This window comes from Bdellovibrionales bacterium (assembly GCA_019750295.1).
Taxonomy (GTDB): Bacteria; Bdellovibrionota; Bdellovibrionia; order Bdellovibrionales; family JAGQZY01; genus JAIEOS01.
In genome coordinates, this window is sequence record JAIEOS010000017.1 from 57,117 (window position 1) to 104,529 (window position 47,413).

37 protein-coding genes (1 of these 37 running past the window's edge) are annotated in these 47,413 nt (G+C 47.7%); 19 read left to right on the plus strand and 18 right to left on the minus strand.

Annotated features, from left to right (window positions below):
* The 6 genes from K2Q26_04720 to K2Q26_04745 all read right to left on the minus strand — a co-directional run.
* A protein-coding gene (locus K2Q26_04720) for a hypothetical protein (protein MBY0314796.1) crosses the window boundary here: on the minus strand, positions 1 to 1,558 show its 5' portion. Its footprint begins 77 nt before the window's first position; only the first 1,558 of its 1,635 coding nucleotides appear in the window; its start codon is at positions 1,556 to 1,558; the stop codon falls past the left edge of the window.
* A gap of 318 nt (positions 1,559 to 1,876) precedes the next feature.
* Entirely contained in the window at positions 1,877 to 4,468 is a 2,592-nt protein-coding gene (locus K2Q26_04725) for a TonB-dependent receptor (protein MBY0314797.1), read from the minus strand.
* Between the two features lie 144 nt (positions 4,469 to 4,612).
* The gene (locus tag K2Q26_04730) at positions 4,613 to 7,183 is read right to left on the minus strand and encodes a TonB-dependent receptor (protein ID MBY0314798.1); all 2,571 of its coding nucleotides are present in this window, start codon (positions 7,181 to 7,183) and stop codon (positions 4,613 to 4,615) included.
* 23 nt (positions 7,184 to 7,206) lie between these two features.
* The gene (locus K2Q26_04735) at positions 7,207 to 9,849 is read right to left on the minus strand and encodes a TonB-dependent receptor (GenBank protein MBY0314799.1); all 2,643 of its coding nucleotides are present in this window, start codon (positions 9,847 to 9,849) and stop codon (positions 7,207 to 7,209) included.
* A 187-nt stretch (positions 9,850 to 10,036) separates the two neighbouring features.
* On the minus strand, positions 10,037 to 10,540 hold the full coding sequence (locus tag K2Q26_04740) for a hypothetical protein (protein ID MBY0314800.1): 504 nt from the start codon (positions 10,538 to 10,540) through the stop codon (positions 10,037 to 10,039).
* A gap of 12 nt (positions 10,541 to 10,552) precedes the next feature.
* Positions 10,553 to 11,089: a hypothetical protein gene (locus K2Q26_04745; protein MBY0314801.1), complete on the minus strand. Its 537-nt coding sequence runs from the start codon at positions 11,087 to 11,089 to the stop codon at positions 10,553 to 10,555.
* Positions 11,090 to 11,302: 213 nt separating this feature from the next.
* Here K2Q26_04745 and K2Q26_04750 point away from each other — a divergent pair, with 213 nt between their 5' ends.
* The 4 genes from K2Q26_04750 to K2Q26_04765 all read left to right on the plus strand — a co-directional run bounded on the left by K2Q26_04750 (position 11,303) and on the right by K2Q26_04765 (position 18,025).
* On the plus strand, positions 11,303 to 13,939 hold the full coding sequence (locus tag K2Q26_04750) for a TonB-dependent receptor (protein ID MBY0314802.1): 2,637 nt from the start codon (positions 11,303 to 11,305) through the stop codon (positions 13,937 to 13,939).
* Between the two features lie 195 nt (positions 13,940 to 14,134).
* A complete protein-coding gene (locus K2Q26_04755) occupies positions 14,135 to 14,464 on the plus strand; it encodes a hypothetical protein (protein MBY0314803.1) in 330 nt (109 codons plus the stop codon).
* A 131-nt stretch (positions 14,465 to 14,595) separates the two neighbouring features.
* A complete protein-coding gene (locus K2Q26_04760) occupies positions 14,596 to 16,089 on the plus strand; it encodes a hypothetical protein (GenBank protein ID MBY0314804.1) in 1,494 nt (497 codons plus the stop codon).
* A 115-nt stretch (positions 16,090 to 16,204) separates the two neighbouring features.
* The gene (locus tag K2Q26_04765) at positions 16,205 to 18,025 is read left to right on the plus strand and encodes a DUF885 domain-containing protein (GenBank protein ID MBY0314805.1); all 1,821 of its coding nucleotides are present in this window, start codon (positions 16,205 to 16,207) and stop codon (positions 18,023 to 18,025) included.
* Between the two features lie 75 nt (positions 18,026 to 18,100).
* Here the strand turns inward: K2Q26_04765 and rpmG are convergent, their stop codons facing one another.
* Entirely contained in the window at positions 18,101 to 18,280 is a 180-nt protein-coding gene (gene rpmG / locus K2Q26_04770) for a 50S ribosomal protein L33 (protein ID MBY0314806.1), read from the minus strand.
* Positions 18,281 to 18,406: 126 nt separating this feature from the next.
* On the opposite strand from rpmG, the gene K2Q26_04775 reads away from it, so the two are divergent.
* Both K2Q26_04775 and K2Q26_04780 read left to right on the plus strand, forming a co-directional pair.
* Complete coding sequence (locus tag K2Q26_04775; protein MBY0314807.1) at positions 18,407 to 19,186, plus strand: 3'(2'),5'-bisphosphate nucleotidase CysQ; 780 nt, start codon at positions 18,407 to 18,409, stop codon at positions 19,184 to 19,186.
* Entirely contained in the window at positions 19,186 to 19,548 is a 363-nt protein-coding gene (locus K2Q26_04780; protein ID MBY0314808.1) for a nucleotide pyrophosphohydrolase, read from the plus strand. Before K2Q26_04775 ends, K2Q26_04780 begins: the two co-directional genes overlap by 1 nt.
* On the opposite strand, the gene gloB is transcribed toward K2Q26_04780, so the two are convergent.
* The gene (gene gloB / locus K2Q26_04785) at positions 19,545 to 20,372 is read right to left on the minus strand and encodes a hydroxyacylglutathione hydrolase (protein ID MBY0314809.1); all 828 of its coding nucleotides are present in this window, start codon (positions 20,370 to 20,372) and stop codon (positions 19,545 to 19,547) included. The genes K2Q26_04780 and gloB overlap by 4 nt on opposite strands.
* 45 nt (positions 20,373 to 20,417) lie before the next feature.
* On the opposite strand from gloB, the gene K2Q26_04790 reads away from it, so the two are divergent.
* Entirely contained in the window at positions 20,418 to 20,909 is a 492-nt protein-coding gene (locus K2Q26_04790) for a hypothetical protein (protein ID MBY0314810.1), read from the plus strand.
* Positions 20,893 to 21,288, plus strand: a complete 396-nt coding sequence (locus tag K2Q26_04795) for a (2Fe-2S)-binding protein (protein MBY0314811.1) — start codon at positions 20,893 to 20,895, stop codon at positions 21,286 to 21,288. Before K2Q26_04790 ends, K2Q26_04795 begins: the two co-directional genes overlap by 17 nt.
* 61 nt (positions 21,289 to 21,349) lie before the next feature.
* On the opposite strand, the gene K2Q26_04800 is transcribed toward K2Q26_04795, so the two are convergent.
* Positions 21,350 to 22,324 (minus strand): bifunctional oligoribonuclease/PAP phosphatase NrnA, encoded by a 975-nt coding sequence (locus tag K2Q26_04800; GenBank protein ID MBY0314812.1) that lies wholly within the window; start codon positions 22,322 to 22,324, stop codon positions 21,350 to 21,352.
* Positions 22,325 to 22,403: 79 nt separating this feature from the next.
* On the opposite strand from K2Q26_04800, the gene greA reads away from it, so the two are divergent.
* The 8 genes from greA (at position 22,404) to K2Q26_04840 (ending at position 35,756) form a co-directional block, all read left to right on the plus strand.
* Positions 22,404 to 22,880: a transcription elongation factor GreA gene (gene greA, locus K2Q26_04805; GenBank protein ID MBY0314813.1), complete on the plus strand. Its 477-nt coding sequence runs from the start codon at positions 22,404 to 22,406 to the stop codon at positions 22,878 to 22,880.
* 24 nt (positions 22,881 to 22,904) lie between these two features.
* Positions 22,905 to 24,923 (plus strand): hypothetical protein, encoded by a 2,019-nt coding sequence (locus K2Q26_04810; GenBank protein ID MBY0314814.1) that lies wholly within the window; start codon positions 22,905 to 22,907, stop codon positions 24,921 to 24,923.
* Between the two features lie 159 nt (positions 24,924 to 25,082).
* A complete protein-coding gene (locus tag K2Q26_04815; GenBank protein MBY0314815.1) occupies positions 25,083 to 26,447 on the plus strand; it encodes a hypothetical protein in 1,365 nt (454 codons plus the stop codon).
* The gene (locus K2Q26_04820; protein MBY0314816.1) at positions 26,437 to 29,229 is read left to right on the plus strand and encodes a hypothetical protein; all 2,793 of its coding nucleotides are present in this window, start codon (positions 26,437 to 26,439) and stop codon (positions 29,227 to 29,229) included. Before K2Q26_04815 ends, K2Q26_04820 begins: the two co-directional genes overlap by 11 nt.
* A gap of 64 nt (positions 29,230 to 29,293) precedes the next feature.
* Positions 29,294 to 31,054 (plus strand): hypothetical protein, encoded by a 1,761-nt coding sequence (locus tag K2Q26_04825; GenBank protein ID MBY0314817.1) that lies wholly within the window; start codon positions 29,294 to 29,296, stop codon positions 31,052 to 31,054.
* Positions 31,054 to 33,180 (plus strand): methylmalonyl-CoA mutase, encoded by a 2,127-nt coding sequence (scpA, locus tag K2Q26_04830; GenBank protein MBY0314818.1) that lies wholly within the window; start codon positions 31,054 to 31,056, stop codon positions 33,178 to 33,180. Before K2Q26_04825 ends, scpA begins: the two co-directional genes overlap by 1 nt.
* Positions 33,177 to 34,115: a methylmalonyl Co-A mutase-associated GTPase MeaB gene (meaB, locus tag K2Q26_04835; GenBank protein MBY0314819.1), complete on the plus strand. Its 939-nt coding sequence runs from the start codon at positions 33,177 to 33,179 to the stop codon at positions 34,113 to 34,115. The genes scpA and meaB overlap by 4 nt, the downstream gene beginning before the upstream one ends.
* Before the next feature lie 207 nt (positions 34,116 to 34,322).
* Positions 34,323 to 35,756 carry a hypothetical protein gene (locus K2Q26_04840; protein MBY0314820.1) on the plus strand — a complete coding sequence of 478 codons (1,434 nt, stop codon included), beginning with the start codon at positions 34,323 to 34,325 and terminating at the stop codon, positions 35,754 to 35,756.
* On the opposite strand, the gene K2Q26_04845 is transcribed toward K2Q26_04840, so the two are convergent.
* Positions 35,743 to 36,744, minus strand: coding sequence for a small ribosomal subunit Rsm22 family protein (locus K2Q26_04845; GenBank protein ID MBY0314821.1), 1,002 nt, complete (start codon positions 36,742 to 36,744; stop codon positions 35,743 to 35,745). The two genes, K2Q26_04840 and K2Q26_04845, sit on opposite strands and share 14 nt — an antisense overlap.
* A gap of 28 nt (positions 36,745 to 36,772) precedes the next feature.
* On the opposite strand from K2Q26_04845, the gene K2Q26_04850 reads away from it, so the two are divergent.
* Entirely contained in the window at positions 36,773 to 37,315 is a 543-nt protein-coding gene (locus tag K2Q26_04850; GenBank protein ID MBY0314822.1) for a peroxiredoxin, read from the plus strand.
* 13 nt (positions 37,316 to 37,328) lie between these two features.
* Here K2Q26_04850 and K2Q26_04855 read toward each other — a convergent pair whose 3' ends face one another.
* The 5 genes from K2Q26_04855 to K2Q26_04875 are packed head-to-tail and all read right to left on the minus strand — an operon-like array spanning position 37,329 to position 41,561.
* Complete coding sequence (locus K2Q26_04855) at positions 37,329 to 37,883, minus strand: hypothetical protein (protein ID MBY0314823.1); 555 nt, start codon at positions 37,881 to 37,883, stop codon at positions 37,329 to 37,331.
* Positions 37,884 to 37,929: 46 nt separating this feature from the next.
* Complete coding sequence (locus tag K2Q26_04860) at positions 37,930 to 39,006, minus strand: tryptophan 2,3-dioxygenase (protein MBY0314824.1); 1,077 nt, start codon at positions 39,004 to 39,006, stop codon at positions 37,930 to 37,932.
* Between the two features lie 12 nt (positions 39,007 to 39,018).
* The gene (locus K2Q26_04865; GenBank protein ID MBY0314825.1) at positions 39,019 to 40,059 is read right to left on the minus strand and encodes a low specificity L-threonine aldolase; all 1,041 of its coding nucleotides are present in this window, start codon (positions 40,057 to 40,059) and stop codon (positions 39,019 to 39,021) included.
* Positions 40,040 to 40,975: a formimidoylglutamase gene (locus K2Q26_04870; protein ID MBY0314826.1), complete on the minus strand. Its 936-nt coding sequence runs from the start codon at positions 40,973 to 40,975 to the stop codon at positions 40,040 to 40,042. Before K2Q26_04870 ends, K2Q26_04865 begins: the two co-directional genes overlap by 20 nt.
* A gap of 7 nt (positions 40,976 to 40,982) precedes the next feature.
* Complete coding sequence (locus tag K2Q26_04875; GenBank protein MBY0314827.1) at positions 40,983 to 41,561, minus strand: superoxide dismutase [Fe]; 579 nt, start codon at positions 41,559 to 41,561, stop codon at positions 40,983 to 40,985.
* A 212-nt stretch (positions 41,562 to 41,773) separates the two neighbouring features.
* Here K2Q26_04875 and K2Q26_04880 point away from each other — a divergent pair, with 212 nt between their 5' ends.
* Positions 41,774 to 42,382 (plus strand): DUF2541 family protein, encoded by a 609-nt coding sequence (locus K2Q26_04880; GenBank protein MBY0314828.1) that lies wholly within the window; start codon positions 41,774 to 41,776, stop codon positions 42,380 to 42,382.
* A 117-nt stretch (positions 42,383 to 42,499) separates the two neighbouring features.
* Positions 42,500 to 43,684, plus strand: a complete 1,185-nt coding sequence (locus K2Q26_04885; protein MBY0314829.1) for a zinc carboxypeptidase — start codon at positions 42,500 to 42,502, stop codon at positions 43,682 to 43,684.
* Between the two features lie 46 nt (positions 43,685 to 43,730).
* On the opposite strand, the gene K2Q26_04890 is transcribed toward K2Q26_04885, so the two are convergent.
* The 3 genes from K2Q26_04890 to K2Q26_04900 all read right to left on the minus strand — a co-directional run bounded on the left by K2Q26_04890 (position 43,731) and on the right by K2Q26_04900 (position 47,180).
* On the minus strand, positions 43,731 to 44,600 hold the full coding sequence (locus K2Q26_04890; protein MBY0314830.1) for a hypothetical protein: 870 nt from the start codon (positions 44,598 to 44,600) through the stop codon (positions 43,731 to 43,733).
* 92 nt (positions 44,601 to 44,692) lie between these two features.
* Positions 44,693 to 46,102, minus strand: a complete 1,410-nt coding sequence (locus K2Q26_04895) for a hypothetical protein (protein ID MBY0314831.1) — start codon at positions 46,100 to 46,102, stop codon at positions 44,693 to 44,695.
* 67 nt (positions 46,103 to 46,169) lie between these two features.
* Positions 46,170 to 47,180 (minus strand): hypothetical protein, encoded by a 1,011-nt coding sequence (locus K2Q26_04900; protein ID MBY0314832.1) that lies wholly within the window; start codon positions 47,178 to 47,180, stop codon positions 46,170 to 46,172.
* Positions 47,181 to 47,413 lie beyond the last annotated feature (233 nt).

The following is a 47,413-nucleotide window of genomic DNA, read 5'->3' on the forward strand; positions in this document are numbered from 1 at the left end:
CGTGAGACGTTAACGGCTTACCGTCTTGGATACAGTAGTAAACCTCAACGGAGGAACTCGCTCCACCGGCGCTGCCCGTTAAGTGGACCGCGTTCGTCGAACTGCTGTAAGCGTTGGTGACGTAAGCGCCATCCACTTTTACCGAGATCGTCGAAGAATTTACGTCTTTATACTTTAAGTTAAAATCGTAGCGCAAATCGAGACGGGTAGAAACGTGCCCCCCCATAACATTTAATTTGCTTCCGATATTATCGCTATAGATATCAACGATCTGACCTGCGGAGAGTTGAGTGATCGTGTTGTATCCTAAGCCGATACTGTTTTCATCTTTAGGCCCCTGATTCGGTGGAACCACGGAGTTGTAGATGATCGAAGAGATCGTGGTCGGTAAAGATTTTCTCACAGTTTGGAGACGTTGAAGGATCGACTGAGCTGTCACTTTTCCTGCGCAGTACGTGTTGTAGAAAGGCACTTCTTTACCGTCAGCGTTGTACACGCCGTCGGGGTAACACACATCGTTCTCATCCGAGATAAAGATGATATGAAGTGCTGCATCTTCGCGGAAGAATCCACGCTCGCCAGGAATTTCGGAGGCTAAGTTCTGCCAAGAGTTGATGCGAGATTGACCATCGTAAGGACGAATGGCTTCCCAGAGAGAGTAAAGACCAGCTTCACCACCCGAATCATAATCCGTAGGAAGTTCGCGACGACCGGCACTTGTTAAGTTCCCGTTGTCGTCAAAAGAACGTTGTTTCCACATATTTTCTTTATGGCTATAGAGAAGTTTTCTCTTGAGCCAGTACTGAATTTGAGGAACGGTCAATTCTTGTGTGCTTAATACATATTTTTCACGAGGATCGACGAAGTCCGATTTGTACATGCGACCACCGAACCAGCTTGTAGGTCCGTGGGCCATCGCGACTGCGAACTGAGTGTCAGTTCCTACGGGAAGACGACTGATATAATTAGAGATACCGTTAGCCACTTGCTCGCGCTCGTGATCCATAGAGGCCGAAGAGTCCGTGATAATAAGGACATCGAGTTTGCGAGTGATGGTCGCCGGAGGTTGATTGTATTTTTCTGTAAGACAGAATCGTGTGTTCGGACGGCAAGTGGGGTTAAATGGATCACAACCGTTCCCTGAACCATTGTTTCCAGTTCCGTTATTACCGGTTCCGTTAGTTCCCGAGCCTGTTCCGTTTCCAGAACCGTTCCCTGTTCCGTTAGAGCCTGATCCCGAACCTGTTCCAGAGCCTGAGCCCGAACCAGTTCCTGATCCACTGCCGGATCCTGTTCCGTTGCCAGAACCCGAGCCATTGCCCGAACCGGAGCCTGAACCCGATCCACTTCCAGATCCATTTCCGGATCCACTGTTTCCTGTTCCGTTGTTTGTGTGAATTGTGCCGTTACCAGCACCTGAGTTTGTTCCAGAGCTGTCGTAATTAGAAGTCCCTAAAGCCGTAAAATCTTTTTTTGCACAGGCTTGAGAGCCGAGTGATAATCCACCGAGCATCGTTAGATATGCAATTTTTAATATAACCTTATTTGAAGCAAACATAGTCCCCACCCTTTGAAAATGATTAACCCAACTTAGGGTTGTGCAATGACAATGCCACCTCGCACGACATCGTAGGCGCCAGGAGATTCAGAAAACTGACAAAAAATTATACAGCCGCGAAGGGCTTTAACATTAAGTAAGATGAACAGAAATCGACTGTCTCAAAGTGAGAAACACTTTATTTGTGGAAAGAAATTTCCGAGTGAAGACTGTGAAGTTTTTAAACTGCGTCTTTATTTTAACAGTTCTTCTCTTCTTCTTTATCCAGGTTTGCGTGAGCTTTCTCGTCTAGCGAAAAAGCCGAAACTTTGAATTTCCTTAAAAATCCTGACTATAGGACACATAAAACGCTCGCCCTGTCGCCGTCACATTGGCCGGGAGTAGAAAGCCATCGGCACCACGATTAAATTCAGTGTGAAGGACTCGATCAAACATGTTACGTACACCGGCAGTGACGACACCGCCTGCAAAACCATAGTACTCATAGTGAAGATCAAACTCTTGATACTGTGGAATGGAGCCAACACCTACACCACTTCGAGGTGAGGTGTCTTTGTCGGCGGCTCCAAAACTTCGCATACGGAAACTACTTAAATGATTTCCTTGAGCCAGGCCTACGGAAGCGACGTTTTTCCACGCTAAATTAAAATTTCGGCGCAGGGGAACAAACGAGAAGTCTTGGCGAGTGGTGGCTAAGTTGTGAGAATGATCCATCTTTAAAATTAAATTCATGGTTCCCAAAGCCGAAGCCATTGGAGTCTTGTAAGTAATATCAAAGTCGATCCCATAGACTTTATATTTTCCGCTATTTACCTTTACCGGATATCTCACACTCTGAATCGTGCCGTCGGCATTACGAACGATATCGACGCCTAAATTATCAAATACGGGATCTGTGGCTCCCAGTTGCAGTTCTGCATTGGTGAGATCCGACAAATTGAGCTCTTGAAGTGAGTTTGTTCCGTAGGCGCGCCAGTGGTCCAAATTCACCTGAACTTTTTTCGTCGGGCGGATTTGAATTCCAAAGTTGTAATGCTCTCCCAATTCCGCGTCGAGATTCGAATTTCCGTAACTTGTTGTTGTAAACAGGTTGCTACATCCGGCAGCCGCAATGGCCGGATTTGCGCAAGCCACAGCATCGCGGAAGCGTTGCGGGCGAGTGATCGACCCTTGGTAAATGGCCGAAAGATCAGGCGCTTTAAATCCGGTTCCGTAAGAGGCACGCCCTGTAACTTTGTCACTAAACTTATAGGCCGCAGCGACCTTAGGGTTGATCGTGGATCCAAAGTCAGAGTATCGATCAAAGCGACCCGCCAATTGAAGTTGAAGAGTGCTGATCGGGTGATGGGTGAATTCCAAAAACGCAGAGTTGACGTTTCGACTTCCACTTTGTGGAGTGAAGAGACCGGTGAGAGGAAGTCCCTGTGACGAGAGAGCGTCATTCGTAAATTTATAATTTTGATATTGATTCTCGTAGCCTAAAGCCGCGAAGACGGGCTTCGAGCCTAAGTTAAAAGCTTTTCCGCTGACGATCGCTTTCGGGTTGATGATCGATGCTGTATTCTTAAACCATGTTTCCACAAATGCGGACGAGAGGTCGTCTTTTTGTCCTGCAGGCTTGTAGGGGTTAAATTGCCCGGCATTGATCATGTCGAAGAGCATTTGTTTGTTGGCATTCCCACTAAAGGTCGTATTTTTTCGATCGGTAATTCCGTAGCCCACAGAGACTTCCCAATCGAAGTCGTCCGTCTCTTTGGCCAGTCGCACTTGGGCCACGCCGGTATTCGTATTGCTCTCGGACAGTCGAGGGCCGATCTCTTCGTCGGGGCTGTATTGAAGTTTAATGGGGCCCGTGAAGGATCCAGGAGTGACGCCAGCGCCGTCTTTCACCGACGGAGCCCAAGCATCGGCGGTGGCTTTTGGAATGGCCCAGTTCGGTCCACCGGAGTTAGAGTAATCTTCAAACTCGGTGATCGGCGGTGTGTTGGAAATGCGTGCGTTCGCGAGCGTGTAGACCAAGGCCGTTTCTAAACGAAAGCCTTTTCCAAAATCGGTACCAGAAGAGAGAAGAAGATTGTAATTGCTTTTCGCGGGATCAAACTGAAGGGTGTCGTAAAAGTTGTAGCGGCATTCTCCACGAGACGTAAGGCGATCCGGAGGGCAAGTGGTGGCGGTGTATTTTTTGTTGGAATTTCCGAGATCGATAATATTGGCTTGATCACTGGCCAAGCTTCCGTTCTGCTGAACGTCTTTCATTCCAAATTGAGTGTCGCGATAAAATAAGTTTTCGGTTCGGGCGTATTGGAAGACTCCGAGGAAATTAGTTTTGCCCCACTGCTTTCCGTAAGTTCCGACGAAGGTGGTTTCTTGCCTAAAGTTTTTTTCGGGGGAAGAGTAGCGGATGAAAGCATTGGCGCCATCATAATCTCGCTTAGTGATGATGTTAACAACGCCCGCAAGAGCCTCAGATCCATAAAGGGCCGACGCTCCATCTTTGAGAACTTCCGCACGCTCAATGGCACTGGCGGGGATAAAACTAATGTCGACGGTATCGCCGCCAGCAGCTTTGGGAAGACGAAGTCCATTCAGGAGCACGAGGTTGTTGGCCGATGACTGACCGTGGAAAGACACGGTCTCTCCGCCCGAGGACGTGACAGCGTTATCGTTGAGCATTCCACCCACAGTGTAACTGCCGGACTCTTGCGCTTTGGTATTGTCAATTTGGGTGACGGGAGAGGGATTGTCTTGATCCACGGTGCGACGAATGTAAGAGCCCGTCACAACGATTTTTTGCATGGCTTTACCGGTATCAGGGAGAGCGGGAGGTGCATTTTGCGGAACCGAATTGGTTGAATCCTGCGCGTGTGCGATGACGGTAACAAAGAGTAAAAGCCCAACAATTGTTTTCACGGTAGTCCCCTCAAATATTCGATGATGGGTAACTAACATTATCCGTCGCCGGAACCAAGTCTGATGCGGTTCTCAGAGGGAAATAATACGGTGTTACACTCGAGGAAAATTCCTCGGTGCGTCTATTTTGAGTTAAGATTTGGTTTAGAAATCGTGACTGTAGGAGAGATAGAAGACTCTGCCGAGATAGTTCGAGTTGGTCGTCGCAGGCTCTATAAAGCCGCGATAATCACGCACAGGGAGCCGATTAAAAATGTTCTTAACTCCCAAGGTAAGGGTGCCTTCCCAAGAGGCAAAATATTGATAATGGATGTCATATTCCGTGAAGACCGGAGTCGTGCCTTTACCGATTCCGGCGAGAGAAATGTCTTTGTCATAGCCCGAAAAGGTTCGTCCCGCCAGACGTACGAAATGATTGTTTTTGGCGAATGTCGCGGCGAGAATGTTTTTCCAGTCGAGGTAGACGGTTCTCTCATAGGGTCTAAAGGAAAACGTTTGCGAACCAGATCCTAAAATATGAGTGTGATCCATTTGTAAGCGCAAACTGGTAGCTCCCAGTCCCCACAGATGAATTTGTCGGCGATACTCTGTGCTAAAATCAATTCCCTTGATAATAAAAATTCCCGAGTTGACTTTTTCGGGGTGCAAAACATTTTGAATGATTCGAGTGACCGGGTCGCGATTGATTTGGATTCCAAGATCGTTGAGAAAAGAAGCGCCAAACTGCTGTTCGGCCTTCGTCATTTCCTCTAAGTCAATTTCCGAGAGCCCTTCGCGACCTTTCACCATCCAATAGTCGATCGTGGTGGTGAAATTATCATTGGGAGAGATCACGATCCCCGCATTATAATGTTCTGCTTGTTCGGGTTTTAGATTTTTATTTCCGAAAGAGTTGACGCGATAAACTCCGTCATCGCAATTGGGATCGGACTCTCCGTTCTGCGCGCAGATCACTTCGTCTCTAAAACTATTGTAATCAACGGCAGTTCCTTTAAATACCGAAAGTAAGTCCGGCGCCTTAAAGCCCGTCCCGTAGGAAAGTCGAGAGGTGAACTGCGGCGAAAAGTGATACGCCAAGCCCAATTTCGGATTCAGAGTTGAGCCCACATCCGTATAGTTATCAAAGCGACCGGCCAATTGGATTTCAAATTTGTCGGAGGGGTTGTGGTTGAGTTCCACAAAAGCCGAATCCACACGTCGAGAACCCCGTTGATTGGAAGCCGTGCCCGAAAGGGGAATCCCCGCCAAAGACGCGGGATCGTTTTCAAAGCGAAAGGACTGCCACTGTTCCTCACTTCCGAAAGCCACAAGAAGTGGCTTTCCACGAATTTTAAAGAGTTCACCGGTAAAAACGAGTTTGGTATTGAGAATATCGGAACTGTGCTGAAACCAAGTTTGTAGGGCCGTCGTGGCGACGGCAGCGACGTCCTTTCCACCGTTGGGTTTAAAAGGATTAAACTGATTGGTGGTGATTAAATTTCTAAGGGCTTGTTGATTGGCATTCCCGCTGACGTTCTTATCGTGGATGATCGATTTTCCGTAACCTGCCGATATCTCCCAGTCCCAAGCTTTGATCTGACTCGAATAGCGAGTTTGCGCGACGTAGTTGTTGGACACGCGCTCACTGCGACTGCGACCTAACTCCTCCAGCGGAAGATACAGGAGATCTCCGTTATTGGTAAAACTGGGAGATGGATTCCCAGTGGATGACTCTATCAGATTCCAACCATTAAGGGTCGCAGGAGGAATGGAATTGTCGGGCCCGCCCATATCTGTTTCGTCTTTAAATTGAATGGGATAGGGAGCATCCAAGATGACGGCCTTCCGTTGATTATAAATGCCTACGAATTCCATTTTCGATTTTGCAGACACATCGTAGTCGGCATTTAAAAATAAATTATAGGAGTCACGTTGGGCCCCCTGGGTGCCGAACTGGCTTAAACGCGTTCGATCGGTTCGACACCGGCCTTCCGCATCGATTTGCGACTGGGGGCAATCGCCGGCACGGTGGTATTCGTCGTTAATGTCATTGATGTTGCCGGGATGACTCTCCGGGGAGCCGGCCTCCGCCAAACTGCTTAAACCATAGATGGTATCTTTGTACTCCAGAGGAGTTTTTTTCTTAAACTGACCCACCACCAAAAGGCGAACTTTCCCAACGGATTGTCCGTGAGTGAGCACCACGTCGCTCTCCTGTTGGGCGCGAATTTGTGGAGTCGCATGGCGCACATAAATGTTGGATCCGGTGAAATCTTTCTTCGTTGAAATGTTAACGACACCGGCTAAGGCTTCCGAACCGTAGAGAGCAGAAGCGCCATCTTTTAAAACCTCCACATTTTCGACCGCCGCTGCGGGAATAAAGTCGATATTGACCGCTTCGCCTCCAGCAGGCTTTGGGAGACGAAGTCCATTTAATAAAATCAGGTTGTCGGCCTCGGTTTGTCCGTGCATCGAAATTTCGCCGTCATCGACGTCGTTAAACACGGGACTTTCTTTCAGCATATCCGCGACGCTAAAGGAACTTGTCTGTTCCATCCGAGTGGCATCGTAGCGAACAACAGGAGTGGGTGCCGTTTTAGGCACGGCCCGCTTGATATAGGAACCGGTGACGGTAATCTTTTGCATTTCGGCCGATACGGCCGCATCGTTCGTCGCGGTTTGGGCTTGAGCGAGAGTGAAGTTAAGTGCAGTGATTAAAACCAAAAATATCTTCACGTGCACTTAACCCTAACGGTAACTTAGAAATTATAACTGTATCCTAGGTAGAATACCTGACCTACTGGATCGTAAATCGAAGTATCCAAACTGTTATAGGGATTCGATTGAGAGTCATCGAGAGGTCGGGTAGAGTTAAAGAGGTTGCGGACGCCGGCGCTCATAGTTCCTTTAAAAACATTCGCGAGAGTGTAATCTAAGTCCCACTCTGTGAAAATATATGTGGAGCCGAAGCCAACACGTCCAAGAGCTCCATTGTTGGCTTCCTTATCGGCCCCTGGAAATGTCCTTGCGGCAAAACGAAGGCGATGATCGTTAACCACAAATGCCACCGACATCACGTTTCTCCAGTTGAGATTGAACATGGTGAGTTTTCCAGTACCTGGAAATGGCTCTTGCTTGTTGTAGATGATTTGCTGGTGATCAAAAGAGGTTTGGATAGTTAAAGGTTTGTTAAAAATGGAAGTTTTAGCTTCGTTGCTTATTGATAGATCGAAACCCGAGGTTTTATCCGTCGCCAAATTGAGGGTGGGAACTTGAATAAACGCGATCGTACCATCCGCATTTCTCTCTGTGGTAATTCCATAATTTGTGAGGTTTATGCCCAGTCGATCAGCCTCAGTTAAATAAGTATAAAATAATCTGTTATTTCGGACTCTATCTCGAATGACAGCATAGAATCCATCTAAAGATACGTTCCAATTTCTTTTCGGCTGGATAACAACACCTGCGCTGTAGAAGATGGACCGCTCCTCTTTAAGATTGCGGTTACCGCCACTACGAACATTCCATTGTCTTGGAGCACACGTTCCTGGAATACCGGCTGCACAGGCCTTCCTGTCGACGAAGGTCGGATTACCATTGGTTGGGCCTGAGTATAAGTCATTTAGATTAGGCGCTTTAAATCCGGTACCCACAGATGCACGATAGAGAAAGCGTTCATTGGCTTGCCAGCTGAGGGAGAGCTTTGGATTGAAGGTATCTCCAAAATCACTGAATTTATCATAGCGGAAGGCTAAGCCGGTTTCGATACTATCTGTGGCGAAATAATTAAATTCAGTAAAGACAGATTGGAAGTTACGAGAGCCGGAACCATTCGCTCCCGCGCCGCCGCCGTAAACCAGATTTAATTGATTAGCATCCAGCTGACCAGCGAGTGGATCTGTTTTCTCTTTGTAGTCTTGACGATCGGCACTGGCACCGACGGCCATAGCGAGAGGTCCAAACCATTCGCCACCTTTATAAAGCTGGCCCGTTCCGATCGCTTTCACTGTTGCCTGAGTCGTTGCAATCTCCTGCCAAGGTCGGTACGCAGCACTGGAAACGTTTCCTTTGGCACCCGGCGCAGCGAAGGGCTTCCATGTGCCGTTATCAATCAGCGCCATGAGAGCTTCTCGGCGGGCGTATCCCTGAATATTATCGCTGCGAGTGTCGTTTCGGCCGTAGGCGGCTGACAGCTCAAGATCCCAAGTTCCAATTTTCATATCGAGAGACGGTTGAATGATGTAGGTATTGTTGATGTTTTCGGAAATACGATTTCCGAACTCTTCAGCCGTTCTGTAAAATGCAAGAACATCTCCCGTACCAGGGAGCCCTACAGCCGCCGCTTGTGCGGCATTCATTCTTAATCGATCCGGCCCCGGAGCTAGAACCCCAGTCACTTCGCGACGAACATAGATCGCATCCACTTTCGCTTTAACGTTGGGAGTAAAGTTGTAACGCCCAGAGACGAGTCCGCTGACCTGTTGGATGTCGGGGAGGGAGGCTGAGAAGTTTGCGGTATTAAACGCACAAACTTGACCTGTTCCCAAATTGAGGAGTTGTCCCGGGGGGCAAGGATCAGCCGTGCTTCCTGGATTGAAGCCCGCGCCGTTCGATAGATCATCCCAAGAGCCCGGAGAGCCGATCGGGCTTCCTTGGCGACGGAGATCGGTGATGCGACTGAATTCGCGATCTCTATCAAACATCTTTTCGTTATTTTTGATATTGATCACACCCATAATGGAGGCTTTTTCATTGGCTCGACCGATCACTGCCGAAACGTCTGTACGCGCTCCGCCTCTTTCGCGAGGTTGATTGTGACGGAAGTTGATATTCGCGCCGTTGTAATCTTTTTTGGTGATGAAGTTCATCACTCCACCCATTGCATCTGATCCGTAAAGAGCCGAAGCTCCGTCTTTTAAAATTTCAACACGCTCTAGAGCTGCCGGAGGAATGATGTTGGTATCGACCGAGTTTCCACCACCGATTTTAGGGAGTCGTTGGCCGTTAAGAAGGAGAAGAATATCATCCGACCCAAACCCGCGGATCGATACCGTCGAAGCGCCGGCATTGGCCGCCCCGCTGATCGAGTTTTCACGACTGGCCCCATTCGAAATTGCGCTGTCTCGTAAAGCATCGGCGACGGAGTTATTGCCAGATTTATCGAGTTGGTCTTTGCCGATGGTTTTGACCGGCGAAGGACCTTCCTCATCAACGCGCTTAATGTAAGAGCCGGTGACGGTGATTTTTTTCATCTGAGTGGCTTCGATGTTTTCTTGAGTCGACGGAGGTAATTGCTCAGTGGCAGGAGCCGCTCCTGGAGGAGTTGTCGTCGGCGAAGTTTGAGTCGACGATGTTTGTGCTACAGCGATCAGCGCAGAAACAAGAAGCGAAAAAATCATCATTTTGAAATCCTTTTAATTCTTAAGACATTAAGTCCAGATGAATGAACAGGGTGAACTAATATTGCAGCGTGCAATTTGCCAAGCCTTTATTCGGAATGTAAAAAAAATACAGTCATTTACAGATGTATTACCGAGATGAATTCCGAAAGTTTAAGAGGAGCAAAAAGCTCCTCCTGGAAACGTGGGTTTAGAATCTAAACCAAAACGCAAGGGAAGGATAAATTGTGCTGTCTTTGCGTGTTGTGGGGCCGGCAATCCCTTGAACCTCTTCGTCTTTGTACTCGACCGTGCGCACATTCAGTTCAGGACCAAAGAAGACCTCTTCGTTGATCGGAAGAGCGTAACCAAAGGTGAACTGCGTTCCACTGGCTTTTCCGTACTTCACACCGCCGCTGGCGAGATCTTGTTCACCGGCAATGATGTAGCTTGCAAGAACGTAAAGGTTCATAAAGTTGTAACCAACGGTGGGAGCGATGTAGTAGGAATCGGCGTTCTGGACGAACTTCGTGGAAGACAATGAGTACAATCCGCCCACGTAGAGTCCAAAGTCGAAAGTATATCCCAAACGCATTTCCACTTGAGAGTAGCTAGCGCCTGTATCCGTTTTGTAAGTGCCGAGCGAAGGACTTAAATCAAAGCTCGCAAACACGATCTGAGGAATTAAGAGTAGAGTGATTAAAAGTTTTTTCATGACCGTCGCTCCTTAGAAAAATAACCAAAGGCCGAAGTACGGCGTGAGTTGTTTTGTAGTGTTGTCAGCAAGACCGGCGTCACCATCGGTATATTTGATCGCTTTGTAGCTGAGCTGAGGACCGAATTTGATCTCTTCGGTGATCATCATCGGGTAACCGAGGTCGATCTGTAAACCTTGAGCTTTACCGTACTTGCCAGCGGCGTCCATATCGGAGGTGCCGACGACGTGGTAAGTGGCCGTGATGAAAATTCCTGTATCATCAGAAAGATAACCGACAGAGGGTCCGACGAAGTAGTTCGTCATGTCATTTCCGCTACCGCTTCCAGTTTCGTAAACCGCTTGCACTCCCACGAAGAGTCCGTAGTCGAAAATGTATCCACCTTTAACATCTGCAGTGAGAACATTGAGCTTGCCGGCGATCTGATTATTGCCTGCCGTTTGCTCAAGTTTACGGCTAAAATATGTTAAACTAGGATTTACAACCCAGTCTTGAGCTTGTGCGATTCCGCTAACGCTCAAGAGGGTCAACAATAAGAGAAATCTCATGTGAATTACCTCCGTAAGGAAGCCATGTTTCTCCTTGGGAGGGTGATGAAGTCAATAAATTCGCAGAACCCGAAGCATATGACTTTACGCAATAAAATTTTCACCCAAATATGTCGATGGATGTAGAGATAGTGCTCAAAACCCACAGAGTATGTAAAAAATCCTTGATTCTTTGACGTTATAAAATACTAATCGTCGATGGTGGGGGTCATCATGCAAGTCATTTTAAGGTTAATTCTTTGTCTATTTTCTGTTTCGGCGGCTTTGAGCGCGTTCGCTCAAAGTGAGGGAGCCAGTAACTCCGCGAGTGTCTCTGAGGCGATTAAATCTCAGCCGACGCCGGAAAAGCAACCCGGTCCGATCCCGGATCAGTCGTACGATTCGAACAAAGAGATGAAGTTGATCGAGGTCACGGGATCTTACATCAAGCGTGTGGACGAAGAAGGACCATCGCCGGTGCAAACGATCGGTAAAGATCAACTGAAGAAGTCGGGATATAACTCGGTCGCCGATGTGATGCGGGATAATGCCATCACCACGGGCGGGCAGCGTGAGGATTCCGGAAGTGCAACTCCTGGGGCTGCGACGGCAGGTATTGGTGCCTTTGGCGCCGACTCTATTCTTGTCCTTTTAAATGGACAGCGTCTTCCTAAAATGGGTGGCGAAAACACTGTCGACTTAAACTTAATTCCAATGGACGCCATCGAGCGTGTCGAAATTTTGAAAGACGGGGCATCGGCTCTTTACGGATCTGACGCCATCGGTGGAGTTATGAACTTCATCACCAAGAAAAACATGAACGGTGGAACGTTGTCCATGCGCCAGTCCGTTTCGGAGCTGGGCGGAGGAAATCGTACGGATGTTTCAGCCACTTTCGGAAAAACGTTCTCACGAGGAAGCGTGATCGGAGTTGTTCAGTTTAGAAATAACGAAAACCTTCCCGACCAGAGACGTCAGTTTAGTAAAATCACCGATGTGACGACCCAAGGAAGTTTTACGGGAAGTCCCGGTTCTTGGTACGACACGGGGAATGGATCTTTGAACGCCGATCCCAACTGTCCTCCCGGCCAACTTTTTGATGGCGGCGCAGGCTTTCAAGCCTGTACCTTTGATTACTCGCAATACTCTTGGAATCTTCCGGTGATCAATCAGACAAGCTCTCTGATTGCGGGCGATTACAAATTCAACGAACATTTAAAGTCAAAAACCACCGCGGTCGTGAACTTGCGTGAAGTCAACACGCGATATGCTCCTCCTCCGGATACGATTCGAGTGTCGCAGGCGGTGGCTCAAAGCTTGGGACTGCCGGCGACGGGCGATGTGGAGATCAATTATCGTTTAGTGAACGAAGCGGGAGCTCGCGAAGGACGCGACACCACTTTTGCCTACAACGTGGCGCAGACTCTCGAGGGAAAAATTGCGGGAACTTGGTCTTATGACGTGACCGCGGCGGCAGGGCGCTCTCGATCTCACACGGTAAAGAATGGTTATGCGGACAAGCGCGTGATTACAGATGCGATCAACAATGGGGCTTTCAATCCTTTTGCGCCGGAAGGGGCGAAGGGAGACATCACTTCGGCACTCTTCAGTCCTTTTCAGTATATAACATCGACCCAAACTTCGGTGAAAACCGTCAGCTCCGGTCAGCTCTATGGCGGCGGATCTTATATGGGCCCAGTGGCCATGGCGATTGGCGCGTCGACCGACTGGCAGACCTACTCTAACGAAGTCGATGCCATTACGGCCTCTGGAAACTCCTATGGAGACATCGGAACTAACGGTGCCGGTCGTCGAAACTATCAAGCTGTGTTCCAAGAGATCTCCATGTTTCCGACGGAAACTGTGGAAGTGGGCGCTGCGGCTCGATTCGATCAGTACAGCGATTTCGGAAGTACCTTTAACCCAAAACTCTCTGTCAGTTGGCAGGCGAGCAATAAAGTGATGCTTCGCTCGTCGGTGGGAACAGGCTTTAGAGCTCCCAATTTAGCGGACGTTTACAACGGAACGGCACGAGGATTTCCAACATTTGTGGACATCATCGGTTGTGACCAGGGCGTGCCTGGGGCCTGCGAAGCTCGTCAGTACGAGGTCAACACGACTTCAAATACGAATCTCACTCAGGAAACTTCGCTTTTTGCAAACGTGGGGATCTTGGTTCAGCCCAAGAAAAACTGGAACATCGAAGCCAACTATTGGACCGCCAGTGTAACCGATGGAGTTGGCGCCATCGACGATTTGGATCTCGTACGGTTTGAACAAGCGAATGGAGCTCAGGCTCTCCAAGATGCCTACGGTATCTCTATCGAGCGTGATCCGAACACAGGCCAACTTTTAAGAATCCAACGTCCTTCGGCGTTTAACATTACCAATTCGAACTTTCACGGCCTCGATTTCAGAGTGTCTAACGAGTCAAAGGCGAACATTGGTAATTTCCCGATCGATGTGGCCGTAACAGTCAATCATACTCAGTTTATCGGAAATGAGAGAGAGGATTTCCCTGGCCTAGGTATCAAGCGCGCTCGTGATTTGTATTTTAAGAATCAGATCGCCGTGACCGCGTCTCACACTCACCATAGTTTGACAGCCCAAGCGCGGACACTGTCTGGAGCGAATAAAAATGCCAACGAAAGTGTGGTCGGCGGAGGATCCTTACCGATCTATACCGAATACGATCTCAACTATGAGCACAGTAAAATCTTAGGGGGCACTTTGAGTGCTGGAGTGAAGAACCTCTTCAATTCCGATCGTCCATTGGATGACACCATCTCTAACCCGGTCGCCCGTTTGGATATGTCAAAGTACGATCCGCTCGGTCGTATGTATTACATGGGTTACAGATATAACTTTTAAGTCCTCACCTGGGAACGACGACATTAAAAGGCACCCGCGGGTGCCTTTTGTCGTTATCAGTTTCAACAAAGATCTTATAAAAAAATCATTTTCCGCCTCTCATCTTGGAAAAAATTTTAGTGATGTGCAGTAAATCGAGATCAGGATTTGTTTTCGTTTATATTGCTCAAAGAAATAAAAACAGAGGAGGGTAATGTGAATCTAACAAAATGTTTAAGTGCGATGATTTTATCTGTTATGGCGGTGCCAGCTTTAGCGGATGTGAATACCGTTTGCTTGGGGGGCGGAACTCGCGGGGATGATATAAAGATCGAGATTATTGATCAACCTGGTGACTTAAAAATTCGCGTCAACGATCAGTTGGTGAATGCTTCGCGCGATGGCCAGGTCGGCACGGTCCTACTTTATAGTTATGATGGAGCTGGCCGCGTCTTCTTTGTTGAGTATGACTACCAGAACGCGACGGCTGAACTTCGCGGACAAGGCCCTATTATTGCGCTGTTTTGCTCTCGCGGTCTTCGCTAGGAGCGTCGCCCGAGCTCGTTTTTCCTTGGGATTGACGAGCTCGTCTTGTTGTCTGTTTAGTCAATTCGGTAAAAAATACCGTGTCTCTCGTCGCCTCTCATCTTTTGTGGGGCGATCTGGTATCACTGGCTATGCACATTTTTATTAGGGTCGTCGCGTTTTTTGGGATCTCCATCTTCTCGTGGAACAGTTTTGCACTTTTACAGTGTCACGATATCTTTGCGACGCGCGCGGAGAAGCAAATCTTTCAGTATGAGTTGAACAATCGACTTCAGAAGCAGCTCGAGGAGTTGGGCTTTGAGGTCGAGCGGGTGCAGGAGCGACCCATCTTTGCGGCAGCGTCCGCGGAGGGTGTGCGCAGAGATTATCTCAGGATCGCCGGCGTTCGTAAAGACAACAATCTTCCGGCATGGTTCAGAACTCTTTATGACCAATCGGGAATTGGAACCACGTTTTACTTTTCGAACAACGGTCGAGAGAGCTCGGTCATTTTTCATACTTACAAAGGTCGTCGTTTTATTTCCATTAACGGTGAAAAGCCTTTCGATGATGTCGTTATGCAGGGAGAAATTTTCGAAGCGGTGGTTAAGGCCTCCGCACACAAAACACTTTTGGATATGGAGATCATGGGTCAGTTTAAACCGCTCGCGTTGATGCCCTTGAAGGGAGAAGCGGCCCACCGAGAAAAATTCCATATGGGTGTGATCAAAGTCATCGAAGTGTTGCAAAGGCACGCATTGAAATATGCTTCCAAAATGAATTTAGAATCCCGGTCTGGAGAAGTTCCCGGGATCGTTCGTAAGATTCAAAACTATCAGTTAAAACTAGAACGTTATCTCAATCGTGCCGAGGAATTGGTCGATGCTATGATTCGAAGCCATCGGTTTGAGCCCACGGAGATGTGGTCAGAGATTCCGGACTCCGTTGTGGCCCGAGTGAAAATTGGCCGAGACGATCCGGTGTTTGTCGATTTGAACATGGATCGCAGTTCTCGGGACACTCTGATCGATGAGCACCTCCAGGTTATGGCCACAGCACTTCTTCATCTCCGGAACGAGGCCCGAAGTTTACGACAGGATTTTATCGCTGTCGGCGTTCGCTTTGATCGGCTTGTCGAAGATGTGACACGCTTCCAAGATCGGCGAGAGGCTTGGACGGAGGCTTACCTCAAAGAGTACGGATTAAGTAAAGAGGACGCCGCTCATCTGCAGATGGATCTCAAACACGTCTCGCCGTTGTTTGAAGGCCCGAGTCTCTCCAGATTAATTGATGTGGCCGATGTGGCGGAGATGGTCGTTTCAGAAAACGTTATCCCTCAATTGCCCACACGTCGCGGTTCCTTTTACGGACGTATCTTTGAGCAAGACGCTCATCTTGCGAAGCGCGGTGATGAGTTCACACTTAAGAGACACAGTGTTGCTTTCGGAGTAGCAGACTTGCAGCGAGCCAATCCTGACGGTCGAAATATTTACCGGGCTATTATTCATAGCACGAGCGGAAGGTATGTCGGCTTCTTGGACCCCACTGGTCAAGGTCCAGAGATTTTGTTTCTCCCGGGCACAAAGTTCAGAGTCACTTTCGTTCGAGAACTGGATAAAACCCTGATCCTCGAAGAGATCCCCTAGATACACCGCTCCATGAAGGGGTACGCCGTTCAATTCCCAGACGCAGCGTTCTTGGAAAAGGCGTCTGGCACCTTCGGATGATTTTTTGTAGGATAGCTTTTTCCTCGGAGGGATCGTGAAAAAGCTTTCATTTATTTTATTGAGTTTTGTGTTTGTGTCGTGCTCGGGAGTCCAAAAGCCCGACGTCGGTGAGGGTGATGAGTCCACGCGTTTCAATCGCTATCTCGATTTGACCTTCGAAAAATATCTCAAGATGTCTCCTCAGGGCCTCGCCGACTTTGGAATTAAAGAGCGCTATAACGAGCTCGATAACTATACCGAAGATTTCCAGAATCAAATGCACGAAATGGAAAAGCAGGATCTCAAGGAGCTTAAAACGTTCGATCGTTCGGCCATGAACTCTCAAGCCCAACTGAGCTATGATCTGGCGCTGAAAGCCGCCGAGGAAAGCCTTCAGGATCATCAGTGGAGACATCACCGCTATCGCGTCAATCAGCAGGGCGGAATTCACACTTATCTTCCTGTTTTTATGATCAATACTCATAAGGTCGATAACGAAAAAGATTTGGTCGACTATATCGTTCGACTGAAAGAGTTCAAACGCGTGTTCTCGGAAACCATTGTGAGATTAAAAGCGTCGGAAGCTCACGGCGTGGTTCCTCCTCGCTTTGTATTTCCTTACGTGATCGAGGCTTCACAAAAAGTGATTCTTGGAAGCCCCTTTCAGAAGGGGAAAGAAGAATCCCCGCTATTGGCAGACTTTAAAGCAAAGGCGAAAAAACTGAAATTAGATGGCGATAGTGCTAAAAAAACTAAAGAGGGCGAACTGGTCAAGCAAGCCGAAGAGGCACTGGTTCAATACGTCAAGCCGGCCTACGAGGAGCTGATCGCATTTATGAAGGATCAGGAAAAACGGGCGACGACGGATGATGGGGCGTGGAAGCTTCCTCGAGGCGCGGAGTTTTATCAAACCAATCTTAAGCGTATTACGACCACGAATATGACGGCCGATCAGATACACGAAATGGGTCTTAAGAACGTCGAACGCTTACGCAACGATATGATCGCAGTCAAAAATAAATTGGGATTTAAAGGAGATCTTGCCGCGTTTTTTAAATCTGTACGCAAAGATCCTAAGCAGTACTACCCCAATTCTCCCAAAGGAAAGCAAGAGTATTTAAATCAAGCGAAGGCCTTCCAAGCTTCGATCAGTAGAAAGGTTCCCGAATTTTTTAGTCGTATTCCGCAAACTCCGATGGAAGTTCGCGCGGTGGAAAAGTTCCGTGAGGCCTCAGCAGGGAAAGCATTTTACGACGGCCCATCGGATGATGGATCTCGACCAGGCATTTATTATGTCAATTTGCAGGACACTAAAAATGCTCCTAAATTCGAAAACGAAGCGTTATTTTACCACGAAGGGATTCCTGGGCATCACTTTCAGATTGCTTTGAGCATCGAGCTTAAAGAACTTCCAAAGCTCCGCCGCTATACTCATTACACCAGCTTTATCGAAGGTTGGGGGTTGTATGCCGAGCGCCTGGGTAAAGACATGGGCGGATACAAAGATCTTTACTCCGAGCTGGGTCGTCTCTCTATGGAAATGATTCGCGCTTGCCGATTGGTGGTGGACACAGGGATCCATCATAAAAAATGGACCCGCCAGCAGGGGATTGATTTTTTCGCCGAAAATCTTCCGGTGTCTCAGGGGATGCAGGTGGAGCAGGTCGAACGATTTATCATTTGGCCCGGCCAGGCCACGGCGTACATGGTCGGAATGTTAAAAATCTACGAGTTGCGCGAGCGCGCGCAAGCAGAGCTTCAGCAAAAGTTCGATTTTCGGGATTTCCACAAGGTGGTCTTAGAAAACGGGGCAGTGCCCTTAGATATTCTTGAGCGACATGTGAATGAATATATCGCTCAGAAAAAAGCAGGGTAGAGTTTACACTCTATCCTTTGATCGTCATCTTGAGCGCAGCGAAAGATCTCTCGCTTCGCTCTGATGACCAGCGCCTTACTTAACTTCTTTATGAACAGTGTGACGCTTGAGGCTTGGATTGTATTTCTTCTTCTCAAGGCGCTCGGGATGCGTTTGTGAGTTTTTAGTTGTCACATAGCGAGAAGGAGGAACGCCTTCTTTACGTGCTTCAGTGCATTCTAATGTAATTACTCGGATTTTGCCCTTTTTAGCCATAATTTACCTCTCGCTCTAGATCTAAAAGTGAAGTAGACATTTATAGAGTTTACGCCCAGGATTATCAAGCTCAAACTTTAAAGGGTTTTGAGTCCGTTGAAACAGTTGAGCAGGCAAGTGAGGAAAATGAGCAAAGTACTTAATATTATTGAGGTTGCGGCAAAAGAGGCGGGTCAGCGCTTGTTAAAGTACTACAAGAAGCCCAATTTAAAAATTATCACAAAGCCCGATGACAGCCCAGTCACAGAGGCGGATCTCGATGTGAGCGACTTCCTCATTCAAAAGTTGGCGCCCCTTGGAATTCCCGTGGTCACCGAGGAGAATTATCCAGAAACTCCCCCCGAGGGCGATTTTTTTATCATCGATCCGCTGGATGGGACACGCTATTTTATTGAGCATAATGATTCTTTCGCGGTGATTATCGCGAAAATTTCCAACAAGCGACCGGTCGCAGGTGTTTTGTACTTCCCGGCGATGGATCTTATGTACTCCGCGGAAAAAGGGGTGGGAGCCTTCGAGAACGGGAGGCCCATCTTCAATCATCGTGACACCTATGAGCTCACCGCTTTTAGTACCGGATTCCACCGGCATCCCCACGGCACTCAACTGATGGAGGCCTTAAATATTGTTAAGGTCCACGATGTAGGATCCGTATTAAAGATGGGATACATGGCGCGCGGGGATGTGGATTTCTATCCTCGCTTTGGAAAAACGTATGAGTGGGATACGGCGGCCGGGCAAATCATCCTCGAAGAGGGCGGGTGTCAGGTTTGGAACATCAGCACCCTGCAGCCGCTGGAATATGCAAAGCCCCAATTCTTGAATCATAACTTTGTCTGCTTTAGAAATGGCATCGAAGATCAAGTTCGCGAAACTCTCAAAAAGCTCAATTGGAAAAAATCGTAATGGACACATCCGCAACCGTAGAGGCTCTTAAACAAAAGGTGCAAAAATTTTGCGAAGACCGCAACTGGGATCAGTTTCATGGCCCCAAAGATTTAGCGATTGGAGCGGTGACGGAAAGCTCGGAGCTTTTAGAAATCTTCCGCTTTGTCAAAGATCAAGACTGTCCCAAACTTTTGAATGATCCCAAAATTCGATCAGACATCTCCGACGAGTTAGCAGATGTCCTGTTTTTTGTCCTGCGTTTCGCCCAAATGAATAACTTCGATCTCGAACAGGCGCTCGCCCATAAACTCCAAAAGAACGAAGCCAAATATCCCGTAGAAAAGTCCTACGGGAAAAATACAAAATACACTCACCTTTAATACATATCTTTAAGGCGTCGAAGCTGAGTGAAAACCTCGAGATCGTTAGCGGATTCCATTCCTATGGCTTTTTTGAGATCGGGATCATCCCACCGTAAAAAGGGATTGAGATAGATCTCGTGACTGAGTGTCGTGGGTACGGTTGGTTTTCCTGCCTGACGGAGATGTCGGACCTCTTGGAGATGACCTTGAAGTAACTGATGGTTTGGCTCTAAAGAAAGAGCGAACTCGGTGTTTTTTTCGGTGTACTCATGAGCGCTAAAGATAGTGGTGTCTTGGGGGAGTTGTCGAATCTTCATGAGGCTCGACAGCATTTGCTCTGCGGTGCCTTCAAATAATCTGCCGCATCCCAAGGAGAACAAAGTATCCCCGGAAAACAGATATTTGTGCTCGGGCAGGTAATAACAAATGTGACCCAAAGTATGCCCGGGAATGGTGTCGGTATCAAACTTAAGGCCACAAACTTCCACCGAATGCGGGGGAGAAACTTTATCTGTGACCGCGGGCACTCGTTGGAGATCATACTCAAAGGCATAAACCCGAGATTGGTATTTTGCGACGAGGTCCTCCACGCCGTCGACGTGGTCCCAGTGGTGATGAGTGATGATGATGGCATCGAGATTCTGCTTTTGAGAGGTCAGAAATTCGACGACGGGCTCCGCAGTTCCAGGATCGACCACGATGTTTTTCCCGTTCGAATGGTTGTGAATCACGTAAATATAGTTATCTTCGATGGCAGGCAGTTGCGAAACACTGATCTTTTCCGCCATGGTTTGTGCACCGAGGGTATTTGAGCTGTGAATCGTCGTAATACTCATCGTCACAACATTACGCTTTATTCATGGGTAAAGGTACAATAAAATTATCCTATGGACGACGTTTTAAAAGATCAGCCAAAGCCCAATTCCAGTTATCAAAAATCACTCTTGCGAATGTCGCGCGGAGTATGGTGGGTCATCCTGCTCCAAACTTCGTTTTACACTTTCTATGGTTTACCTCTATTTATGACGGCGGAGTTGCCAACTCACGCGGTGGTGCCCTCCGTGCTGTTTACATTGCTCGGGGTATTTACTTTTTTCTACGGCACTCGTTTTTTTAGGAATTATACCCAATTTCGCGAGACCAAAATTATGGCTCTCGAAGGCAAACGACGGCGCGAAGCTGTGTTGACCGCTGTGGTTTTACAATTACTACTCGTTCAGTTCATTTGTATTTTGGGAATAGTCTTGTCGATCTTTCAGCAGCGGATATACTACGTTTATCCCTTCTTCGCGGCCTTCTCTGTTGCAATGTGGATGTCTTATCCTCGCAATGAATGGTTCAATCACTACTTTGGAGAGACTCATGCAAAGAACACTTAAGGCAGGATTTTTTGGTATGGACCAAATCGAGGTGGTCTGCGACGGCGGGAAAATTATAAGTTCGAAGGTGGTAGGAAGTTTAGAGCTTTTAAATAAGTTCAAAACTTGGCAAAAAAATCCCTTGAATCCCCCCTCAGGTAAAACTTCGGAGGATCTTATCCTTAAAGAACTTTCATTAAAAATCCAAGACCAGTGGCCGCTCATGAATGATGAGCCGGAATTGTGTCATTGTCGAAAAATTCCACAGGTGAACGTCGAGCGGGCCATTGTTTTAGGGGCCCATACGGTGGAGCAAGTTCGCGCACGCACGAGTGCCAACACCGGCTGCGGGACTTGTCTGCCTGATGTCGAGCGGGTTTTAAAAGCCTACTTGGGATAGAGGCGTAGACGAGATTCTTCGCTCCGCTCAGAATAACGGCGCGCTTTGAGTGATGGATCAGTTAGAGAAGTTGATGAAAGTGGTCGATGATTCTTTTTTTGAGATCGCTCGCCTTCATCGTGACTGAGGCTCCTGCGGAAAACACGTGACCTCCTCCCTCCAGGGATTCGGCTAAAGTATTTACGGGCAAGGTGCCCTTACTGCGCAGACTTACTTTAAATGAATTCGGCTGATCCTCACGAATCACAACAGCGACTTCGATGGTCTCCACGTTCATCATCATGTCGACGAGATCTCGACTATCATCCACCTGCAATCCCATTTTTTGAAGATCCTCGAGGTGAATATGCAAAAACACTAGTCGGTCGTTATGGAAAAACTCCATTTCCGATAAAACTTTAGAAAGATATTTTAGTTTCTTCGCCGAAAAATTCCCGAACAAATGTTTGTGAATAAGGCTGGGCTCGGACTCGTATTTTAAAAGCTCGGCGCAAATTTCATGAGAGCGACTGGAGTTTCGAACATAACGAAAGAGTTGCGTGTCGAACGCGATACTTGTGTACAGAGCGCGGGCGATGTCTCGGTTCATGGGAATATTTAAAGCTTTAATAATATCGTAGGCGATCTCGCCGGTGCTGGCCGCCGTGGTGTCGATAAACGAGCCCGGGGTCGGTTCAGGTCCCGCTTTTAAGACCGGGTGGTGATCAATAAACAAAATATTTTTACATTTCTTCTCGAGCTCCGGATAGAGAGGCATCAGGAGTCGTTTGTCGTTGGTGTCAAAGACCAAAGCCAAATCTGTGGGCTCGATACTGTCGTAATGAGCATCAAAATATTGGATATGTTCATCCGGGTTTAAAAATCGATATTTATTAGGGGTAGCGTCAACATTGAGAACGCGAACTTTTTTGCCAATGGATTTTAATGCGTGAAAAACTGACAATTGTGCGCCGAGGCCATCTCCATCACATTGTTTGTGAGTGGTCAAAATCACTGACTGGGCGTTATTTATGTGTGAAACCAGGCTCTTAAGCATTCCTGTATTTAAACGTATTTTATGGACAGTTTCAACGAGTTTGGATATAACGTACCCTTTTAAATTCTTGGGAGGCCCCATGTCTGAAGTACTACCGCTTACAATTCGCGGAAAAAAAATGTTGGAAGAAGAGCTGAGAAGGCTAATTCATGAGGAGCGCCCCTCTGTGATTCGCGCCATTGAAGAGGCACGAGCTCAGGGCGATATTAGTGAAAATGCGGAATATGACGCAGCTAAAGAACGTCAAGCGATGGTCGAAGGTCGTATTATTGAGGTGCAAGCTAAACTGGCAGGTGCTGAAGTGATCGATCCGTCAAAAATCGTCAGCGATCGCATTGTATTTGGCGCTCACATTAAGGTGATCGATCGGGACACCGATGAAGAATTTAAATATCAAATCGTTGGCGTTGATGAAGCTGATGTCAAACAAGGCTATATTTCTGTCATGTCTCCGATTGCACGCGCAATGATCGGTAAGAAAAAAGGTGACGAAGTTCATGTGAAAAGTCCAAAGGGTGACAAAGAGTTCGAAATCCTCGATTTTTACTTCGAATAATCCGCAGCAACGAATGAAGCCACAATGAAGCAAAATGTCGATTTCAGCCGAGGTTTTAGAAGATTCTTTACGTATCTTCTTTTGAGCGCGGCCCTCGGCTTTTTTGCCAAAAGTGTAGTGCACAGAATCCTTCTCGACCAGTGGACCGAGCTCTCGCCAGAGGCGCAAAAGCATGGCGTGATGGTTTCCCCTCCGGAATTATTGCTCTCCCGCTCGGGAATCCCGGTGATCGGTGCCCGGATTCCTTTGATCACCACTCAAAAACAGATCAAGCAAAAGTCTCGGTGTTTTGACGTCGATATTCAGGCGAAAGATGTGTTTTTACCGTTGTCTTGGACGAAACTTTTGGCGCAGAAGGCCGAAGTTGAAACACTTAAGGTTTCCCATCTGCAGATTCTCTTGAATGAAGTGAGAGAATGCTATCCGCAAAAACTGATCACCGAAGAGAGTACCGAAGAGGGTTTGGAAAATCCGTCGCAAGAGATGACACCTCAAAAGATTGCTGAAGAGATTCCTAAGTGGTTTAAAACTGCGGATCGATGGTTCGAGCGAGAAGATGAGCTGACAACAAAAATTCCCTTTAAAAACGTCGACATTCAAAACATCCAAATCAAGGTTCAGTATCTCAAAGATAAGGTATTTACGGCGGAAGGTGAGGCTTATCTTTCCACTCAAAAGTCTGTCGAAGGCGAACTGCGATTTTATAACATGGAGCTCAAAAAAGGAAATAAGCGCATTGCCTCGAATCTTCGCGCCGATCTTTCCAGTAAAGATAAAAAAGCCACTATCAAAGCGAATTTGGGTTTTGACGAAGGACATCTCAAGGTTGATTTCACGATCGATCAACAGGGCACGGTGGATCTTCAGTTGGCGTCGCAGCAGTTTCCCGTCAGTGTCCTGAATCGGTGGCTCGAAACGTCTTGGAGTTTTCAGTACCTCTGGCTCAATTGTGAGTTAGGAATTCACGCCGCAAAGAAAGATTGGAATTCGACAGAGTGGAAAGTGTCGAAGTGCATGATCGATGGTCCGAATGGCTCCGTCAAGGTGATTAACGAGACGATCAATTCCATCGAAAAGCCGGCCAATCTCAAAGTCGTCGTTGAAAACTTAAATATGAACAACGCCATCAAGGGAGCGCAGGATCTTCCGCTCACGGGGATCTTTAAAGGGTTGGGCGTATGGAATGCGACAATCGACTTTAAAGACAGCAAATGGGCTGCAAAATTTTCGGTAGCTGATGCCGAGGTGATTTTCTCTCGGAATAATCGACGTAAGTTGCAAGTGATCGAATCCATCGAAGTTGATGCGGGATATGTCGACGGCGTCTACCAATACTTCGTGCGCTCGGTAAAAATCAAAGACGGAAATTTTAAAGGCCTTCTCGCTTTTGAATACAACAAGAAGCTTCGCCGACGACACGGAAGCGCGTTCATCGAAAAATTAACCTTGTCTCCAGAGATCCAGCTGCTGATGTTCAACGGTCAGATTTCGTCGCTCAATATGAGCAGTGAATTTTCTGCGGGAGTGAATGGTTTGGATGTTCTGACCGCGTCGATCCGCATTGAGCAGTATGTCTCAAACGGGGTTGAAGCGAAGCAGGGTGTTCTTGTGGCGGAATTGTTAGATGATCGGCATCTGCAATTTAAAGCTCAGATCGAGAGCGCCAAGATTTCGGCTTCGGGGCATAGTTTTGAGTGGCTCCCGGCCTCTCTCCTCGGGGAGTTTCGCGAACCCCTCGTGATCAAGCATGTTCGTGGCAACGTGACCTTCGACATCGAGGAACGCTTGGCTCAATGGAACAATGTCAGCGGTTTTTATGGAAATTGGAGTTTTTCGACGGCGGGGACTTATAACGCTGATAAAGTTTGGGATGGGCAGTGGTTATGGAGCGCTGGAACTCGCAAGCTCTCTTGGAGATTTGAGACTGTGGAAGAAAGCGATCGCTGGATCCCTCTAGAGCCCCCTATGGAAGCCTGGATCGAGGCTAACTCCGCGTATAAAAATGCCTATCCTTTTGTGGTTTTAGCACCGAAAAATCCATAAGAATTTCTTATGTTTACTGACCTCATTGTAATAATTATGCCGAGAATTGCCAAAATTTGTCTTTTTTGAGCATCAATAGAGTTTTTGTTGCCTCCCTCTCTCACATATTGGACTCTGCGGGAACGGATCTTGCCTTATATATTTGGGGAGGCCATTAGTTTGATTCGATCCATAAAGTTTTCTTTTATTACGATCCTTGGGATGTCTTTCGCCAATCCCTGCTCTGCCGCGTCCTTCGCGCAGTATTTTGATCTTTCCCTGATGGGGGATGGGTATTTCCAGCCGTCGTCCAAGGATTACACCAACGGGCAATTGCACGGCCGTTTTAAACTTTTAGGCAGCGAAGAAAACTACGACGTCTACTTTGAGCTCGGGGGCGGTGGATTGGTGGGCCAAGAGCGCGCCGAGAACTACTTTGTCATTCCTCAAACCTATTGGCACTACAAAGGCTTGGGTTCAGTTGAAGTCACGGTCGGCCGAAAAATTCGAACTTACTCTACGCTCGACGAATATTGGTTGCTTGGAGATGTCCAGCCTCTGTTTCGCTGGGACGCCGTGAACCCGGAGCTCCAAGGGCTTTCCGGGGTGTTCGTGGATTACAAGCCGAACGCCAATGTGGAAATGGGCCTTTTCGCCACTTATCTGTTTGTTCCTACGCAGGGCCCGTCCTTCAGCGTGATCGATGGAAAATTAACGTCGGGGAACCCTTGGTTCTCTCGCCCGGTGGATATTCTGAATGTTTCGGGCGCGGCCTTTGATCTCAAGTATGACATTAAAACTCCGGAAGTGAGTGATGTGGTTTTCCAACCGAGCTGGGGAGCCCACGTTCTGTTGAAGAGTGCCGATGATGCGTACTGGATGCGAACGGCCTATTTCCAGAAAACAAAAAATGAATTGGCATTGCCCTTTGAGGGAACCATTAATATCGGGACGGGGGATGGAGACATCGCGGTTCACCCTCAGGTCGCTCAGCATCGCGTGGCCACTTTAGACTTAGGCTATCGAGGAGACTCCTGGGCGATTACGGCCTCGGGCCTTTCCGAAAGCCAGACTGAGTTTGATGTGAATCAGCCCACGTGGATTTATCCAGATTACAGTGATCAGTATAAAGTGGGTTTAAATATTCTGACCAAGATCACTTCCTTTCATACGCTTGAGTTTGGCGGTATTCGCACTTTCAATAACTCTATCGACGTGCAAGGATTAGGTGGCGGAGCCAATCTCGATATCTATTCCTATCGCAATCAGTATGACAATGCCGCTGATATTCGAATCACATCGGTTTTTGCGCCTCGTCCCCATGGCTTCCTGTTTAAAACGAAATTTCGTTGGGCTTACGACTATAAAGCCGAGACATCTCTATTATCTGCAGACTTTACCTATATGCCGATTAAGAATCTGAGCCTTTTTGCGCGGACGGACCTGTTTGGCGGCCAGCGCGATCCAGGGCAGGTTTACAATAACTTACTGGTCAACTATCTTAATAAGGATAGAGGGCAAGTGGGGGTGAAGTATGTATTCTAAGTTCCTAACTCTAATCGCTGTACTCAGCTTAGTGGGATGCTCTTATTTCTTCGACGACAAAGAAGAAAAGAAAAATTCCTACAATCTATCGATTTCCGAAAAGGCCGGCGTCAGTTGCATCGAAGGTAATACTCAATTGTTTAAAGATTATTTTGATCTTAAGCGCGGCGACCGAGAGATCGAAAAAGATCTCATCGATATGAAGGCCTGCGTGCGCTCGGCGGTAGAGCTTTTCTTAAAGCACACCAAGGGCGCTCAGGGGAATTCTTATTCCACGATGGAAATCCATGATTTCCTCGCTCAAGCTTTTACGAGTTACTCGTATCCTCCCGGCTTTATGGACGAAGTGGTGCGACTTAAACATTCTTTAATTGGCGGCACCCCGTACTCTGTCACTAAAGCGGAATTACAGGATCTAATGGTTTACGTGGATTTTATTTACGAAAACCTGGCGGTGTTGGCTAAGGATCGCCACCTATTATTCTCTCAGCGCAAGGGTGATGATCGCGCCGAATTTTTAGCGGCGTCGGCGCGACTCCAAGTCGTGGTGCGCAAGTTCACGCAACTGAAGCGCAAAGACAGTGGAATTTTTGATTATGACTCTCTCACTCGTTTAGTGGGGTACTTTACCGAAGACGTGAGAGACAGCAGCACCACGTGGTCGAAGACTTTGGATCTGGTGAACTCGCTCCAGGCGATGTTGACCGCCGGTCGTCGCGACAATCTCAACATTCAAAGCTTCCCGCTGGCCGCCGAAAGTTTGGCTCAGATGTACATTGGTTATATCGAGTTCCAGAAATTTTTGCAGGAGCCCACCTTCTTTAAAGATCTTTCCTCGATATTTATTTTCCCTGGTTTAATCACGCCGTTGATTAAGAACCATACGGTTTACGAAGGACGCCACGTTGTGGAGTCTATGAACAATGTGCAGAGAAACATTTTTGTCCCTCTGCTCAACGCCGTCCACAAATCTCCTGAGCGGCGGATTTCGACGATTTACTTCGACGATTTGATCGACACACTTTTGAGGATTGGTTCGCTCTCCGAAACATTGAGTGCTTCGACTCTCAAAATGATGATCCCCGAATTCTTTGGCCGCTGGTTGAGTTCAGGAAACTGCGGCAACAGTTGTAAGAGCACCGCGCTCACCGCAGAGAATGTGAACGTGCTCCTTAAGCTTGTCGATGACTGGAAAGAACGTCAACTCTGGGTGAATGCCGTTGGTGTTCGTCATCGGAATTCCATTCGTTTAAATTCTGAGGCGACAGTGGCTCAGTCGGCAAATGTCATGGCGATGAAGCAGGCTATGGACTCGATCACCCATACTCATTGGGAAGACTATCTCGTCATCGGATCGAAAGACTTTAAGTACAAAGATTTGGTCATTTTTAACTCGATCTACACATTAACCTCGATCTTTACTCGTCCCTTCAATGAGAACTGGAAGAAGGAAAAAACGGTCGACTATTACATCACTCAGGATCAAACTCAGCAGCTTTATGAATGGTTACGAGAACTGGGTATTAATCTTAAGTTGGTGGATCCTCGATCGAGAAATTCTGGACGCAACGTTTTTATGGAAGGAAATTTATTTACTTCTATCGGAGCGGATGCAGATAAATTTGATTTCCCAGAGATCGTTGAATACCTGGGAATTACGTTTACTACGGGTAATAAATCGGTCGCCATTATGGAGAACGAATTTAAGAACTGTCGAATTCAGGGACTGGTCGATGTGTTTGATTTCCCTAAACTGGATGCGCTTTGTTTTAGAGAAGAACTTCATAGAAATTATGAGTCCTTGTTCTTTTCGACCATTCCGCGCCTAAAGGAATATACCAAGACTTTGAGCCCTGAGGGTCTTAACGAGCTTTTAAATAGCTTGGAGAAGGCGGCTCGCCAGGGATTGATCGTCAACGAACCGGCCGAGACCGATACGATGCGCTTTGTAGGGTCGATCATTCAGTACAGCGAGAGTTTGTTTTTACGTTTTGATGCGGATCAAAATAACGAGATTGATTCGGAGGAGTATAAGAAAGCATTGGCTCACATTACACCAAACATTCGCAAGGTCATCCGCGAGAGTTTGCCTCCGGCGACGGCGAGTTTTTTATATAACCAGTTTCCGGAGTTCGAAAGTAATTTGATTGCGTATATCATTCGCTACAAGACAGTCCCGGCCATTCTTGTCGCTGAAGTTAAGTTGGGCCAGTCGGCGGGTTTCGCGGCACTTAAAGCTTTTAAGCTTTGGGTGAATTCCGGCGTTCCGGAGTGGATGGATTGGTTAACTTCGAAGAAAACAACTGTTTCCCGAAGTGATATATTACTCGTGATCAGTGCATTATCCACGTTTAACCGAGCCAATCGCATTAAGGCTATGAAATCTGTTTTTGAAAATAACATAGTGGCATTTGATAACGGAATTAAAGATATCAACGATCCTATTCTTGAGAAGCTCAGTTTAGAACTTCAATGTAGTACTAAAAAAACCACCGAACTTAAACAGTGGCTCCTTGATCGGCAAAAAGATTACTGGGTGAAGAATCGTGAAGACGGATTCACATTGAGTATCCCATTCTTTAGTAGTTCAACGATAAATATTAAGCACGAAGATGTACCGACGAGCGGCCTCTGGGCCAATTGGTCAGGCGCCGTAACAAGAAAACTCATTGAATTACTTTACAAAGAGACCAGCCTGTCCTCATTGTGTTCATTACCCTATGTCGATGAGATCCAGCGAGTGGCTCCCGAGCAAGGGCCTCGGAAGGCCTCATCTCGCTAGTCTCGCCGTGATCAGCTTATTTTATTGAAATCAGTGAATTTTAATGGTGTGATGGCCCTCACTTATGGAGCCATCAAGTCTATCCCATGCCAAAGAACAGTGGATTGAGGACGTTAAAAAAGCGCTGAAGCTAGAGACCGCTCCGACGCTCCTTAAAAACATCGTTCATCATCAACATATTGAAGCCGTTTCCCAGGGAATATCTCCGTCGATGTATCAGCAACAGACGGCCAGAGCATCCCGTTTTCTATCGGTTCAAAACTACTCCGATCTCAAAAAATCGAAAATGGAAGAGTGGATCACATCCCCCTCGATAGGCCTTCGCTTTAAACAACTCGAAGATGCTAAGATTGTGCTTAGTGATAGCGCCGTCAAAAATAAGTCGTTGTTCCTTTCGCAGCCTTTTGCATTCGAGCTATCGAACTCCGACAATGATTTTATTTCTGCAAGCAAAGATCAAGTGGATCATTTGAATATGGGTTGGAGTCCGAGTTCTTTTGGACTCACTCGCGGGGAGATCTTGAAGCGCCCCTATAAAAATTGGGATGTGATTTTTAAAAACGAACAGCTTCACGATCCGCGCGTGCGTTGGTTTTATTTAAGCTCGGCCTCGTACCAGTGGGCAGGTGCGGAGGCTCATAGTGAGATCGCAATTCTTGCGTCTTTGGCCTTCGATACGGTTCAGGAGTTCCTCGATCTCGGATATACGGTCGACCAAGTGATTCCTCGGATCACCTTTGGCTTATCGATGGGTACGGATGTTTTGATCGAGAGTGCTAAAGTCACCGCTTTAAAACAGGTCTGGCTCAAGGTGTGCGAACTTTTTGGCGGGACACTTTCGGCAGATTCTATCGAGGTCTACGCATTGCCTTCGTTAAGATGTTTTAGTGGGCGCGATCCGTGGAACAATATCATGCGTCTCACGCTGATGAGTTTTTCGGCCATATTGGGTGGGGCTCATGGTTTTAAATGCATTCCCTACGATGTTCTTCGCGCTCAAAAAGATCCCGAGGCTCTTCGTGTTTCGACCAATATTCCTTTGCTGCTCACTCAAGAGGGCGTTTTGGATCGAGTTTCTAATCCTTTTGACGGCAGCCCATTGTTTTCGCAAACGGTGGATGTACTTTGTCAGCAAGCTTGGAGAGCCTTTAAAGATATCGAAGGCAAAGGTGGGATATTTGAAGCGATTCGCTCCGGGTGGTTGCAATCGGACGTGCGACAGTCGGCCGAGCGATCTAAGGAAGAAGTGGCTCACCTTAGCAAATTGATTCTAGGGGTGAACAAGTTTGTTTCGCAAAATGTTCCTAGTCGTAGCTCGACGGCGGTGGTGAAACTGCAAGATATCATTGATCCGCTCTTTTTAAAGAAAAACGAGGACGATTTTTTAAGTGTTGAACCGCTCATCGTTGAAGCTCTCAGTTACCCTTGGGAAAAAATCCAACTGCGAATGGATGATTATAAGAATAAAAACGAAACCTATCCTGTAGTGACAGTGGTGAAAGGTGCGGGGCCCATCAGCGAAAAACGGATGGAGTGGTTAAAAATGGTGTTAGGTTTAGCTCCATTTTCTATTCAGTGGATGACTCTCGATGATCTGTCGAGCGATACGAAACGCAGATTAAGTCCGACTCGGGTGACTCTGGTGCTTCCGAGCAGCGCCGAGAACGAAAGCCAAATTTTGACCGCCCTTCGCGAGCGTAAAGTGGAAAAGGTCTGGTATGTCGGCACCGCCAGAGCCGAATCGACCTTTGATGGTTATCTCGAAATGACATCCAACGCGCTCGAATTTTTAAAACAACTGCAAGAAGATTTGGTGGAGATGTAATGGCAAGACTCGATGTAAGCTCCATAGAATGGTCCGCGCCCCAAGGAAAAGTGAAGGACTCTCCAGCGCAGGAATTTTTAACGGCCGAGTCCATCCCTTATAAAAATATTTACGCGCCTCACGCCTCGCAATTTTCCCATTCATTTCCCGGGAGAGCCCCTTATGCCAAGGGACCGTATCCGACGATGTATCTTTCGTCACCTTGGACTATTCGTCAGTACGCGGGATTCTCGACGGCCGCAGAGAGCAATGCCTTTTATCGTCGAAACTTAGCCGGTGGCCAAAAAGGTTTATCCATCGCATTCGATCTGGCCACTCATCGTGGCTACGATTCCGATCATCCACGGGTGAGCGGTGATGTTGGAATGGCCGGCGTCGCTATTGATTCGATTCTTGATATGCGCGAACTTTTTGACGGCATACCGCTTGATAAAATGAGTGTCTCAATGACGATGAATGGAGCCGTTCTTCCCATTCTGGCGCTGTATATTGTTGCGGCGGAGGAGCAGGGAGTAGCACTCGATCAACTCTCGGGAACCATTCAAAATGATATCCTCAAAGAATTCATGGTCCGAAACACTTATATCTATCCGCCTCAGGCTTCTTTGCGAATTATCGCTGATATCTTTAAGTTTACTTCGCAGAATATGCCCAAGTTTAACAGCATCAGTATCTCGGGTTACCATATGCAGGAGGCTGGTGCGACATTAGATCTGGAACTCGCTTACACGCTCTGTGATGGACTTGAATATATAAAAACCGGCATGGCATCGGGGCTCGATATCGACGACTTCGCTCCGCGACTCTCGTTCTTTTGGGCGATTGGTATGAATTTTTATATGGAAGTCGCTAAGCTTCGAGCGGCTCGCGTGTTGTGGCAGGAAGAGCTTCAGAAGTTCTCTCCTAAAAAAGCCAAGTCTTTGTTGTTGAGGACCCATTGCCAAACTTCGGGTTGGAGTTTAACGGCTCAAGATGTTTACAACAATCTCACGCGCACGGCTTTAGAAGCCCTCGCCGCATCCATCGGTCAAACTCAGTCGCTCCATACGAATGCCTTTGATGAGGCGTTGGCGCTACCCACGGATTTTAGCGCCCTGTTGGCGCGGAACACGCAGCTGCTTTTGCAAATGGAAGCGGGAGTGACGACGTTCGTGGATCTCTTTGGCGGTAGTCACTTTATCGAGAGTTTAACAGAAGACCTCATCGCTCGCGCTCGCACGCACATGAAAGAGATCGAGGAGTGTGGGGGAATGGCTCGGGCGATCGAAATGGGTCTCCCAAAAATGCGCATTGAGGAAGCTGCGGCTAGGACTCAAGCGCGAATCGATTCCGGCCATCAGCCCCTCATGGGCGTGAATTGCTTTAAAAACCCAAATACAGAAACTGTCGATGTTCTTAAAGTGGATAATAGTGCCGTACGCCAGCAGCAGTTGGATAAGCTCAAGCGTTTACGGAGCGAGAGAGACGAAGGCCTGGTGAAATCTAAACTCAAGGCTTTGACAATGTCTGCGGAAACTGGAGAAGATAATTTATTAGATCTTTCCGTTAAAGCTATACGCGCGAAAGCCACCGTTGGCGAAATTAGCGAAGCTCTTGAGAAAGTCTTTGGACGCTTTAAAGCGTCCACTCAAGTGATCTCCGGAGTTTATGGAGCAGAGATGAAACAGGATCCAGAAGTTTTAAAAAAACTGCGTTCACGCACCGAAAAGCTTCGGCAAAAATTAGGGCGAGCTCCACGCATCTTGATTTCTAAAATGGGACAGGACGGCCACGACCGTGGCCAAAAAGTGATCGCCACAGCGTTTTCGGATTTTGGCTTTGATGTGGATATCGGGCCTTTGTTTCAAACTCCGTATGAAGTGGCCAAGCAAGCCATCGAAAATGATGTGCATATTGTTGGCGTCAGTAGCTTAGCGGCGGGGCATTTAACGCTCGTTCCTCAACTGGTGGAAGAGCTCAAGAAGTTGGGGCGTTCGGATTTGATCATTGTCGTTGGTGGAGTGATTCCTCCTTCCGATTACGAGCCGTTACGATCCTTTGGTGTTCATGCGATTTTTGGGCCCGGAACGAATTTGCCAGAGGCGGCTTCGAATCTTCTCTCTCAGATTGAAAGTCAGTCCTCATGAAAGTGGCAGATCTGGTCACTCAACTCAAAGCGAAGAATCGATTGGCGTTAGCGCGTGCGATCACTTTGGTGGAAAGCGAAAACGAAAAAGATCAGCTCGAGGCCGATCAGCTTTTAGAGTCTCTTAAGGATGTCAAAACCGAGAGTTTTCGTATTGGGATCTCGGGCTCTCCCGGTGTGGGAAAAAGCACTCTCATCGAAACACTCGGATTAGAATTTATTAAGTTAGGTTATCACGTGGCCGTTTTGGCGATTGATCCTTCCAGTGATATTTCCCAGGGAAGTATTTTGGGAGATAAAACGCGAATGGAAGATCTGTCCCGAAAGGAAGAGGCGTTTATTCGCCCCTCACCCAGTCGAGGCTTTTTGGGTGGGATTGGCATTGCTACTCGCGATGCGATTCGCCTGTGCGAGGTGGCTGGCCATGACATCGTCATTGTAGAAACCGTAGGAGTGGGGCAGTCGGAGAGCTTAGCGGCTCAGCTTGTGGATTACTTTGTCTATGTCTCGATTCCTGGAGCGGGTGATGACTTGCAGGGAATTAAAAAAGGGGTTCTCGAGCGCACGGATGCTGTTGTGATCAATAAAGTGGACGGGCAAAATAAAGTGGCGGCGGAGATTGCACAAAAGCAGTACCAGTCCTCTCTTAAAATTTTAAGAGCGGCCGATATTCCGGTGTATCTGGTGAGTGCGCTACAAAAGACAGGGATGGTGGAGCTCACTCAACACTTTAAGAAGGTGTGGGGAGATCATAAAATGGAAATTTTATCTCGCCGGCAAACGCAGGAAAATTTTTGGGTGCGCATTTATCTCGATTATTTTTTAAAACTCAAAGTCGACGGCGCTCTCCGCAGCCACCCTCAAACGCCAACCTTGTCGAACGAAAACTCCGCTCGCAAACAAGCCCGCCACCTCCTCACCACCCTCAAATTCTAATCCGTCCGGTCGGTACGCCGATACTTTTTGAGAACCGGTGCATTATTCATAATGCACCGGTTCTCAAAAAGTATCGGCGTACCGACCGGAGGCCTTCGGTGCTGACCGGACGAAAGGTGTGATTTTTGGGGGAGGTGGGTCTAGGGAGCTCCGACTATTGGGGATCTCGATTTACTTTCATTCTTTGGAAACGATAAAATAGGGGGAATGCGTAAGCTTATTTCTCTGCTCTTTATTATTCCATTTCTCACTCTAAGTTTATCGTCTTGCACGACCAGCGAGGACGAGACCGAGGACAACGCGATCGAAGCGGAATTGAATTCTGAGCTGGAAGACATGGAAGGCTCTGGTACCAACGCCGATCTTGATGTCGAGAGTGATGATGGCCTCGAGGACTTTGACGATACAAATTTCGAGGATGATGGGAAAGAGTTCGCTTCCGATTCCACGACGGACTCATCGACCGACGACGACTTTTTCTCAGATGCGGACACGCCTCCGTCCGGTCCGGGAAATAATCCTCCGGTCCTTGCCGAAAACGATCTCAAGCAGGAACTTCAGCAGGGCGCAGTGCCTCCTCCGGCCTCGGCGGACACCGCAGGCACCGCTGTTCAAGCCCCTTACCCCGAAGATATTCCTCCCGCAGTCCCTTTGCCTAAAGATAACGGCGCTAATGGACCTGTCACGTCTCGATCGACATTTCCTCGTATTGAAGACTACGAAAGCATTAATCCTACGCCCGATGTTCCCAAAGATGATTTAGGTGTGGCCGATCCTCTTGTGTCCCAAGTCGATGCGCCTCTCCCGTCCATGCGGGCGGCGAAAGAAGTCGTTCCTATTTCGAAGATCGGTAAGGATCCGTTTTTTAGAAACGAACGTATCATGAACACCGTTTACATCGCTCGCCCCGGTGATGACATGGGCACCATCAGTCAGAAAATTTTTAACGAAGATCGAACCGCACAGCTGCTCGCCGATAATCCTCATATCAGTAAAGGGATCGAACCTGGCGATAAGGTCTATTACAATTCGATCAATCGACCGGAAGATAAAAAGACCATCATGACTTATTTTGAAGACAGTCGTTATGCTCCTCAGTATTACACCACAAAAAATGATGATGATATTCGAAAGATCGGCCAACAGCTTTTAGGCTATGCCGATGCGTGGAAAGAAATTTGGGCGGTGAACGACAGTTTGCAAACTCAAGCCATGCTCCCTGCAGGGTTAAAGATAAAATATTGGACCGGCAACGAAGTGCGCGAGACTCCGCCACCTAAGGCCACTCCCGTAACCACAGAGCCCGAGGTCGTTGCTGAGACTGAGCCAAAGCAGGAAGCCGAAATTCCTTTAAATATTACCAATATCGAGACACCACTTCCGACCACGTCGGGTACGACGGTGAATACGGATGATCCCGCTTTATCGGCAGGGATCACAGAGCCTTTACCTATGGCTCCAGATGCCTCTGTGCCACCGACACCCAACACGCCTCAAGTGAAAGACGGTAGCTCTACAACTACGATTGCGGCACTGGCTTTGATCGCTATGGCGGTGATCATTCTCGTGGCGATTCAAATTAAGAATCGTCGCAAAGATCCCGGAGCTATGCCTCCGAGCCTTGAATTCACGAAAGTGTAAAGCGCAGTTCATTTCCTTTTTTTTCTGTCACTCGAACCTGGGGCAGGTCCCCTCGTTTGATTTGTGGCGCGGGGCCGGCGCGCTCTAGCCAGGATAAGTATTCGCGCTCGGAGTTGCGACAATAGAGCCACCGTGTTTTTCCCTTTTCGTGGAGCTCGTCGCTGACCACTCGACCCTCATTTGAATTTTTGTTCTGGGACGACTTACTGAGGAGTAAGTACGAGTAAGTGAGAGTATTGTTCTTAATGGGAAGTTGGGCCTCGATGGCAGAAAACCAGGCGGGCTGCTCCCAGTGAATTCGATCATGGCACCAATCCGTCTTCGAGTGAGTGAGAAGGGGGCAGGCCTCACGATGGGTGCACGGGGCGAGGATTTCGAATTGGGCCTCCATAAAAGTGGAGCGCAAAGCCATGAGATTTCGACCGATCTTTTGGGTGGAGGGCTCAACGATCAAAACCGTGTCCAGTTGAGAGACCCACCGAGGGAGCGTCGCTAACTCATTGAGAGAATAACTCATCACTCCCCAGCTTCGAGAGTTGGGAGTCGAATCGTAAGCGGCGGTCCATTGAAGGATGGGCGAGCTCTCGAGAAAGCCGTAGAGCTCCTTGGCGGCGCCGCTCTTTTCGATGGCCGTGTAGGGTGTTTGCGGGGTGATCCAATCGCTATCGAGAAGAGCCAGTCGGCTACTTCCTAAACCGAAGCCAAAATCGAGCACAGGAGCGGTGGTGTTCTTGGGAATGTGGCTTTTGGCCTCATCGAGAATCTTAAGATGGCGAACGTAATTGAGCGGAAAAAAGTAACTGAGATAGGCCACTTGCGACTGGGTTTTGCTCCATGGAGTTTCTCGGCCCCCCTCTTGATAGAAGTGAGACAGCGAAAGAACGCATTCGGCAATCTTTGATGGTTGATTTAACGAGTACCCCAGCTTTGCTAAAGCTCTCTCGATTTTCGCTTGATATTTCTCGGGAAAGGAATAAATTTTCGGCACTAACACGTCTTAAAATGGAGAGTGTATTATGTCAGCAAAGAAATCGAGTTCGAGTAAAACGACTAAAACCGTTAAAAAAACGCCCAAGAAGACAGAAGTCGCCGCCGCCCCCAGTGCGATCGTCGGCAAAAAAGTGGGCAAATTTTCGTTAGAAGCCACTGATGGCGTTATTACTGAAAAAGACATTTCCACTCCCACCGTTTTGTACTTTTACCCCAAAGATAATACCAGCGGTTGCACCCAAGAGGGTCATGATTTTAAAGACAAATTCATGCAATTTAAAAAGTTAGGTGTAAAAGTTTATGGGGTCTCTCGCGACTCCATCAAGTCCCACAATAGCTTTCGCCTCAAGCAGCAGTATCCCTTCCATTTGATCAGCGATCCCGAGGAAAAGCTCTGTAAAATCTTCGACGTGATCAAAGAGAAGAGTCTTTATGGACGTAAATACATGGGTGTGGATCGCAGTACGTTTTTGATCGATGGAAACGGAAAAGTGATTCAAGAGTGGCGCGGAGTTAAAATTCCTGGCCATGTGGAACAAGTTTTAGAGGCGGCGAAAGCCGCCTTCTAAACGGCGGATACAATTACTGACGCGTGTATTTGACTTCGAGTCCATAAGTTCGAAAGACCCATTTGGACTCGGTCACGTTAAAATTCGTGGTGTGGAAGATACTGTTATCCTCCACGAAAAATCCTAAGAAATCGCCCTTTTGGATATCGCCCACGAGGACCTTGGTGAAATCCGCTGTTTCGGTGTACTTCACTGGTGCGTAGGATTTTTCCGGAGTGAAGACCTCTTGATCGGCCTGATACTGAACATAGTCTTCACCTTGGTAGATGGGATTATAGCTCTTTAGAGTCCCAAAAGTGATTTCGCTAAATCGAGGCTGATAGTTTTTAACCACATCAGGAATTTCTTCGTCCACGACTCGGGTGCATTTCACAAACTGAAGGGCGCTTTTGCACTCGTAGCTGAGGTTCATCAGCTCGGCGATGCGAGCTTGCCCCGCCTCTGTGCCGGGATAAACCACTTCGTGACGAATAATACTGGGTGATTGAACTTCGCCCGAAAAAACGAAACGACCTTCGATAGCGAACGCCAACGTCGGAAACAGAAGACCGATTAAAAATATTTTCATAAACTCCCCCTTAGGACTCTTATTGAAGTCAGTGGGGGAGAATCTGTCAATAGTGGAAACTGAGTTTCTTCTTAATTTCCGCGGGGAGTGCGGGAAGCTTTGAGCGGGGCACAAGGAATGTCGCCAAATTGAAGAGATCGGTGAACACTTTATGTTTATCAGCGGCAGCGGCCAGATACTTATGACCCGAGGAGCCTCCGGTTCCCATCTTTGCGCCGAGCATACGGTGGGCCATCTGGGCATGACGTTGGCGCCATTGCGTAAAATTTTCGTCCAGGGTCTGCAAGCAAGCCATCAATTTGAACGGCGCTTGAAGAAGAGGTTCGTCTCGATACAGCTGAATAAATAAAGCTGCTTGAAGGGCTTTGTAACTGAGGCGCCAATGATTGTTGTCTTGAAGTTTTTTGTAATCGTCTGGATTAAAAATGGCCTCAAAACTTTCGCGATTGGACTTGATGCTCGCCAAATGTTGTTCCTGGCTGGACCGATCAAGTCCCGCGGCCTTCACGGCCACTTCGCTTTCGTTAAACATTTTTTCGACAGTGCCTTTATAGGTCTGCCAAAAATCAAAGTTTTTCGTGGCGATAAACGGAGTTCGTTCGAGCCATGCTTCTAAGGAGTTAAAGAGAGTTGTTTCTTTCTCCGAGGCGCTGGCTTCCGGGCGCTCTTCAGGCTTTAGCAATTCTTTGTAGTCTTGATTATTAAAGCGCAGGCGGCGATTGAGCCCCATTTTGTTTTCGATCAAACGGAACTGCTGGCTCTGAAATCCCGAGGCGGGCACGAGCAGTTCGCGGAAATCGAGAAAATCCAAAGGAGTCATGGTTTCCAGAACATCCACCTGTTGAATTAATAACTTTTGGATGCCGATCACTCGCTCGAGGCGGCCAATCATTTTTAACATTAACCCTTCCTCGATGGAGTCCTGGGCGAAGATTTCTAAAACACTATCGACTTCGAAGAGAATTTGTTTGAACCAAAGCTCATACACTTGATGAGTAATGATAAAGAGCATTTCTTCGTGAGCGGGATTTCCGATTTTTTCACTTTTACGCTCCTGAAGCTGAATGAGATCGTGGACTCTGAGGTAATCCGCATAGTTGGTGGACGCAAATTTATTGTTCATAGGGATCTCCAATTATTCTCTGAGTAAACTTTTAAGTCGTGTGACGAAATTTATAATGTCCTGCTCTCGAGTCCCAAAAGAAGTCATCAATCGACATTCTAAGGTGTGCTCATCCCAGACGTAAAAGAAATACTCGTCTTTAAGGGGTTTAATCACCTTTTTGGGAAAAATGCAAAAGACCGCATTCGACTGCACCGGCTGGGTGACCGTCACCTGCGGCAGATCGCTCAGTTGCTGCGATAAAAGCGTCGCCATATGGCACTGATGGCGGGCGATCTCCTTCCAGAGGTTGTTCTCGAAGTAGGTGAGGAATTGCGCCGCAATAAAGCGCGTCTTAGAGGGCAGTTGACAGGACTGCTTTCGCATAAATTTAAAATCTTCATCGAGCTCAGGCGAGTTGACCATGACGATCTCGCCGCCGAGTAAACCATTTTTAGTCCCACCAAAAGAAACAACGTCGGCCAGTTGAAGGATATCTTTAAGATGGCAGTCTAAGGCCACGGCGGCGTTAGCGAGACGAGCCCCGTCGATATGAAAGATCAAATTCTTTTCTCGGCAAAAATCGCGAATCGCCGTCATCTCCTCCAGGGAGTAAACAGTTCCGTATTCGGTGGGTTGGGTGATAGAAACGGCCTTGAGCTGGCTGTAGTGTTGGTCGCCCCGGCGTATCCAGTGAGTCTCGATATCTTTCACCGAAAGTTTTCCCTGGTGATGAGGCACCGTGAGCACTTTGCAACCGATGAGTTTTTCGGGCGCGCCACATTCGTCCACATGGAGATGAGCCACGTTAGTGCATAAAACGCTGTGATGAGATTGAACACCTGTGCCGAGAGCTAAAACGTTGGCGGCAGTCCCATTAAAAACGATATGAGAATTGTGGCAGCCGAAATTTTGACGAATATATTTTTTTAAACTCTGAGACAAATCATCCATCTCGTAACTGGGGGCGTAGCCGGCGTTGTTCTCGACGAGAGCCTGCAGGATCTGAGGATGAACTCCGGAGTGATTATCACTTCCAAAGCTGATGCGAGATTTAAGAGTGGAGGAAGACATGGAGCACCTGGGCCGCCAATTTAGCGGTGCGTTCGTCGATGTCGAGAGGAGGAGAGACTTCAAAAATGCCGAGGCAGCGGACATCGAGGCGTTGATTTAAAATTTGAAACAGAGTGAGAAATTCGTGAGGAATGAACCCGGTGGCGTAACTGGCACTACAGCCCGGGGCGTAGGCGGAGGAGAAGGAGTCCATATCGAGGCTCAAGTAGGTCGGGCGAGGGGATAACAAAAGGGGAGCCAGCGTGTCGAGTGAGGTTTGCACGAAATTGTTTTTAAAGTTGAGCTCTTCCAACGTCAGAATTTTTGCACCTTTGCTTTTGGCCCATTCGTAATGAGTGGGACTATTGCAGTGAGCTTGAATTCCCATTTCGACAAAATCAAATTCTCCGAGCTCCGTATCGCTGAGCAAGCGATAGAACGGCGTGCCACTTGAAAGACCTTGCGTGGTCGGTCGTACATCGAGATGGGCGTCAAAATTAATCACTAGCGGCCGGTGCTTTGAATTCCGCTGAGCCCTGAGAAAGCCAGCTCCTTCGGCGTAGGCGTAATCGTTGCCGCCACCGAGACCGATCCAGCGATGTCCCTTTTCCATATGGGAGTAAGAAACGGCTTTGACGGCTTCGTGTCGAGCCTCCAGGGGCGAATTTAATTTTAAATTTCCGAGATCAAAAAAAGATTTGGCGTTGGAAGCCCAAGGAGAGGGCGTCATTTTATAAAAGTGTTTACGGATGAGATCGGGAGCGAGGGCGGCGCCGAGGCGTCCGCCGTTGAGTTTGATTCCTTCGTCGTCGGGATAGCCCGCAATGATGCAAGAGTCGGGAGCCCGTCGAGGGCTGACAAATTCACCTAAGCGCTTGTCTCCCTCCTTCGTCGACTTAAAAAAAAGATCTGTCGAACACGGTTCAAACTGGCTCATAAAGTTCCTACTTTAAAAGCTTTGCCACTTGGTCCCAGTTGACGAGTTTCCAGAAGGCTTCGAGAAACTTCGGACGAGCATTACGGTAATCGATGTAGTATGCGTGCTCCCAAACATCACAAGTTAAAAGTGCCGTCTGGTTCTTAGTCATTGGTGTTTCGGCATTTGAAGTCTGTGTGATGGCGAGTGAGCCATCTGGGTTTTGCACGAGCCAAGCCCAACCACTTCCAAACTGAGTGATGGCGGCGTTAGTGAATTTTTCTTTAAATTTTTCGACAGACTCGAAATTCTTTTTGATGGCGTCTGCGACTTTGCCTTGGGGCTCGCCGCCACCTTTAGGGCTTAAGCAATTCCAAAAGAACGTGTGATTCCAAACTTGAGCCGAGTTGTTGAAAACTCCGCCAGAGGATTTTTTGATGATGTCTTCGAGAGACATGTTTTCGAATTCTGTGCCTTTGATCAATTCGTTGAGTTTCGTAACGTAAGTCTGATGATGTTTTCCGTAATGATACTCAAGAGTTTCTGCGGACATGTGGGGAGTGAGAGCATCTTTTGAGTAAGGAAGTTCGGGTAAAGTGAAAGCCATTTGAGACTCCTTCGTTAAAGTTAGGTCTCGAACTATAGTCAATTTCGCTTAAGTGTTCAAAAGGATTGAAGATTGCTATTAGACGCGCGAAGTTACGCCCTAACCCCCTGAACATATACATTTATGTGAATCTCGTGCCGCCCTGTTGAAATTTCAGACCAATGGGGTAATTACCGAAGTACGCGATTTTATCGCAATTGGAGGGAGAGAGAATGAAAGCAATTCTATTTTTAGGGACATTGGTGTTTGTCGCGTCTCAAGCCGTGGCGAATCCAGATCCCAAAGACATATTTAATTTCGTATTTGATGTGATCCAAGATCAGATCAACAAAGATAATGGTCCTCAACATTATGGACCCGGTCATGGATACGGTCCTGGTTTTCCTGGCGGTCCTCATCATCCCGGCAACCCCGGTCCCGGTTGGCCACCACCGCCGCCACCTCCTGTTGCGAACAAAGTGATTCTTGAGCAAAACGGCGCCAATCTTCTTTTAGGTCGAACGTTCATTCAGAATAAAGCTGTCGACAGCGTCGACTTCCCGGCCTGTAACGCGAGCGCGAACCAACGCGTGACTCATTTGATCGTGCGCGCTCAGCAGAGTGCCGTTCAGCTCAATCGTGTGCGCGTGACTTATGCCAACGGGCAAGAGATCGTACTTTTGCAGAACGTTGCTCTTCAGAAAGGTCAAAGCACGACGTGGATTCCGTTAGATCAAGCTCGCTGCGTGCGCAAGATCCGTGTGAACGGTGAGGCTTTCGGTCCTGGACCTTATTCAAAAACAGCGGTTGTTTCCTTTATCGGTTATATCGAAGGATACTAAGCGCCCGCGAGACCTGTCGCTTTCTTGACAGGTCTCAATCCCAGATTTAACGGCACCCGATTGCTCAAAGTCCAGCCACTAGAGACCATAGATCTACGGTACATCTTGGGGGGACGCATGAATTGGGGAATGATCCGCACGGCTGCGGCAGTTTTAGTAATATCTCAGACCGCATTCGCGGGTGATTATTGGTTCGAATTAAAAGCCAAAGACAAATACGAACGCAGCGATCTTGCGGCTCAGGGCTTTGATATTGTCAGTGTTGAAAAAGATCGGGTGACCGTCGTCGGTGACGAATCCGAAATTGAAAAGGCCGAACAAACGGGCCGTTTAATATCAGTTTATAAATCGGGAATGTCTCCGTTTGATTTCCCCGCAAAGGACGAACAGTTTCATAACTACAAAGAGCAAACAGAAATTCTTCAGGGTATTGTTAAAAAATATCCAGAGATCGCAACTCTGGAGTCCATCGGAAAAACGGCGGAGCAAAGAGAGATTTGGGTTTTACGTTTATCGAAAGCCAAGCCGTCGGCTGATTTGCCCGCGACCTTGTTGATGGGCGGTCACCATGCGCGTGAGCACGTTTCGGTTGAAGTTCCCTTATTTCTCGCGAAGTATTTGATCGAGAATTATGAGAAGAAAAATCCCCGGATCGTTGCGATGTTAGAGAGTCAGGAAGTGTTCATTATTCCGCAGCTCAATATCGACGGTTCGGAATACGATATCGAAGGCGGCAAATATAAAAGTTGGCGCAAAAACCGCTCGCGAAACGCCAACGGGACTTTCGGAACGGATCTTAATCGCAATTATGGTTTTGGCTGGGGAGATGTGGGCGCAAGTTCAAATCCTGCGAGCGACACTTATCACGGCCCCAACCCTTTTAGCGAACCGGAAAGTCAGGCGGTGAAAAACTTTATCGAAAAGCATTTAAACATTTCGGTATTAGTGAGTTATCACACGTTTTCGGAATTGATTCTTTGGCCCTGGGGACATGTCGACGAAGAGCTTCCCAACAAAAAAGATCTCGCGGTTTTTAAGACCATGGGGAACGCCATGGCGAAAATGACGGGCTACACACCTATGAAATCCGGTGATCTTTATTTGGCAAGTGGGGACACCTGCGATTGGGCTTACGGTGTCCATGGGATCTTCGCCTTCACGTTTGAGTTAGATCCCAAGAGCATGTGGGAGGGTGGCTTCTATCCCGGTCAGAGCGTTCTGACTGAGGTGTTCAATAAAAATCTGGAGCCGGCGCTGTACATGATCGAGAGCTCGAAGAATCCTTATGGGGTTAATCCATAAAATTTGGTGGTGCCAGGGCGATAGGATCACGAGGGATCGACAAGTATTACGGTTTCGAGAAAAGATTGAGGCAGCTTCGAAATTGGAAAATCTCGCGGGGATTGGCGCGCTCGATTCTGGCGACGTCTTTGTGGAACTGACGATCCGCCTGAGCGACGCGATCGAGATCTAAAGATTTGTAGGAGAATTTTTTAAATCGCATGGAGTAGGACACGGGAACTTGGTCCATGGGAGGTGAAGACTTCCACTTTCTGTGATTGAACCAGCCTCGCCGCTCCTCGAGAGATCGGACTTCGATCCTTAAGCTTTGAGTGGAGGTGTCTAAAGTGAACGTGTATTCCATCGTCGAACGAATATCCCCATCAATGGCGCGCTTGAAACGGCCCTGTGCATAGAAGTTGGTGTGCATTTGCAAAACACGAAGTTCGACGACGTTTTCTGATACCTTGAGCGAGCTCTGTTCAAAAACGCCCACCTGCTTTTCGCCCACTCCATACAATAGTCCCCCGTCGCTGTAGGGGTCGGGTTGCGCGTGGAGGCCTCGTCCTAAGTTTTCGATATCGATCGAAGGAGCTGTCGTCACCATTCCTAGGCCTTCCGGATTTCGAAGCAAGGTTTTATACATGCGAATTCGGAATCTTCGGCGGGTGGTATTTAGGCCGAACCAGGGCTTTGCGTCCTCGATGTAAATGCTCGCCACTTCGTTGAAGGGACCAGTGCCATTGACAATCACGTAGGATCCAATGATTGGTTCGAGGGCTGCCTCTGTGAGGGACTGACGCGGAATTGATTCTCGGTAAAGCCCCTGGAACCAATTCTCGAGATCGACGACCACGTTGTCGTTGAAAGCTCGAGGTGCCGGAGACGCTCCGGCGGTTAAAAAAGGAAAGAGGACGGCAAGAAGGATTAAGGCCATGCGGTGGATTATACCGTAAATGAGCACCAAAAATCTCGGCGCCTGGAGAGCTTTGCAATAATGACAAATTAAAATGTGAGGTCTACAGGTCTTTAGCTGTAGAGCTTCTTTTGGACGATGTAATCCGAAATCTCGGCAGGGACGAATCTCTTCCAGTCTTTGTCGTTGGATTTAATCATTCCTTGGAGTTTTTGATCGCTGATGAGGAGATCTGGTTCGCAGTGATGGTCCTTGATGTCCTCGAGATACTCGTTTTGTAGTAAGTGTTGGAACAGGAACTTGTTTTTGTCGGAGGGCGAGTAGGTTTGCAATGTGAGATACGGGAATTTGGGATTTTTTAAAAATTGCGAGTCCACAACCGCAGCGGGTGTCGGGTAAAAATACATTCGCGTCTGGTCTTTAAAAATACGCGAGATGGATTCTAGAGAATGGAGATCGCTAATCTCGAAAAAATCGATCAGTTTTTTACTGGGATACACAAAGTGAATGGGCTCTTTTGTAAATCGAGCACAGTACTCCGTCATAAGATAGCTTTCTTTAAACTGAGTGATCAAAATGTTCTGCTTTGCCAGTAGGAGCATGCGGATGCGGTGGACTAAATTGTCGAGTGTTGAGGCTTCAAAGTTTTTCTCAACGACGATTTCGCTCACTAAAAATGGCGAGCAATCGCCTTCGGTTTTACTTCCGCAAAAGTGATTGCGGGCGCTCAAGAGCATTTCGAGATCGGATGTTGTGATCGGATTGAATGCCGCTCGGTGAAGTAAAACTTGCCGCCCGAAAAGTTCCTCCGCCAAATGACTGATTTGGCCATCGGCACGAATCAATACGGCGGGTGAAAGATTGTGCTCTAAGAGGCGAAGGTTTGCGCAATGAATGTCTTCGCCTTTAAATACCGGTCCAGCGAGTTTGACCACATTCACTTGAATTCGATCTTTCAGATCGCCATCAATCAAAGAGCGAATGAGTTTTGAGACGTCTTGTGTATAGTGAAAGGCCGCGTACACCAAGTTCACACCTAAAACGCCCACGGCTTCTTGCTGTTGCACATTCGAGGGGTCAAGGAGGCGGATGTGGAGTATAATTTCGTTGGCTTCGCCTTCCGGCGTGCACTGGAATTTAATGCCGATCCATCCGTGACAATCGCCTTTGTATTTTGGACTGCGAGCTGCGATGGTATTGGCGAGCGAGAAGAGCTGTTTTGATTTTTTATATTCGGGTTTAATACGTTCTTGCAGAAGATCGTATTCGTAATCGATCATCTTCCGTAGGCGACTCTCCACCACGTAGCGGCCACTCGGTTCGGGGCCGTAGATCGCATCACTAAAAGTCATATCGTAAGCGGAGATGGCTTTGGCGATCGTGCCTGAGGCGCCGCCCACTTTAAAAAACCAGCGGGCAATTTCTTGCCCGGCGCCGATCTCGGCAAAGGTCCCGTAAAAGTTACGGTTCATGTTGATCGTATGGGACTTTTCGTTGGTGGAGATCGATTTATGGTTTTCCATAAAAAAAGAATGCCAGCATCCGGGGATGCTGGCAAGGAACTCTCTCGTTTTCAAGACGGGAGCAGGCTTATTTTTCTTTCATCGATAAAAGGTCGATCGTGGTATTGGCGACCAGTGATTTCTCCATAGACAATTTGCTCATGATCGACTTACCGGCGACGAAGGCGCAGTTCTTACATGCCATAGCTTCAACGTTTTTTAACTGCCATGCGCCAAAAGTCATTTCAGGGATGATGATTTTTATAGCTTCGATCTCTGAACCGCCGGCGGTGATCTTCGTTTCGCCTTTGTTGATAAATTGGATACCCATGTTGTTGAGATAATCGATATCTACAGTGGTGTAGGAATCTTCATTCACTATAAATAATTGCATATCCATGGCGTTAGCGAAGACCCCGGGAGCAAAAAAGTGGTTCCCAATTTTAGAAACCGTAATTTCTTTAAGAGCATACTTCGCTTGGAAGGCTTTAAAGTCATTCTTTACGTCCATAGATAATCTTTCCCAAACTTTTTGAGTGCGTGGAACCGAAAGATTATAATTACCGATGATACTTAAAGCTTCGGGGAACTGGTTGGACTTTCGGAGCATTTCGATCATGCCTTCAGCCACTTTAAGATTGTCGGGCTGTTCGCGCATAGCTTTGTAGTACCATTCTTTAGAGTCGTTGTAATATTCTTTCTCACCTAAGCTTTTTGCAAAACTCGCTTTGTGGCGAAGAGATAAATCGGTGATCGACTGAAGTTTATTAAAGACGAGGATGGCTTTGTCGTGTTGATTGGCTTCGGTGAGAGCAATTCCGTACTCACCAACGATGATGGGGTTTTTAGAATCTTTATTGTAAGCGTTGCTGAGGGCTGAGAACTTACAGCCGAGTTTATTGAGTTTATGGCAGGTGACGGCCATGCTGAATTCATCTTGAGCGGTGTTTAATTTGACTGACGATTTAACGTTGTATGAAATGCGTTGAACCAAGTTTGAGCCCCATTCGTGAAAACCGTATCCCGAAGCGGCTACCGCTCCAAGAAACAATCCCAGCTTTACCAATGAGCCTTTTGATTTATTCTTCTTTTTGTACATATGTAATCCTCCGACAGAGGGACCATGTGCAAAGTCCTTTCCAAGCGAGGCGCTATATACTGATTCTCACAAGAAAAAGTGCCGAACAAAGGCACTCAAAAAGACTCCAAGTTCCCAAAAAGGTTCCAGCTCCCTGCGTGCACGAAAAAGGTTCCAGGTTCCTTGAAGGAACCTGGACCCTTTTTAGTGCACGCAGGGAGCTGGAACCCGCTGTCTAGGGTTTGGAGATCGGG

Bases quoted from the DNA above. Each gene is read 5' to 3' on its own strand.
- scpA (MBY0314818.1), top strand. From the start codon at position 31,054: ATGGCAAGACTCGATGTAAGCTCCATAGAATGGTCCGCGCCCCAAGGA.
- K2Q26_04885 (MBY0314829.1), top strand. From the start codon at position 42,500: ATGAATTGGGGAATGATCCGCACGGCTGCGGCAGTTTTAGTAATATCT.
- K2Q26_04810 (MBY0314814.1), top strand. From the start codon at position 22,905: ATGAAGCAAAATGTCGATTTCAGCCGAGGTTTTAGAAGATTCTTTACG.
- K2Q26_04750 (MBY0314802.1), top strand. From the start codon at position 11,303: ATGCAAGTCATTTTAAGGTTAATTCTTTGTCTATTTTCTGTTTCGGCG.
- K2Q26_04740 (MBY0314800.1), bottom strand. From the start codon at position 10,540: ATGAAAAAACTTTTAATCACTCTACTCTTAATTCCTCAGATCGTGTTT.
- K2Q26_04780 (MBY0314808.1), top strand. From the start codon at position 19,186: ATGGACACATCCGCAACCGTAGAGGCTCTTAAACAAAAGGTGCAAAAA.
- K2Q26_04795 (MBY0314811.1), top strand. From the start codon at position 20,893: ATGCAAAGAACACTTAAGGCAGGATTTTTTGGTATGGACCAAATCGAG.
- K2Q26_04865 (MBY0314825.1), bottom strand. From the start codon at position 40,059: ATGTCTTCCTCCACTCTTAAATCTCGCATCAGCTTTGGAAGTGATAAT.
- K2Q26_04890 (MBY0314830.1), bottom strand. From the start codon at position 44,600: ATGGCCTTAATCCTTCTTGCCGTCCTCTTTCCTTTTTTAACCGCCGGA.
- K2Q26_04825 (MBY0314817.1), top strand. From the start codon at position 29,294: ATGGAGCCATCAAGTCTATCCCATGCCAAAGAACAGTGGATTGAGGAC.
- K2Q26_04880 (MBY0314828.1), top strand. From the start codon at position 41,774: ATGAAAGCAATTCTATTTTTAGGGACATTGGTGTTTGTCGCGTCTCAA.
- K2Q26_04760 (MBY0314804.1), top strand. From the start codon at position 14,596: ATGCACATTTTTATTAGGGTCGTCGCGTTTTTTGGGATCTCCATCTTC.
- rpmG (MBY0314806.1), bottom strand. From the start codon at position 18,280: ATGGCTAAAAAGGGCAAAATCCGAGTAATTACATTAGAATGCACTGAA.
- K2Q26_04860 (MBY0314824.1), bottom strand. From the start codon at position 39,006: ATGAACAATAAATTTGCGTCCACCAACTATGCGGATTACCTCAGAGTC.
- K2Q26_04855 (MBY0314823.1), bottom strand. From the start codon at position 37,883: ATGAAAATATTTTTAATCGGTCTTCTGTTTCCGACGTTGGCGTTCGCT.
- K2Q26_04800 (MBY0314812.1), bottom strand. From the start codon at position 22,324: ATGCTTAAGAGCCTGGTTTCACACATAAATAACGCCCAGTCAGTGATT.
- K2Q26_04840 (MBY0314820.1), top strand. From the start codon at position 34,323: ATGCGTAAGCTTATTTCTCTGCTCTTTATTATTCCATTTCTCACTCTA.
- K2Q26_04790 (MBY0314810.1), top strand. From the start codon at position 20,418: ATGGACGACGTTTTAAAAGATCAGCCAAAGCCCAATTCCAGTTATCAA.
- K2Q26_04870 (MBY0314826.1), bottom strand. From the start codon at position 40,975: ATGAGCCAGTTTGAACCGTGTTCGACAGATCTTTTTTTTAAGTCGACG.
- K2Q26_04875 (MBY0314827.1), bottom strand. From the start codon at position 41,561: ATGGCTTTCACTTTACCCGAACTTCCTTACTCAAAAGATGCTCTCACT.
- K2Q26_04850 (MBY0314822.1), top strand. From the start codon at position 36,773: ATGTCAGCAAAGAAATCGAGTTCGAGTAAAACGACTAAAACCGTTAAA.
- K2Q26_04820 (MBY0314816.1), top strand. From the start codon at position 26,437: ATGTATTCTAAGTTCCTAACTCTAATCGCTGTACTCAGCTTAGTGGGA.
- meaB (MBY0314819.1), top strand. From the start codon at position 33,177: ATGAAAGTGGCAGATCTGGTCACTCAACTCAAAGCGAAGAATCGATTG.
- greA (MBY0314813.1), top strand. From the start codon at position 22,404: ATGTCTGAAGTACTACCGCTTACAATTCGCGGAAAAAAAATGTTGGAA.
- K2Q26_04895 (MBY0314831.1), bottom strand. From the start codon at position 46,102: ATGGAAAACCATAAATCGATCTCCACCAACGAAAAGTCCCATACGATC.
- K2Q26_04775 (MBY0314807.1), top strand. From the start codon at position 18,407: ATGAGCAAAGTACTTAATATTATTGAGGTTGCGGCAAAAGAGGCGGGT.
- K2Q26_04745 (MBY0314801.1), bottom strand. From the start codon at position 11,089: ATGAGATTTCTCTTATTGTTGACCCTCTTGAGCGTTAGCGGAATCGCA.
- K2Q26_04735 (MBY0314799.1), bottom strand. From the start codon at position 9,849: ATGATGATTTTTTCGCTTCTTGTTTCTGCGCTGATCGCTGTAGCACAA.
- K2Q26_04900 (MBY0314832.1), bottom strand. From the start codon at position 47,180: ATGTACAAAAAGAAGAATAAATCAAAAGGCTCATTGGTAAAGCTGGGA.